The 57,671-nt window shown below is 63.7% G+C and carries 43 protein-coding genes, 4 other RNA genes and 3 pseudogenes (1 of these 50 running past the window's edge); 17 read left to right on the top strand and 33 right to left on the bottom strand.

The annotated features are described in order from the left end of the window. Both ABQU90_RS02400 and ABQU90_RS02395 read right to left on the bottom strand, forming a co-directional pair. On the bottom strand, positions 1–965 hold the beginning of the coding sequence (locus ABQU90_RS02400) for an OPT family oligopeptide transporter (protein WP_323515790.1). 1,006 nt of this gene lie to the left of the window's left edge; 965 of the gene's 1,971 nt are visible here — the first part of the coding sequence; it begins with the start codon at positions 963–965; its stop codon lies beyond the left edge, outside the window. A 298-nt stretch (positions 966–1,263) separates the two neighbouring features. Next, positions 1,264–1,339: non-coding RNA, sX9 sRNA (locus tag ABQU90_RS02395), on the bottom strand. A gap of 91 nt (positions 1,340–1,430) precedes the next feature. Between ABQU90_RS02395 and ABQU90_RS02390 the strand changes: the two genes are divergently transcribed. Then, positions 1,431–1,931, top strand: coding sequence for a DUF3757 domain-containing protein (locus tag ABQU90_RS02390; protein WP_323523240.1), 501 nt, complete (start codon positions 1,431–1,433; stop codon positions 1,929–1,931). A gap of 24 nt (positions 1,932–1,955) precedes the next feature. Here ABQU90_RS02390 and ABQU90_RS02385 read toward each other — a convergent pair whose 3' ends face one another. The 5 genes from ABQU90_RS02385 to lexA all read right to left on the bottom strand — a co-directional run bounded on the left by ABQU90_RS02385 (position 1,956) and on the right by lexA (position 9,227). Continuing rightward, positions 1,956–2,774 (bottom strand): HDOD domain-containing protein, encoded by an 819-nt coding sequence (locus tag ABQU90_RS02385; protein WP_055846276.1) that lies wholly within the window; start codon positions 2,772–2,774, stop codon positions 1,956–1,958. 347 nt (positions 2,775–3,121) lie between these two features. Continuing rightward, positions 3,122–6,373, bottom strand: coding sequence for an error-prone DNA polymerase (locus ABQU90_RS02380; RefSeq protein ID WP_161964638.1), 3,252 nt, complete (start codon positions 6,371–6,373; stop codon positions 3,122–3,124). Between the two features lie 168 nt (positions 6,374–6,541). Then, on the bottom strand, positions 6,542–7,960 hold the full coding sequence (locus ABQU90_RS02375) for a Y-family DNA polymerase (protein WP_323523239.1): 1,419 nt from the start codon (positions 7,958–7,960) through the stop codon (positions 6,542–6,544). Positions 7,961–7,969: 9 nt separating this feature from the next. Next, complete coding sequence (gene imuA / locus ABQU90_RS02370; protein ID WP_323523238.1) at positions 7,970–8,620, bottom strand: translesion DNA synthesis-associated protein ImuA; 651 nt, start codon at positions 8,618–8,620, stop codon at positions 7,970–7,972. A 1-nt stretch (position 8,621) separates the two neighbouring features. Beyond that, on the bottom strand, positions 8,622–9,227 hold the full coding sequence (gene lexA, locus ABQU90_RS02365) for a transcriptional repressor LexA (RefSeq protein WP_115514427.1): 606 nt from the start codon (positions 9,225–9,227) through the stop codon (positions 8,622–8,624). A gap of 158 nt (positions 9,228–9,385) precedes the next feature. On the opposite strand from lexA, the gene ABQU90_RS02360 reads away from it, so the two are divergent. Together ABQU90_RS02360 and ABQU90_RS02355 are read left to right on the top strand one after the other, a co-directional pair. Beyond that, on the top strand, positions 9,386–9,607 hold the full coding sequence (locus tag ABQU90_RS02360; protein WP_055845667.1) for an AbrB/MazE/SpoVT family DNA-binding domain-containing protein: 222 nt from the start codon (positions 9,386–9,388) through the stop codon (positions 9,605–9,607). A gap of 8 nt (positions 9,608–9,615) precedes the next feature. Next, a complete protein-coding gene (locus tag ABQU90_RS02355; protein WP_055846280.1) occupies positions 9,616–10,041 on the top strand; it encodes a type II toxin-antitoxin system death-on-curing family toxin in 426 nt (141 codons plus the stop codon). 220 nt (positions 10,042–10,261) lie between these two features. Here ABQU90_RS02355 and ABQU90_RS02350 read toward each other — a convergent pair. From ABQU90_RS02350 to ABQU90_RS02325, 6 genes are all read right to left on the bottom strand, one after another. Further along, a non-coding RNA gene (locus tag ABQU90_RS02350) (sX9 sRNA) lies at positions 10,262–10,338 on the bottom strand. 59 nt (positions 10,339–10,397) lie between these two features. After that, the gene (locus ABQU90_RS02345; RefSeq protein WP_323523237.1) at positions 10,398–11,702 is read right to left on the bottom strand and encodes a jacalin-like lectin; all 1,305 of its coding nucleotides are present in this window, start codon (positions 11,700–11,702) and stop codon (positions 10,398–10,400) included. A 108-nt stretch (positions 11,703–11,810) separates the two neighbouring features. Further along, positions 11,811–13,136: a histidine-type phosphatase gene (locus tag ABQU90_RS02340; protein WP_323523236.1), complete on the bottom strand. Its 1,326-nt coding sequence runs from the start codon at positions 13,134–13,136 to the stop codon at positions 11,811–11,813. 275 nt (positions 13,137–13,411) lie between these two features. After that, a complete protein-coding gene (locus tag ABQU90_RS02335; RefSeq protein ID WP_323523235.1) occupies positions 13,412–16,312 on the bottom strand; it encodes a TonB-dependent receptor in 2,901 nt (966 codons plus the stop codon). A gap of 333 nt (positions 16,313–16,645) precedes the next feature. Then, a complete protein-coding gene (locus ABQU90_RS02330; RefSeq protein ID WP_323523234.1) occupies positions 16,646–17,743 on the bottom strand; it encodes a FecR family protein in 1,098 nt (365 codons plus the stop codon). Continuing rightward, positions 17,740–18,264, bottom strand: coding sequence for an RNA polymerase sigma factor (locus tag ABQU90_RS02325; RefSeq protein ID WP_323523233.1), 525 nt, complete (start codon positions 18,262–18,264; stop codon positions 17,740–17,742). The genes ABQU90_RS02330 and ABQU90_RS02325 overlap by 4 nt, the downstream gene beginning before the upstream one ends. 280 nt (positions 18,265–18,544) lie before the next feature. Between ABQU90_RS02325 and ABQU90_RS02320 the strand changes: the two genes are divergently transcribed. The 3 genes from ABQU90_RS02320 to ABQU90_RS02310 are packed head-to-tail and all read left to right on the top strand — an operon-like array spanning position 18,545 to position 22,475. Next, positions 18,545–19,120 (top strand): (2Fe-2S)-binding protein, encoded by a 576-nt coding sequence (locus tag ABQU90_RS02320; RefSeq protein ID WP_323523232.1) that lies wholly within the window; start codon positions 18,545–18,547, stop codon positions 19,118–19,120. Further along, positions 19,093–20,181, top strand: a complete 1,089-nt coding sequence (locus tag ABQU90_RS02315; RefSeq protein WP_323523231.1) for an FAD binding domain-containing protein — start codon at positions 19,093–19,095, stop codon at positions 20,179–20,181. The genes ABQU90_RS02320 and ABQU90_RS02315 overlap by 28 nt, the downstream gene beginning before the upstream one ends. Next, complete coding sequence (locus tag ABQU90_RS02310) at positions 20,178–22,475, top strand: xanthine dehydrogenase family protein molybdopterin-binding subunit (RefSeq protein WP_323523230.1); 2,298 nt, start codon at positions 20,178–20,180, stop codon at positions 22,473–22,475. The genes ABQU90_RS02315 and ABQU90_RS02310 overlap by 4 nt, the downstream gene beginning before the upstream one ends. A gap of 303 nt (positions 22,476–22,778) precedes the next feature. Here ABQU90_RS02310 and ABQU90_RS02305 read toward each other — a convergent pair whose 3' ends face one another. Continuing rightward, on the bottom strand, positions 22,779–23,354 hold the full coding sequence (locus ABQU90_RS02305) for a TetR/AcrR family transcriptional regulator (protein ID WP_323523229.1): 576 nt from the start codon (positions 23,352–23,354) through the stop codon (positions 22,779–22,781). Between the two features lie 132 nt (positions 23,355–23,486). Here ABQU90_RS02305 and ABQU90_RS02300 point away from each other — a divergent pair, with 132 nt between their 5' ends. The 3 genes and pseudogenes from ABQU90_RS02300 to ABQU90_RS02290 all read left to right on the top strand — a co-directional run bounded on the left by ABQU90_RS02300 (position 23,487) and on the right by ABQU90_RS02290 (position 25,786). Beyond that, positions 23,487–24,560 carry an NAD(P)-dependent alcohol dehydrogenase gene (locus ABQU90_RS02300; RefSeq protein ID WP_323523228.1) on the top strand — a complete coding sequence of 358 codons (1,074 nt, stop codon included), beginning with the start codon at positions 23,487–23,489 and terminating at the stop codon, positions 24,558–24,560. 532 nt (positions 24,561–25,092) lie between these two features. Further along, positions 25,093–25,611 (top strand): annotated as a pseudogene (locus ABQU90_RS02295) (glycoside hydrolase family 3 C-terminal domain-containing protein); the annotation flags it as partial. Positions 25,612–25,660: 49 nt separating this feature from the next. Beyond that, positions 25,661–25,786, top strand: coding sequence for a hypothetical protein (locus ABQU90_RS02290; RefSeq protein WP_349780874.1), 126 nt, complete (start codon positions 25,661–25,663; stop codon positions 25,784–25,786). A 224-nt stretch (positions 25,787–26,010) separates the two neighbouring features. On the opposite strand, the gene ABQU90_RS02285 is transcribed toward ABQU90_RS02290, so the two are convergent. From ABQU90_RS02285 to ABQU90_RS02275, 3 genes are all read right to left on the bottom strand, one after another. Beyond that, a complete protein-coding gene (locus ABQU90_RS02285; RefSeq protein ID WP_323523227.1) occupies positions 26,011–28,545 on the bottom strand; it encodes an excinuclease ABC subunit UvrA in 2,535 nt (844 codons plus the stop codon). A 438-nt stretch (positions 28,546–28,983) separates the two neighbouring features. Next, positions 28,984–29,059, bottom strand: a non-coding RNA gene (locus ABQU90_RS02280) — sX9 sRNA. A gap of 381 nt (positions 29,060–29,440) precedes the next feature. Continuing rightward, complete coding sequence (locus ABQU90_RS02275; RefSeq protein WP_323523226.1) at positions 29,441–30,079, bottom strand: HD domain-containing protein; 639 nt, start codon at positions 30,077–30,079, stop codon at positions 29,441–29,443. Between the two features lie 170 nt (positions 30,080–30,249). On the opposite strand from ABQU90_RS02275, the gene ABQU90_RS02270 reads away from it, so the two are divergent. Both ABQU90_RS02270 and ABQU90_RS02265 read left to right on the top strand, forming a co-directional pair. Next, positions 30,250–30,325, top strand: a non-coding RNA gene (locus ABQU90_RS02270) — sX9 sRNA. Positions 30,326–30,365: 40 nt separating this feature from the next. Then, positions 30,366–31,112, top strand: a complete 747-nt coding sequence (locus tag ABQU90_RS02265) for an EAL domain-containing protein (protein WP_115561563.1) — start codon at positions 30,366–30,368, stop codon at positions 31,110–31,112. Positions 31,113–31,313: 201 nt separating this feature from the next. Here the strand turns inward: ABQU90_RS02265 and ABQU90_RS02260 are convergent, their stop codons facing one another. From ABQU90_RS02260 to ABQU90_RS02245, 4 genes are all read right to left on the bottom strand, one after another. After that, positions 31,314–31,619, bottom strand: a complete 306-nt coding sequence (locus ABQU90_RS02260) for a UBP-type zinc finger domain-containing protein (RefSeq protein WP_323523225.1) — start codon at positions 31,617–31,619, stop codon at positions 31,314–31,316. Continuing rightward, entirely contained in the window at positions 31,616–33,325 is a 1,710-nt protein-coding gene (locus tag ABQU90_RS02255) for an FAD-dependent oxidoreductase (protein WP_323523224.1), read from the bottom strand. Before ABQU90_RS02255 ends, ABQU90_RS02260 begins: the two co-directional genes overlap by 4 nt. Positions 33,326–33,540: 215 nt before the next feature. Then, positions 33,541–34,059 carry an alpha-ketoglutarate-dependent dioxygenase AlkB gene (locus ABQU90_RS02250; protein WP_323523223.1) on the bottom strand — a complete coding sequence of 173 codons (519 nt, stop codon included), beginning with the start codon at positions 34,057–34,059 and terminating at the stop codon, positions 33,541–33,543. 114 nt (positions 34,060–34,173) lie between these two features. Beyond that, positions 34,174–34,533, bottom strand: a complete 360-nt coding sequence (locus tag ABQU90_RS02245) for a hypothetical protein (RefSeq protein WP_323523222.1) — start codon at positions 34,531–34,533, stop codon at positions 34,174–34,176. A gap of 230 nt (positions 34,534–34,763) precedes the next feature. Between ABQU90_RS02245 and ABQU90_RS02240 the strand changes: the two genes are divergently transcribed. Then, a complete protein-coding gene (locus ABQU90_RS02240; RefSeq protein WP_323523221.1) occupies positions 34,764–37,124 on the top strand; it encodes a GH92 family glycosyl hydrolase in 2,361 nt (786 codons plus the stop codon). Here ABQU90_RS02240 and ABQU90_RS02235 read toward each other — a convergent pair. The 4 genes from ABQU90_RS02235 to ABQU90_RS02220 all read right to left on the bottom strand — a co-directional run bounded on the left by ABQU90_RS02235 (position 37,118) and on the right by ABQU90_RS02220 (position 41,715). Then, the gene (locus ABQU90_RS02235; RefSeq protein WP_407078735.1) at positions 37,118–37,861 is read right to left on the bottom strand and encodes a DUF429 domain-containing protein; all 744 of its coding nucleotides are present in this window, start codon (positions 37,859–37,861) and stop codon (positions 37,118–37,120) included. The two genes, ABQU90_RS02240 and ABQU90_RS02235, sit on opposite strands and share 7 nt — an antisense overlap. Positions 37,862–38,067: 206 nt before the next feature. Continuing rightward, positions 38,068–39,624 carry a glycoside hydrolase family 30 protein gene (locus tag ABQU90_RS02230; RefSeq protein WP_407078753.1) on the bottom strand — a complete coding sequence of 519 codons (1,557 nt, stop codon included), beginning with the start codon at positions 39,622–39,624 and terminating at the stop codon, positions 38,068–38,070. 434 nt (positions 39,625–40,058) lie between these two features. Next, positions 40,059–40,934: an NAD(P)H-hydrate dehydratase gene (locus ABQU90_RS02225; protein ID WP_323523219.1), complete on the bottom strand. Its 876-nt coding sequence runs from the start codon at positions 40,932–40,934 to the stop codon at positions 40,059–40,061. Position 40,935: 1 nt separating this feature from the next. Continuing rightward, the gene (locus ABQU90_RS02220; RefSeq protein ID WP_323523256.1) at positions 40,936–41,715 is read right to left on the bottom strand and encodes a histidine phosphatase family protein; all 780 of its coding nucleotides are present in this window, start codon (positions 41,713–41,715) and stop codon (positions 40,936–40,938) included. Between the two features lie 179 nt (positions 41,716–41,894). Here ABQU90_RS02220 and ABQU90_RS02215 point away from each other — a divergent pair, with 179 nt between their 5' ends. From ABQU90_RS02215 to ABQU90_RS02205, 3 genes are all read left to right on the top strand, one after another. After that, on the top strand, positions 41,895–42,524 hold the full coding sequence (locus ABQU90_RS02215; protein ID WP_055845724.1) for a TetR/AcrR family transcriptional regulator: 630 nt from the start codon (positions 41,895–41,897) through the stop codon (positions 42,522–42,524). A 99-nt stretch (positions 42,525–42,623) separates the two neighbouring features. Next, on the top strand, positions 42,624–43,076 hold the full coding sequence (locus tag ABQU90_RS02210) for a hypothetical protein (protein WP_323523218.1): 453 nt from the start codon (positions 42,624–42,626) through the stop codon (positions 43,074–43,076). Further along, positions 43,073–43,471: a hypothetical protein gene (locus tag ABQU90_RS02205; protein ID WP_323523217.1), complete on the top strand. Its 399-nt coding sequence runs from the start codon at positions 43,073–43,075 to the stop codon at positions 43,469–43,471. Before ABQU90_RS02210 ends, ABQU90_RS02205 begins: the two co-directional genes overlap by 4 nt. A 270-nt stretch (positions 43,472–43,741) precedes the next feature. On the opposite strand, the gene ABQU90_RS02200 is transcribed toward ABQU90_RS02205, so the two are convergent. The 6 genes and pseudogenes from ABQU90_RS02200 to ABQU90_RS02180 all read right to left on the bottom strand — a co-directional run bounded on the left by ABQU90_RS02200 (position 43,742) and on the right by ABQU90_RS02180 (position 49,677). Beyond that, positions 43,742–43,996: an XAC0095 family protein gene (locus ABQU90_RS02200; RefSeq protein WP_323515313.1), complete on the bottom strand. Its 255-nt coding sequence runs from the start codon at positions 43,994–43,996 to the stop codon at positions 43,742–43,744. 391 nt (positions 43,997–44,387) lie between these two features. Then, entirely contained in the window at positions 44,388–45,089 is a 702-nt protein-coding gene (locus ABQU90_RS02195) for a M48 family metallopeptidase (protein WP_323523216.1), read from the bottom strand. Between the two features lie 16 nt (positions 45,090–45,105). Further along, a complete protein-coding gene (locus ABQU90_RS22740) occupies positions 45,106–46,860 on the bottom strand; it encodes a type I restriction enzyme subunit R domain-containing protein (RefSeq protein WP_407078734.1) in 1,755 nt (584 codons plus the stop codon). A gap of 20 nt (positions 46,861–46,880) precedes the next feature. Further along, a pseudogene (locus tag ABQU90_RS02190) lies at positions 46,881–47,666 on the bottom strand (hypothetical protein); the annotation flags it as partial. Positions 47,667–47,686: 20 nt separating this feature from the next. Then, positions 47,687–48,604 carry a hypothetical protein gene (locus tag ABQU90_RS02185; RefSeq protein WP_323523214.1) on the bottom strand — a complete coding sequence of 306 codons (918 nt, stop codon included), beginning with the start codon at positions 48,602–48,604 and terminating at the stop codon, positions 47,687–47,689. Between the two features lie 155 nt (positions 48,605–48,759). Next, positions 48,760–49,677 (bottom strand): hypothetical protein, encoded by a 918-nt coding sequence (locus ABQU90_RS02180; protein ID WP_323523213.1) that lies wholly within the window; start codon positions 49,675–49,677, stop codon positions 48,760–48,762. Positions 49,678–50,151: 474 nt separating this feature from the next. Between ABQU90_RS02180 and ABQU90_RS02175 the strand changes: the two genes are divergently transcribed. Continuing rightward, positions 50,152–51,015, top strand: a complete 864-nt coding sequence (locus tag ABQU90_RS02175; protein WP_323523212.1) for a Smlt3025 familytype IV secretion system inhibitor — start codon at positions 50,152–50,154, stop codon at positions 51,013–51,015. Between the two features lie 25 nt (positions 51,016–51,040). Next, positions 51,041–52,363 (top strand): Smlt3024 family type IV secretion system effector, encoded by a 1,323-nt coding sequence (locus ABQU90_RS02170; protein ID WP_323523211.1) that lies wholly within the window; start codon positions 51,041–51,043, stop codon positions 52,361–52,363. Positions 52,364–52,658: 295 nt separating this feature from the next. Here the strand turns inward: ABQU90_RS02170 and ABQU90_RS02165 are convergent. Together ABQU90_RS02165 and ABQU90_RS02160 are read right to left on the bottom strand one after the other, a co-directional pair. Next, positions 52,659–55,223 (bottom strand): annotated as a pseudogene (locus ABQU90_RS02165) (M1 family metallopeptidase); the annotation flags it as partial. Positions 55,224–55,984: 761 nt separating this feature from the next. Then, a complete protein-coding gene (locus tag ABQU90_RS02160; RefSeq protein ID WP_055845741.1) occupies positions 55,985–57,277 on the bottom strand; it encodes an adenylosuccinate synthase in 1,293 nt (430 codons plus the stop codon). Positions 57,278–57,671 lie beyond the last annotated feature (394 nt).

The following is a 57,671-nucleotide window of genomic DNA, read 5'->3' as shown; positions in this document are numbered from 1 at the left end:
ACCAGCATCCACTTCATCGGCAGATCGCGCTCGGTTTCGGCGACCACGCCGCCCCCGCTCTTGCGCGCAGCGGCAAAGCCGCTCTTGACGCCGGAAAACAGTGATTTGCGCAGCGAGAACAAGGTCCACACGCCGCCGATCAGCATCGCACCGACGCCGAGGTAGCGGATCTTCGCTCCCCAGATGCCGAAGGCCGCATCGGCCGCCGGCGCACCGACCAGGCTCTGCGCCAGAGCCGGGTCCGAGCCCATGAAGAACTGCTGATACAGCGGGATGGCAATGTGCCAGGACAGGATGGAACCGGACAACACCACGATGCCGACGTTCAAGCCGACGATGTAGCCCACGCCCAGCAATGCCGGCGACAGGTTGGTGCCCAGATACCCAACCAGGCGGCTGCTACCCAGGTAGGTGGCCTGCGCCCAGGTGTCCGGGATCACCCGCAAGCCGCTGGCGGCAGCGAGTTTGACCAGCGCGCCGATGGCACCGGAGGCGGCCAGGATCTTCAGGCCCGGACCGGGGTTTTCGCCGGCCTTGAGCACTTCGGCGGCGGCCTTGCCTTCGGGGAACGGCAGCGGGTCTTCGACGATCATCGAGCGCCGCAGCGGCACCGAGAACAGCACGCCCAGCAGCCCGCCCATGCCGGCGATGCCCAGCACCCACCAGTATTTGAAGTCCGGCCAGTAGCCCATGATCACCAGCGCGGGGATGGTGAAGATCACCCCGGCGGCGATCGACGAACCGGCCGAGGCGCCGGTCTGGACGATGTTGTTCTCCAGAATGGTGCCGCCGCCCAACAAGCGCAGTACGCCCATCGACACCACCGCTGCCGGGATGGCCGTGGCAATGGTCAAACCCGCAAACAGGCCGAGGTAGGCGTTGGCGGCCGAAAGCACCACCGCCAGCACGATGGCCAGCACGATGGCGCGGAAGGTGAGCTGGCGCGGTTGCGCGTCTTGGCTCATTGGGCATTCCCCTGTAGGCAAAAAATCCGTACCACGCTAGCGCCTGCGCCGATGCGAGTCCAGCTGCGGCGCGGCGTGACAGTGCGGCTGCCATGGCGGGTGGTACGGCGGTTTGACCGCGGTGCGGCTACATCGGTGCGTTTACGTCAGCATCAATGCGCTTTAAACCTCACCAAGACCGTGACGACCACGCATGCTTGTTGCATCGCCGCGCACTGCGGGGAACGCATCCCCGTGTTCAGTCTTTTTGTCTGTGCTGAGTAAAGCCCATGGGCAAGCGCCATACACACACAAGAGCGGCTAACAACGCGTAGCGAGCAGGCGTCAGTTGGATGTGGACGGCGCGGAGGAACCGGCGTGTACAAGGGGACCATGCCGCACCGAGCACCCGCCACGCCCGCCTGGCAGCCGCACAGTCGTTTTGTTAGCTGCTCTAAGACCGCCATGTAACCAGAGGTGCAGACCATGCAACATCCACTGACCGCCACCCTGATGGCCGGCATGCTGCTGTCGTTATCGTCAGCCGCCACATTCGCCACACCACCCGCCGAGCACGGCGCGCAATGCCCTGACCCGGCAGAGGTGCGTTACGAGGCGGGCCGCTATCGCGCCAACGTACGACTCGGGGTGGCGTCAGGAAGCGGGGCCTGGTCCAGCACACTACAAGCCAACAATGGCAAGCCGCGGCACCTGGCCTCGGTGCTCTATTACGGCGAGTCACCCGAGACAGCGTCCAGCATGGGCGTGCTGGTCAACTGCACTTACTCCATGCGCGGCGGCAAGGAAGTGGACCTGGCGTATTTCGACAGTCGCACGCCACAGATGCAACGCAACCTGTTCGTCACCCCCAGACACCCGACGCACTGGCAACTCGATCAGCCGCCGGTAGCAGGAACGGTCCAGTTCTACACATGCACTCGGAGTGCAGAGGACTGCGCGTTCGAACCGCTGCGTCTGGAGGAATGACGCAGCGGCACGCACTGTCTAGCGTCAGTGCAGCAGTTCGGCGAATGCGCGATCGGCTTCGATGACGTCCGGCAAGGTGGCGAACAAGCCCTCCAGGTCGACGCCGTCCATCAGTGGTGCGCGCAGCGCGTCCAATGCCTGCGGGGTAGCACCGCCGTGCGCGTGCAGCGCGTCGGAAACCTGCACCGCCTGGGCCACCAGCAACGGCATCCGTGCGCCTTCGGGCGCGGCGGCCGGGCGAACCTGGTAGGCGATGGCTTCCTGGATCACCACCGGCAATTGCCAGCGACGCACCAGCTCGGCGCCCACTTCCGGGTAGCCGAAGCCCAGTTGCAGGGTTTCTTCGGCGGCATGGCCGGCCGATGAGGTGTCGTGATTGATGCGACTGGCGTAATCCGGTGCGCCGGACTGGATCAGCAGTTCGCCGATGTTGTGCATCATCCCGCAGGTGAAGGCGGTTTCCGGGTCCAGGCCGTGCTGGCGCGCCAGCAGGCGGCAGATGCCGGCCACCTCGAAACTGTGCCGCCAGAAGGCCTTGAGATCGAAGCCCGGGCCGGCGCGGAAGGCACCGGTCATGGCCGAGGCCAGCACCAGGGTGCGCAGCGTGTTGAAGCCCAGGCGCATCGCGGCGTCTTCCACGCTGGTGGAATCGCGCAAGCCGTGGAATCGCGCCGAATTGGCCAGGCGCAACACCTTGGCAGCGATCACCGGATCGCGCTCGATGGTGTGCGCCAGTGCATCGATATCGGTTTGCGGATCGTCGAATTGACGGATCAGGTCCTGCGCCACCTTGGGCACGGTGGGCAAGGTGTGCAACTGGTCGAACAACGCCTCCAACTTCATGATCGCCTCGTGGGTGAACGGATAAGCCAGCGCGGTTGCGCAGACCTGCATGGTGTAGCACAGACCGGTTGGCTGTCGGTGACCGAGGCCGGGCTTATTTATGCATGCGTGTGGATTTTTGCGCTTGAGGCGGCATCCCGCACGCCGCCGGGCGGTGATCACGGCCGACAGCGAACTCGACAGTGATGCGCAGGCGATTGCGCGGATGCCAGTAGGAATGCGGTTTGGCTGTGAATCAGTGGGGGTGACAGGCGCGCAGCGCTGCACGGTTGTACTGCGCGCAGCTGCAGCAGGCGCATGGACATGACGCATCGTTGCATTGTCGCTGCGTGCTTGCTTCGGCAGCGCTAATGAAAGTCGCGCGATGGCAGCTGCATCTCGCCGAGCAGATCGCTGAGGTCGTACACGTCGCCGGCAATCAGATGCTCCACATCGTCCACGCGCTCCCAGCGGCCACGCACGGCGAGCAGGCGCGATTCGAGCAATGCGCGGCGTCGGCGCAGCGCCAGATGCGACCAGACGATGACGTTGATCATGCCGTGTTCGTCTTCCAGGGTGACGAAGATGGTGCCCTTGGCAGTGGCTGGGCGCTGCCGCTGAGTGACCAGCCCGGCCACATGCACGCCGCTGCCGTGGCGACGGCCCTGCAGGTCGCGCAGACCCAGGATGCGCCGTTGCTGCATCTGCGGGCGCAGCAGCGCCATCGGATGCAGGCGCAGGCTCAGGCCGACCGAGCGGTAGTCGGCCAGGATTTCTTCGCCCATCCGTGGCGCTGCGAACTCCACCGCGCGTTCTTCCGGACTGCCGGGCAGCAAAGGCCGGCGTGCTTCCACGCCAGCCATCGCCCAGCGCGCGGCGTTGCGATTGCCGACCAGGCTTTGCAAGGCACCGGCTTCGGCCAAGGCCAGGCGCGCCTTTTCGTCGAGTGCCGCGCGCAGGCACAGGTCGCCGATGTCGGTGAAGGCGCGTTGCGTGCGTGCGGCCACGATGCGGGTGGCCACCGTTTCCGACACGCCACTGACCTGGCGCATGCCCAGCCGGATCGCCGGTTGTTCGCCGGGGTCGGCATCGCTGCACCAGGCCCGGCCGCCCACCAAGGTGTTGTCCCAGTCGCTGTGCAGCACATCCACCGGCAAGACCTCCACGCGCGCGCGCTCGGGGCTGCCGCGACGTGCGTCCTGCACGATCTGGCTGGCCGAATAAAATCCCATCGGCTGCGCATTGAGCAGCCCGCAGGCAAATGCCGCCGGTTCGTGGCGTTTGAGCCAACAGCTGGCGTAGACAAGTTTGGCGAACGAGGCAGCATGACTTTGCGGAAACCCGTAGGAGCCGAAGCCTTTGATCTGCTCGAAGATCTGGTCGATGAAGCTGGAGGCGTAGCCTTTGCCCTGCATGCGCTCGCGCACCCGCGCGCGATGCTGTTCCATGTCGCCACCGCGTCGCCAAGCGGCCATCGATCTACGAAGATTATCGGCTTCGCTTTCGGTGTAATCGGCCGCATGCATCAGCAGCTCCATCACCTGCTCCTGGAACAGCGGCACGCCGAGGGTCGGCTTGAGGATGTCTTCCACCTCCGGCGAGGGATAGTTGACCTCTTCGCGGCCCTGTCGCCGGCGCAGATACGGATGCACCATATCGCCCTGAATCGGCCCGGGCCGCACGATCGCCACTTCGATCACCAGGTCGTAGAACACCGCAGGCTTGAGCCGCGGCAACATCGCCATCTGCGCGCGCGATTCGATCTGGAACACGCCCACGGTATCGGCGCGCTGGATCATCTTGTAGGTGGGCGCATCCTCGCCCGGCAGCGTAGCGATGCTGTAATCGCGCCCACGCTGCCCGCGTACCAGGTCCAGCGTCTTGCGGATGCAGGTCAGCATGCCCAGCGCCAGGCAATCGACCTTGAGCAGCTTCATGGTTTCCAGATCGTCCTTGTCCCACTGGATGATGGTGCGGTCGGCCATCGCGGCGTTTTCCACCGGCACCAGCATCGATAAAGGCTCATCGGAAATCACGAAGCCGCCGACATGCTGCGACAGATGACGCGGGTGATCGCGCAGGTGCTCGGTGACCGCAAGAATCTTGTTGATCAGCGGGTTGGCCAGATCGAAGCCGGCCTCTTCGATGCGTTGTTCCATTGGCGTGTCGCCATTGCCCCAGCCATAGCAATTGGCCAGCAAGGCGATCTGATCCGGTGGTAGGCCGAACGCCTTGGCCACATCGCGCACCGCGCTCTTGCCGCGGTAGCAGATCACCGTAGCGGCAAGCGCGGCACGCTCGCGACCGTATTTGCTGTAGACGTACTGCAGCACTTCTTCGCGGCGCTCGTGCTCGAAGTCCACGTCGATGTCCGGTGGCTCGTCGCGTTTTTCGGAGAGGAAGCGCGCCATCAGCAGACGGGTTTCGTCGGGATTGACTGCGGTGATCCCCAGCGCATAGCACACCGCCGAATTGGCCGAGGAGCCACGCCCCTGGCAAAGAATGTGCTCTGACCGCGCAAACCGCACTACATCCTGCACGGTAAGAAAAAACGCTTCGTAGTTTTTCTTGGCAATCAACGCCAATTCTTTTTCGATGTCTTCGCGCACCTTGGCCGACACTCCCTCAGGCCACCGCTCACGCATGCCGGCTTCGGTGAGCTGGCGCAGATAACTGGCAGGCGTATGGCCTTCGGGTACCAGTTCGCGCGGATAAGCGTAGTTGATGGTGGAAATATCGAAGGTGCAGCGTGCGGCCAACTCCACCGTGGCTTGCAACAACGCATCCGGATAGATGTTACCCAAGGCGCGCCGCGTGCGCAGATGGCGCTCGCCATTGCGGAACAGATGCGCGCCGCACTCGGCCAGCGGGGTGGTGTGGCGGATGGCGGTCAAGGTGTCCTGCACGATGCGCTCGCGGCGCTGCGCCATGTGCACATCGCCGCTGGCCAACGCGGTCATGCCCAGTTGCTGCGCCAACTGTTGCAAGGCGTGCAGACGCGCCGCGTCGTCCTGCTCGCGATGCAGTTCCACCGCCAGAAACGCGCGCTCGCCGAACACCTGCTGCAACCAGGCGCCCTGCTCTGCCTGCGGCTGCGCGCCAGGCAACCACAGCGCAAAGACACCAGGCACAACATCGCGGAACTGCGCCTGCACCTCCGCACGCCCCAAACGATAGTCGCCCTTGCCCGCCGCGCGTCGTGCGGTGGTGATCAAGCTGCACAACTGCGGATAGCCCTGCGCATGCTCCACCAACAGCACAAAGCGGGTGCCATCGACGAGGGTGAATTCACTGCCGACGATCAGCCGCACGCCGGTGGCGCGCGCCGCTTCCAGGCCACGCACGATGCCGGCCAGCGAACATTCGTCGGTGATGGCCAGTGCGCTGTACCCGCAGTGTTGCGCGCGCACGAACAACTGCTCGGCACTGGAGGCGCCACGCAAAAACGAAAAGTCCGACAGACAATGCAGCTCGGCATAGGCAGGCAGGCCATCAGCGAGCTGCGCATGGGTAATGTCGTCGTTGGCCGCGCGCAGCCGTGCTGCGACATTCCAGGCGCGCGGCATGCGCCCGCCCGGCGTGTCGCGGTCCACGCCATCGACAGCGTCATCCCAGCTCATGCGCGCATCCCTTCAACCATCGCGCTGCCAGCGCAGCGTCTTTGCAATGCGCGGCAGATCGTTGGGTTACAGCAGCCCTTCGCGTCATGCTGCATCGGACGCTTGCGGCAGCGCTGCGATGACCCGCCGGGCACCCCACACTGCGCTCTGGCAGTGGCATGCATCGGATCACGCAAACCACCCATGCAGCATCCAGCCTTGGACATGGCCAGGCGCGGCAAAGACCCAGCCGCGTCGGCCGCGTGCGGTCTCCACCACGTAGTAATCGCGACGCGCCTCGTCGTCGTCCCACCAGCCGCTTTCCAGCCGCTCGGGGCCGGAGACGATGCGCAGGTGCGGATCGTGCAGAGGTACCGGCTGCGGCAGCAACCAGGTGGGCCGCGGCGGACGTGGCGGCGCTGAGGTTTCGCGCACCGCATCGCCGATGGCGCGGCGCCAGGCGCGTTCCGGGCGCGGGTCGTCGGCCGGCAGCACGCGGTACACTGCCTCATCGCCCAGGCGCGCACGCAGCCGTTCGCGCAGTTGCGGCCAGTCCACCGACTGCTGCGCACGTTGGTCGAACAAGTCGCGCATCGCCGGCACGAACGGCGGCAACTGGCGCGCCAACAGCCGCATCGCCACCACCGGCCGTGGAATTTCCACCCGCTCCAGCCGGTTGCGGGCCAGCTCGAACAACAACGTTGGCGCACGCTCCGGTGTCAGCAGGCCGATCTCGACATCGGTGGCGCCCTGTTCGTGTTCCAGACGCAGCAAAAAGCGTTGCACGCCGCCATCGCGAATGGACAGATAGGTGCACAGATCGCCGATCAACCTGCGCAGCGGGAACAGCAAGGCCGGATGGGTTTCCACCTCGTAGCCCAGCTCCACGCGTTGGTCGAAGTGATCCGGAGGCGCGTAGTACTCCAGCGTGTCATCGGCGTTGCCGTAGAGCTGGTCCAGATGATCGAGCAGGCCGGCACCGAAGCGCCGCTGCAGCCCGTCGCGCGGCAAGGCACGTACCGCGGCGAGCGTGCGCACGCCCATGTGCTGCAGGCGCTCGCCGGCATCGCCGGGCAAGGCGGCACGGCGCACCGGCACCTTGTCGAGGGTGCTGTGCAAGTCCGGCAATTGGGTCACCACCATGCCATCGCGCAACCCGGCCAGCACGCGCGCCGCGCGTGGGGTGGGTGCCAGCGCAAGCCGGTGCTGGAATCCCAATGCCTGCAACTCGTCGCGAAGACGTCGCTCGAAACGTGGCCACGGGCCGAACAAGCGAAAACTCGCGCCCGCCTCCAGCACGATGGCGCGCGACCATTGCTGGCTCACCAACGAACTGTGCCGGTACGCCCAGGCCGCAAGAAAGCGTTGCGTGCGCGCTTCGTTCTGCGCGTCGTAATCGATCGTGCGTACCTGCGCCATCAAGGCATGCGCCGCAGACAGGCGCATGCCCGGTTTCAATCCCGCAGCGGCAGCGGCGGCATTGACCGAATGCAGGCTGCGCAGCTGCGCCGGCCCCTGCACCAGCACCAGCGGCGCCTGCGGCTCTTCAAGCCGCCGCAGAACGGCGTCCAGTGCCAGCTGCGGCAATAAGATGCAGGCCCACAACATGCGCGCGCCTCAATGCGCCAGCCGCAACGGCTGCGAGGGCACTTGGCCGCCGCGGCACTTGCGCACCTGCCAGGCATCGCGCTCGGGCAGAAATTCCAGCCGCAAGGCCGCCGGCGATGCATTGATCGCGTGGCGACGATCGCGCAACGCAAACGCGCAGCAATTGCCGCTGTCGGCCGCGACCTGCAGCCGCCGCAAGGCACGCGCATCGCCGGTCTGCGGCCAGCCCAACACCGCCGCGCAGGCGCCGCTGCGCAGGCATTGTTCGAACGCCCACAAGGCGTCGCGCGGCTCGGCCTGCACCACTTCCAGATGCTCCAGCACCACCCCGCCCGCCTGCCAGGCCGGCGCGTACGGGATGAAGGGCGGCGCCACCAGCACCACCCGGCTGCTGGCGCCGGTCATCCGCGCCAGCGTGGGCAACAACAAGGCGATCTCGCCGATGCCATGTGCGGGCAACAGCAACTCGGTGAGCGCCCGCCGCGGCCAGCCGCCATCGGGCAGCAGCGCATCCAATGCAGCATGCCCGGTGGATTCGCCGCCATTGGCCGTGGCGGTGCCGTGGCCTGCACGCCATACCGTGCGCGCGGCCAGCAAGGCATCCAGCGGCATGGCTAGCGCGGCATTGCCGTGGTGTCGCAGCTGCACGGGCTCGCTCATCTCAACCCTGCCGAATCAGGCCGCAGTACAGTCCTTCGATCGCGAAGTCGGCGTCGGCCGCCACCACGATCGGCGCATGCGCGCGGTTGCGCGGCAGCAGCCGGATGCGCTCGGCGCCGCGCTCCAGGCGTTTGATGGTGATTTCGCCATCCACCCGCGCCACCACGATCTGCCCATCGCGCGCGTCGTTGCTGCGATGCACGCCGACCAGGTCGCCATCCAGGATGCCGTCGTCGATCATCGAGTCGCCCTGCACTTGCAGCAGGTAATCCGGGCGCAGCGAAAACAGCGTGCGGTCCAGCCACAGCTGCCGCTCCAGCCCGATATCCGCCCCGATCGGCACACCGGCCGCCACCCGCCCCAGCACCGGCAAGGCCAGCAAGGCATCGCGCCCGGCGCCGCCTGGCACGCGGATGCCGCGCTTCTGGTTGGGCAGCAATTCGATCAACCCGGCCTCGGCCAGTGCCTGCACGTGCTTTTGCGCGGCATTGCGCGAGGCAAAGCCGAACGCCTGCGCGATCTCGGCCAGGCTGGGTGATACGCCGGCCTGGGCCTGCTGCTGCAGGAAGGCCAGCACCGCAGCACGTTTGGGGGACAAGGGCGTCATGGAGAACAAGAACCGCACGGGACAAGGTGTACATTTGTACACTTATCGGTCGCAGCAGGCGAGATTGGCTGGTGCAGGTTGCTGAGCCGCTCAGCACGGCTGCTTGCGAGCGTACGATCAAGGAGTTATAACTTACGTAATAACGCGAAAGGGCTGCCATGAAACTCAAGATCACTGCCATCGGCAACTCCGCCGGCGTCATCCTGCCCAAGGATCTGCTTGCGCGTTTGCGCCTGGGCAAAGGCGACGAGCTGTATGCGCTGGAAACGCCCGACGGCATCAAGCTGACCGCCTTCGACCCCACCCTGGCCGCGCAAATGGAAGTGGCCGAGCAAGTGATGCGCGAGGATCGTCAGGTGCTCAACAAGCTGGCCAAATGAACACGCGCATGGTCGTGTGGATCACGCGCGGACTTGCCTCGGCCATCCATGAGCGTCAATTGAGCGAACACGGCGGCGCTGCTGGCGTGCGCGACGAGGCATTGCTGGATTCGGCACTGGCACGTCCGCAACAGCTATTTTCCTACGGCGATCCCCCACCGGACCTGGTGGAGTTGACCGCAAGCCTGGCCTACGGGCTGGCGCGCAATCACCCCTTCGTCGATGGCAACAAGCGCACTGCCCATGTCTGCTATCGCGTGTTCCTGATGCTCAATGGTGCCGAGCTCATGGCGTCGCAGGAAGAGAAGTATGTCGCCATGATGGGATTAGCAGATGGCGCATGGAGCGAAGCCGAATTTGCCCACTGGTTGCGCCCACGTGTGCGCTTGCGTGCAGACACGCAGGTACATGAGCCGCAGGGTCAGTACGGTTGATGCGTTGTCGGCGCCATGCGGGTCGCATGCGATGGGTGTACTGACCTTCCCTGCAGCTGCGACGTTTTGCATGCACAACTGTATCTCTCTACACAACGACAGCGACGCCGCGACCCATCGCCTGCGGCATCGCTTGGCAGCTTGAGCATCGTGGCCATCCATGGCCGTGCATCGCTAAGTTGCAGCTGCGTGATGTCTGCCTGACAACGCGCCGAAGAGCGGCTCAAAAAACGTAGCGAGCAGTCGCCAGGTGGGCGTGGACAGCGCGCTCGGAACCGGCGTGTACGCGTGGTACATGCCGCACCAAGCACCGGCCACGCCCGCCTGGCGGTGAGCACAGTCGTTCTGTTGGCGACTCAATCCTTCGCATACACCACACCCAACTGATCGATCTCGTCGCCGGCACGGCCAGTGAAACCGGCGATGTGCCAGCCGCTGGGAGCGGTCAGCGTATAGCGCTCGCTGCTCGGGGTACCCACCTGTACGCTGCGGCCGGTGTTGGTGCGCAGGCTCAGCGAAAACACGCGGGTGCTGTCGTTGTACTTGCCCACGCTGAAAGTGGCCGAAGACAGCGTTTCGTTGGCACCCAGCGACAAGGTCGTTGCCTGCCCGCCACTGCCGCCATGCGCCAGCAGTTTGCCGCTGTCCAGGATCACACCCACGCCATCCAGGCGCTCACCGCCGCGCAGGGTCACGCCACTGAGCCGGCGAGCGCCGGGATTGCCGGCCAGGTCGTTGAACGGCATGCCGTGCGGGCCACCGAACTGATCGCTGGTGCGCAGTTGATCGCCTACCGCCCAACCGAACTGCGTATACACCGGGTAATGATCGGACAAGGGCTTGCCGGCGCTGTCATAGAAGCCGCCAGCATCGAGCTGATAGCGATTGGCCACCAGGGTCAGTTGCGGTGCATCGCGGTACAACATCTTGTCGACCACCTCGCAGCTATTGGTGGGCGGCGTGCCGCAGAGCAGCGGCGTGGCACCGGCCGCCGGTGCGCTGCCCTTGATCAATTCCACCCACGCATCGGTGAGCCCATTGGAGGCGATCAGCTCGCGGATGTTGTCGTCGCTGCGGGTGTAGCGCGTGTTGGAATCCATCATCACCAAAACCGCGTTACCGGCCGACCAGGTTTGGATGAACTGCGAGAGCTGGCCGATATTGGCGCGACGTGCGGACAGATCGCCCGCTTCGACACCGGCATTGGGGTGCGCGTTGTAGACGTCCAGCAACACGCCATCGGCCAGGCGGACGCGCATGTAACTGAAACCTTTCGGGGTCAGGCAGTCGGTGCCGTTGCACTGCTTCCACTTGACCCGCGTGAAGTCGCTGAAGGGATAGTTGCTGAGCGTATTGAGCCCATCGCCCAACGCGGCGCCACCACTGGTGGCGGTGCGATACGGATGCGCATCGCCGGCGTACAGCGCGGCATGGTAGTTGAAGTCTTCCTGCACATGGACCAAGCCGTAAGGCGCCAGTTTTGGTGCCAGCAATGCGGTGTTGGTGGCCGGCGTTCCGCTGGACAGCCCTTCGGGCAGACCGGCGACGTTGTAGGTCAGCACGTCGAGCACGCCGACGGTTGTTTGTGCCTGGGCAGTGCTGGCGCAGGCAAGGCTTAGAGCGATTCCGAGACTGACGAGTGTGCCTAAATGCTGGAGCATGGATCACCTCTTGCAGAAAGGAAAAACGGCTGGCACGGCGGCCAGAAAAGCGGCGTCAACGACGCCGATGCGACCACGTGCGACGGCCATCGGCCGGTGCGCGCAGCGTCATTCGCTCAGGTACTGCGGGTCGATCGCCGCGCCGATCAATGTCGCCAAGGTCGGGAGCGGGCAGTCGTACTCCGGCGTGGCACTGCTGCAGCCGGGAATGAAGACCGGCGAAGACGGCGGTGGCGCCTGCGCTGTGAGCGCGCGGCGTTCGCGCAGTTGCGCCAGGGTCTGCGCGGTGTAGCGCACGCGGATCACGCGTTGCCCGTCGGCACGCCGCCAACGCTCAAACACCAACGCACCACCGGGCACGGTCTGGTCGGGCTGATACCCCGGCAGCTGCCAATGCAGATCGAACATGCCGGCCAGTAAGGTCAGCGTGCCGTCGTGACCGGACAGCACCACCAGCCGTGCATCCCCACCAATCGGCGTGGCGTGCGCGGTATTGGCGTGTGCACCGCGATTGGGATCGCTGCCTTGTTGCAAGGTTGCCAGTAGCCGCGCCGCCAATGGCGAACTGGCCATACGCGCCACCGTCGGCGCACGCAGGCGCAACGCGAACTCGGCCTGATGCGGTGCGAACGCGCGCAGCAGGCTGGCTTCGTCCAGGCCTTGCCAGCCCAGTGCGGCAAAGTCCTGGCCGTCGGCCCAGCCCATCAACAGACTCTCGCTGATGCCCGATGCGGCCGGTGCCGGGCCTTCGACTCCGGCAATGCCGTCATGTGCATCGCCCATGCGTGCGGGCACTGCATCCAGGCGTCGCTTGCTGGCACCGGCCTGCATCGGGCACGGCCGTTGCGCGCACTGCAATAGCAGTTGTTGCAAGGTGTCGATCGCATCGTGCTGGGCTGCATTCCAGCCCGCGACATCGCCACCGACGCGGCCGGCGATGGCCGCGCGCATCAACTCGGCGGCAGCGGGTTGGCGCAACGCCGGCGCGCCATCGAACAACGGATCGGACGCACCATCGGCAACGTGGTGCACCGTGTTCGTGCAGCCCGGCGTGAGCGTACGTGCCAGCGCCTGTGCCGAGGCGATGGTGCGCTGGGTGCGATTTGCCCAGTAATACACGCTGTCGCAGCCATCGCCATCGAACAGGCCGAGCGGTGCGTAATGGGCGCGATAGTAGCTACCGAACAATGCTTCCAGACGTGCGCCGTTCTCGGTCAGGTGACCGGCCGGCACGCCGAAGCGTGGCCAGGGACGTGCGGAATACCGGCCCAATGCTTCCGGGCTGGACATCGCCGCACGCACGCCATGGCGTTTGAGGATGACGACTTTTTCAAGCGTGTCCGGCACCGCAGCGGCGTGCACGGTTCCCAGTGGAACCAGCGCAGCAACGACAGCAGCAAAAAATCCGAAACACAGATGCGGCAGTGATGACATGCATTCGATCTCGATCGTGGCGCGCCCCGTATGACGCGATAGGGCGCGGCGTGCAGTGGCAACAACGCCACAGCGGGCGCCATTGCAGGTGCAGAGGACGCCTTGCTGGAAGGCACCCGGTTGTGGCCTCAGTCGTTGCCGGCAACGCTGGATCGGCGATCGGAACGGCTGCGCCACCAGACGGCGGCTGCAGCATGTCGCGCTGCACCCGTGCCAGATCGAGCGCAGCGTCCTCGCCCCATTAATTCCAGCTCACCGGCTTGCCTTGGCCACACTCAGAAACGCGCGCGCAGCCCCAGCGACCAGGTGCGGCCGTAGTCGGTATAGCCACCGAACAGGTGATCGCCGACAAACTGACGCTGCACTTCGCCGGTGAGGTTGATCGCGTTGACGAACACCGACAGCGTGTCGTTGACCTTGTAAGCCACGTTGGCATCCAGGCTGCCGAACTTGTCGCTGTTGAGCGTGGCCACATTGGCGGTGCCGACGGCATTGAGAATCTCGTCGCTCCAGCTGTAACTGACACGCGCCATCAACGGGCCCTTCTCGTAGAACAGCACGGCGTTGTAGGTATTTTTGGCCACGCCTTCCAGGCTGTCGGTAAAGCTGCTGCTACCGTCGTGATAGGTCGCCTTGCTGTCGGTCCAGGTGTAGTTGAGCTGCATGCCCAGGCCATCCAGCGGCGACGGCAAGCCGGTAAACACCTGCTGATACGCCACTTCCGCACCCTGCACCATCGCCTTGCTGCCGTTGGTCTTGGACGACAGCAGATAAGTCTGGCCTTCGTAGACCAGGTTGGACATCTGGGTCTGGATGAAGCTGGAAATATCCTTGTAGAACAGCCCGCCGGTCAGCGCCGAGGTCCCATCGATATACCACTCGAAGGTCAGGTCGTACTGCCATGCTTCGAACGGCTGCAGCGCGGGATTGCCGCCACTGGCGGTGAGGATTTCGCCACTGGAATTGAAAGTGAGTTTGGACGACAGGTCGGTGAGGTCCGGGCGTGTGATCACCTTCGCTGCGGAGGTGCGCAACACCATGTCATCGCGCACATCCCAGGCCGCGTTGAACGACGGCAGCACGTTGGTATAGCTGCGCTCGAAATGCACTGGCTGGGCCGTGCCGTTGACGTCGGCATGACCATCGGTGGCCTGCTCGGTGCGCACCACGCGCGCACCGAGGTTGCCGCGCAGCTCGCGGCCGGCCAGATCGGTGCCGAAATCGGTCATCGCGTAGGCCGAAGCGATCTTTTCCTGCACCTCATAGGAATTCTGCAGATCCGCGCTGTTGGGCGTATTGCGCAGATCGGCGCTGGTGGGCCAATTGCCCCAGAATGCGGATTCGACCGGTGCCAGCCACTGCCGGGGCAGGTTGCCGTTGGCGTCGGCCAGCATGTCGTTGACCGGCAATGCGGTGAAGTTGCTGGCCGGGAAGCGCACCCCGGCGATGCTGTTGAGCAGCAGGTCGGCACGGTCGTAGGTGCGTGAGCGCTCCCGATATTTGGCGCCTACCTTGATGTCGCGAAAGAAGCTGCCGTCGAGCACACGTTTGGCATCGAACTGCAGTGCGTCTTCCTTGTCGCGCGCATCGATCTGCCGCCATTCCAGCCGGCGTCCTGCCACGGTGGCCGGGTTGGTCGGATCGAAACCGTTGGTGAAGCTCCAATCCGGCACGTTATCGCCATCGGCTTGCGGCATGTCCACGCGCATCGAAAGGTTGGTGCCGCTGCGCAGGCGTGTGCGTCGGATCGGGTCCGAATCGTAGCTATGCGCCTGCGAGTGGAACGCCACCGCGCCCAGCGTCCATTGGTCACCGCTCCAGGTGCTGGACAGGCGCGCACTGCGGTTGTCGTCGGTGATACCGGAGGTTTCGCGCGAGATCTGCACCTGGCCATTGCGGTAATCGAAGCCAGTGATGCCGCCGTTTTCCATGCGCAGGTTGCTCATCCTGGACAGGTTGTCGAAGCCGACACCCATGCTGTATTCGTCGTAATGCACGGTCTGCTTGGCGTAGAGCAGATCCAGCGTGGTTTCCCATTGCGCGCTTGGCTTCCATTGCAGCGACGCCGCAACGCCGGTGCGTTCGCGCTCTTCCAGCTCCAGCGTCGGGCGCAGACCGGTCGGCACGTAATTGGCACCAGGCACGCCCGGCACACCGGTGCGGTAGTAGTCCCAGCTCACCTCGTTGACGCGGTCCTGGCGCAGCGTGCGTTGCGCATACGCGCCAGAGATCAACATGCCGAAGGTGCCTTCGGCATTGACCCAGTTGAACAGGCCGGACACGCGCGGATCGTTGGCATGGGTGCGTTGCGCCTGGCTCGATTCCAGCGACACATTGGCCAGCGTCTTGCCCAGTTCCAATGGGCGGAACGTGCGCACATTGACGATGCCGCCGATGGCGCCTTCATCCAGATCCGCGGTGGGGCTCTTGATCACGTCCAACCCGGACACCAGTTCGGCCGGCAGCGTGTCGTAGCGAAACTGACGCCCGGTCTGGCCGGAGGTGCGCACGTTTTCGTTGACCGCCATGGTCTGGCCATTGAGCGTGGTGACCTGAAAGTTCGGGCCCAGGCCGCGCACGCGCACGTACACGCCTTCGCCGCGGTCACGCACGATCGACACGCCAGGCACCCGCTGCAGCGCTTCGGCCACGTTTTGTGCCGGCAACTTGCCGATGTCCTCTGCCGCAATCACATCCACCACGCTGTCGGCATAGCGCTTCTGCCGCAACGCGGCGCTGAGGCTGCCGGCATAACTGCCGAGCACCTGGATGCTGTCCAGCTCCTGCACCGGTGCGTCTGCGCGTGGTACTGGCGCGTTCGCCACTGCCGCCGACGTCGGGGACACCTGCGGCTGCGCGCCAGGCGCGTCCTGGGCTGTTTCGATGGTTACCGTGGTCGGATTGAGATAGCGATAGCGCAGGCCGGTACCGGCAAGCAATTGCTGCAAGGCCTGCTCCGGCGCGATGCCGGCAGTGGTAGCACGGGTCTGCGGGTTGCCGGCAACGCCTGCGGCATACACGAATTGCAGTCCGGTCTGACGCGACAAGGCATTGAGTGCACGTGCCAACGGCTGGGCGGGAATCGCATCGACCGACACGGCCACCGGCGTGGTCTGGGCACCGGCAGTACCGGCATGCAACGCGAGAGCAATCGAAAGAACCAACGTACGACGCATCGTGGAATCCAGTAGGGGAGGAAGCAATGCGCAGCGCCACGCACAGGCGGGAATGCTGCGTTGTACCCGGACTACGAGGGACGACAGCGACGATCGGGCACCGGTTTTTGATGAATTTTCTGTGACACGTGCGCGGTGGCGGCGCGCATGCACGCAGGCGCACGACGCTGAGTGAGCGATACGGGTGCATCTGCGCGCGTGCGCAGGCTGGCCAGTCTTGAAAGGGACATGGCTGCGGTCGGAGCGCGGCATGCACACGATGCTGCTCAGCCGGGCGCGCCTGGCTCGGGCCTATCAGCTGGACAACGACGGTGCCATCCCCCGCCGCTGTCGTCAGTGCGCAGCGGCGCCCTGCTCTGGTCGGCTGCTCACGCGCAACACGCCCGGCGCAGCGACCACGCGCAGGTTGGGTTGGTCGTCGAGAAACGCGCGCAGGGATGCGACATCGTCGCCGCGCAGGTTACCGGTGAGCCGCAACGCGCCGGCGGCGGCATCGTCGATGAGCAGGCGGGTGCGATTGAGCCGATTGAAATCCTCGGCCACAGTGGTCAGCGGTGCATCGCGGAATACGATGCGCCGCTGCCACCACGCATGCATCGCGGCGACATCCTCGTTGGACACGTCGACCCGGCCGGACACAGCGTCGATCCGTGCGCTCTGCCCGGCGCCCAGGTTCGCCAGCATCGGCTGCTGCTTGCGGTCATCGCGCCACACGTGCACGCGGCCCTCGGTGACTTCGATGCGCGCCTGCTGCCGATACAACGCAATATCGAAGGTGGTGCCGATATCTTCCACACGCAGACGGCCCGCATACACCTGCAACCGACGGCGGTCCTGGGCCACTTCAAAGCTGGCCTGACCCTGCAGCAATTGCAGGCGACGACTCCACGGCGTGATGGTCGCGCGCACGCTGCTGAGCGCGTTCAGATGCACTACGCTGCGATCGGCCAATTGCACGCGGCGCTGCTCGCCATGCGCGGTGGCATAGGTCTGCGTGCGCGGCCACGCCCAGCCGGTCAAGACCGCCACACCGCACACCGCTGCCGCCAAACCCAGGCTCCAGCCGCGGACACGCGCACTGCGCTGACCATCGGTGCGGCCCGGCGGCGGCGTATGTCGAGGTTGTTGTGGGTGTGGTAATCGCGACGGCAACGGCAACACGATCACATTGCGCGACGCTGCAGCCGCACGCGTACGGCGATCGCCATCGAGCAAGGCATCCACATCCAGCTGCATCCCACGCAAGGCATCGCCCAGCTCACCGGCCATGCGCAGCACGGCCATGTATTCGCGCACATGCAGCGGCGATGCGGTCAGCCATTGCATGAAGCTGGCTTGCTGCTGTGCATCCAGCGCTTGCATGCGTTGCAGCGCATGCCAGTGTGCGGCCTCGCTGGCAGCCCTGCGGGTGGCCCAAAGACGCGTACTCACCAGCTCTCCCCGCTGTCGGCAACTGCCTGCCTGCAAGCCGACAACCCACGTACCACATGTTTCTTGACCATATGTGCAGACACGCCCATGCGCTCGGCGATCTGCTTGTAGCTGAGCCCATCGCGGTACTGCATCACCAGCACCGCGCAGGTGCGCTCGGGCAAGGTGGCCAGCAAGGCCTGCAACCGTTGCTGGCGCTGCTGACGGTGCGCGGCGTCTTCCACATCCTCGCCTGCGGCCAGCAATTGCGAAAACTGTTCCATTTCTTCGATCTGCAACGGCGCCTGCTTGCGACGCACCGCCTGCTCGCGCGCAAGATTCAGCGCCACCGTGTACAGATAGGCTTCCGGATTGGCGATGCCCTCGCCCTGGTCCTGCTGCGCGCGCAACAGGCGTAGATAGGTTTCCTGCACCAGGTCCTCGGCGTCCTCCTTGGCACCGCGGCGCATAAAAAAACCACGCAGCACAGATCCGTGCTGCGTGAACACCTGGGTCCACGCGCGGCTGGCGTTGGCTTTCATCGTGCGCGCTCCCCTTGCGCTGGGTGGGCTAGCCTGGCCAATTCAGGTGACACCACGATGACGCGCAACGCGCAACGCACCTGCAAAGCGGGCCACTGCGCTACGCAACCGATTGCCGATTGCACGCCATCGCAATGCAGCTGAGCGAACGCCACAGCATTGCGATTGGCATGCGCAAGCGCGACCGAGCATCGCTACATCTACACCGTCCCTACACCGCACCTTGACCCTAGGCGCGTCAAGGTGAGCCCCTCCTCCCAGCCATCGCCACGGGGTTCGCATGAATGCCACGCCCGCCACTGCCAATCACACGGCGCCGGCAATCGCCACCGCTGCGCCAACCTACCCGGTCAACCTGCGCATCGATGGTCAGCCCTATCAATTGCAACTGGAAGCCTGGATCAGCTTGCTCGATCTGCTGCGCGACCGGCTCGATCTCACCGGCACCAAAAAGGGCTGCGATCATGGCCAATGCGGTGCATGCACGGTGCTGGTCGACGGCCGCCGCATCAACAGCTGCCTGACGTTAGCGGTGATGCAGGACGGCGCCGACATCACCACCGTCGAGGGCCTGGCCGATGGCGAACAGCTGCATCCGCTGCAGCGCGCCTTCATCGCGCACGATGCGTTTCAGTGCGGGTATTGCACGCCGGGGCAATTGTGTTCTGCGGTTGGCCTGCTCAATGAAGGAAAAGCGCACGACCGCGATCAGGTACGCGAGCTGATGAGCGGCAATCTCTGCCGGTGTGGTGCGTATCCGCAGATCACCGATGCGGTGATGGAAGTGATGGGCAAGCCCAGCGACAGCAGCGACAGCGCTGCCACGCCGTGGACGCCCGGGACGGTGCCGGCATGATCCCGCTCAGCTACGCGCGCCCAGACAGCGTGGATGCCGCACTCGCTGCTATTGCATCGCGCGGCAACGACCCGCAGCCGGTGCCGTCGGATGCGCCCGTGCGCCTGATCGCCGGCGGCACCAACCTCACCGATTTGATGAAGCTGCAGCTGATGCGCCCCAGCAGCCTGGTCGACATCAATCGCCTGCCGCTGGACAGCATTACCACGCTACCGGAGGGCGGCCTGCGTCTGGGCGCACTCGCACGCAATGCCGACACCGCGTATCACCCAGAGGTCGAGACGCGTTACCCATTGCTGAGCGCGGCAATCCTGGCGGGCGCGTCGCCGCAGATCCGCAACATGGCCAGCAACGGCGGCAACCTGTTGCAACGGACGCGCTGCCTGTATTTCTACGATCACGCCACACCTTGCAACAAGCGTGCACCGGGCAGCGGGTGTTCGGCCATTGGCGGGCTAACCAAGTACAACGCCATTCTCGGCACCAGCGCGCACTGTATCGCCACGCATCCGTCGGATATGTGCGTGGCATTGGCGGCGCTGAATGCAGTCGTCCATGTGCAAGGCCCGCAAGGCGAACGCGACATTGCCTTTGCCGATTTTCATCGGTTGCCTGGCGATCATCCGGAACTGGACAGCACGCTGGCGCCGGACGAGTTGATCGTGCATATCGATCTGCCCGACGCGCAGCGCTTTGTCGCCCATAGCGCTTATTTGAAGATCCGCGAGCGACTGTCGTATGCATTTGCACTGGTGTCGGTGGCTGCCGCGCTGGATCTGACCGACGACGGCAGCATTGGCGAGGTGCGTGTCGCACTAGGCGGGGTGGCACATAAGCCGTGGCGCAATCCCGATGCAGAAGCGCACCTGGTGGGATTGCCAGCAACCGCAGATACCTTCGCAGCTCTGGCCGATGTCTTGCTGCAAGGTGCACAAGCGCAGGGCGAAAACGCCTTCAAGCTGCCAATGGCGCGCCGCGCCATCGTGCGCGCACTTGAGGTCGCACGCGAGGGCACCACCGATAACCGCGGGCGCACCAGTGCGCTGGAGCAATCGCCATGAACGCACGCAACACCGATCTATCCAACAGCGAATTGACGCCGCCGGTCGCCGACCAAGGCACCGGCTTCCGCCCCACCGGCACGGGTGTACCGCGCATCGATGGGCGTGCAAAAGTCACCGGCCAGGCGCGCTATGCCGCCGAATGGCCGGTGCCGGATCTGGCCTATGGCGTGGTGGTCAGCAGCACGATCGCCAAGGGCACGATTGTCGGTTTCGATCTGGCTGCCGCACGCGCGGTGCCGGGTGTGCTGGAGATCATCACCCACGATAATCGCCCGCACATGCGTGGCATGGATCTGTTCTACAAGGACATGACAGCGCCGGCCGGTTCGCCGTTTCGCCCCCTGTACGACAACACCGTGCGCTACAGCGGGCAGCCGGTGGCACTAGTGGTGGCAGACACGTTCGAGGCTGCGCGCCATGCAGCGCATCTGGTGCAGGTTGAATACGCGCAAGAGCCGCACGAAACCAACTTGATGACCAATCTGGAGCGTGCGCACAAACCCAAGGCGTTGAAGGCAGGCTTTTCGCCACCGCCCAAGGACAGGGGCAAACCGGACACTGCCTTCGTCAATGCCGCCTGTCAGGTGCAGGCCGACTACTACAGCGGTGTGGAGCACCACAACCCGATGGAGTTGTTCGCCTCCACCGTCATCCGCGAGGAAGACGGCCACTTCACCATTTACGACAAGACCCAGGGCTCGCAGAACAGCCGTTGGTATGTGTCGCATGTGTTCGGCCTGAGCAAGCGCAAGGTCACCGTGCGCAACCCGTATGTGGGCGGCGCATTCGGCTCCGGTCTGCGGCCGCAATATCAGCTGGCGCTGGCGGTGATGGCCTCGATCAAGCTGGACCGCTCGGTGCGTGTGGTGATGACGCGGCAACAGATGTTCACCTTCGGCCATCGCCCGGAAACCGTGCAGCGGCTCAAGCTAGGTGCCGACCGCGATGGCAGCTTGCGCGCCATCTGGCACGAGGCCATCGCCGAGACCTCGCGCATCGAAGATTACGTCGAGGTGGTGGTCAACTGGAGCGGGCAGCTGTATGCCTGCGACAATGTGCATCTTGGCTACAATCTGGTCAGCCTGGATCAGTACAGCCCGATGGACATGCGCGCGCCCGGTGCCACCCATGGCATGCATGCACTGGAAGTGGCGATGGACGAGCTGGCCTACGAGGTCGGCATCGATCCGCTGGCGCTGCGGCTGAAGAATTACGCCGAGGTCAATCCCGCCGATGACAAGCCGTTTTCCAGCAAGGCGTTGCGCGAGTGTTACCAGCAAGGTGCCGAGCGCTTTGGCTGGGCACAGCGTCCGCCGCAGCCGCGCGCACGCAAGGAAGGCCGCGAGTGGGTCGGCTGGGGCATGGCCACCGGGCAATGGGATGCGATGCAGATGTTTGCGCGCGCCCACGCCGTGCTGCACGCCGATGGCCGACTGGTGGTGAGCAGTGCCGCCAGCGATATCGGCACCGGCACCTATACGGTGATGGCGATGATCGCTGCCGAAGCGCTGGGCCTGCCGCTGGAACAGGTGACCTTCCAGCTTGGCGACTCGACGCTGCCTGTCGCACCGATTGAAGGCGGCTCCTCGCATGTCACCACGATCGGCTCGGCGGTGGACGGTGTATGCGGCAAGTTGCGCACGCGCCTGCTGCGCCTGGCCCAGGCCTTGCCCAACTCGCGCTTTGCGCGGGTCAAGCTGGACGATGTGGTGTTCGCCGATGGCACGATTGCATTGCGTGCCGATGCCAGCAGCGCGATTGCGTTGCCGGCCTTGTTGCGTGCGGCCGAACTGGAGCAGATCGAAGACAAGTTCCTGCTGCTGCCCAACGTGCTCAAACAGCGCAAATACACACGTGCCACGCACGCTGCGGTGTTTGTGGAAGTACGCGTGGACGAGGAGCTGGGCAGCGTGCGGGTGACGCGCGCGGTCAGTGCGATTGCTGCGGGGCGCATTCTCAACCCGACCACCGCGCGCAGCCAGATCATCGGCGGTGTGGTGTGGGGCATCGGCCAGGCCTTGCACGAACATACCCAGGCCGATCACCGCTTCGGCCGCTTCATGAATCACGATCTGGCGCAGTATCACGTCTCCGCCAATGCCGACATCCACGACATCGAGGTGATCTTTGCCGACGAAGACGACCGCGTGGTCAGCAGCCTGGGGGCGAAAGGCGTCGGCGAGATCGGCCAGGTGGGTGTGTCGGCAGCCATCTGCAATGCCATCTTCCACGCCACCGGCAAACGCATCCGCAGCACGCCAATGACGCCGGACAAGGTGATGGCAGACTGAGCGACCTGCTGCGGGATCTCAGGATCTCGCAATCAGGGCTGATGGCGTCTCCCCACGGGCTCGACATCGCACGATGTCGGGCCCGCTGCGTGATTACGAACGCGGCTTGCAAGCACAAGCTAACCCGGCTCAATCACTCAAACAGATGCACACCGCATAGCTCGCCGACATCCGGTACGCGCCATCACGCATCGATCGCCGTTGAGCACACGACACAGTGCCGCTTGACGACTGACGTCAAAACGCGATGACCACTCCAGATCAACACGCCGCACCAACCCTCTCACCTGCACGCCACCGGCATCACCGTCCGCGCACGGCCTTCTTCTTGCCCGGCGTCTGCGCACTGCCCGCCTGCACCGTGGACAAGGCCATGGTGATCAGACCGGCGATCAAACGGCGCAACACCGCTTCGTTATCCGCCGATGCCTTGAGGCTGGTGGTGGCAAGCCGCAGGATGTAGGCAAGATCGGCTGCCGACATCGCGCTGTTATCGCGCACATGCGGGCGCAGCAACTGCACCAGGGTGTCTTCCATCTGCTGGTACAGCGCATCCAGCGCGTCGGGCGCATACACACCGCAGTTGGCAACCAGATCCAGCCCGTTTTCGGAATCGATCACCGCAGCCACCGGCTCAAGCACCCAGATATCGAACAACTGCCGTAACTGGGTCTGCAGGTCCTGCGTATCGCGTACGCGCTGCGCCGTTGCGGCCGTGCAAATGTCGCGCTGACGCACGACCTGCGCGGCGAAGATCGCCTCCTTGTTGGGGAACGCGGCATACAGCGACGGCCGCGACATCTGCGCAGCCTGGGCGATGTCGCTCATGCTCACCTTGCGGTAGCCATGCCGCAAAAACAGCTGCAGCGCGGTCTCCATGACACGCGCCTCCTTGCTTTCGGCAGGCGCTGTGGCGGGGATAGCCGACTTCTTCGATGACTTTACACTTGACATTATTTGTAAATACGTAAATCTTACACGTTCCGCCAATTGTAAAGCACAGCGACCGCCATGACCTCTGCCAATCCACACACCAGCGGCACCAGCCGCACCACCCGCGCCTATGCAGCGCTCGAAAAAGAAGGCGCCATGGTGCCGTGGCAGTTCGAACGCCGCGCGGTACGCGCCACCGATGTCGCAGTCAAGGTGCTGTTCTGCGGCGTCTGCCATTCGGACCTGCACTCGGTGAACAAGTGGGCCAGCGAATACCCGCTGGTGCCGGGCCATGAAATCGTTGGCGAAGTGATCGAGCTGGGCGCGGAGGTCGAAGGCTTTACGTTGGGCCAGCACGTGATGATCGGCACCATCGTCGACTCCTGCCGGCGCTGCGCGCCCTGTGAGGCGCATGACGAAGTTTATTGCCACGCCTTCCCCACCCTGACCTTCGATGGCGTGGATCGCGTGGACGGCAGCCGCACGCGCGGCGGCTATTCGGAGTACTACGTGTCCGATGCCCGCTTCGTCTACCCATTGCCCAACGGCCTGGACCCTGCCGCCGCCGCGCCATTGCTGTGCGCCGGTATCACCTGCTTTGCGCCGCTGCACCGCTACGGCATCGGCCCCGGCCACACCGTCGGCGTGGTCGGCATCGGCGGGCTTGGCCATCTCGGCATCAAGTTCGCCCGTGCCATGGGCGCGCATGTCGTCGCCTTCACCACCTCGCCCAAGAAGGCCGCCGAAGCGCACCGCCTGGGCGCGCACGAAGTGGTGGTCTCCACCGATGCGGCGCAAATGCAGGCGCAGGCCTACCGCTTCGATTTCATCCTCGACACCGTCTCGCGCAGCTATCCCATGAACGACATGCTCAAGGCGCTCAATCTCGACGGCACGCTGTGCACGCTGGGTCTGCCCGACCAACTGGATTTCCGCCCGGTGTTGCTGGCCATGGGTCGCCGCAAGGTCACCAGCTCGGGCACCGGCGGTACCGCCGACACCCACAGCATGCTCGCGTTCTGCCAGCAGCACGGCATCGTGGCCGATATCGAATTGATCAAACTGCAGGACATCAACGCTGCATTCGAGTGCGTCCACAACAACGACGTGCACTACCGCTTTGTGATCGATCTGCAAGCATCGGCCTTGTAAGCCGACAGCCGCGCAACGCCGGCGCGGCCGGTGCGCGTGCCGGCATTGCATCGCTGCGTTGCAACGTACTCCCAATGCACAAACCCGCCTTCCCCAAGCCCAACATGCGATGCGAACCCAACCGGCCGCAGGGCATTACGCTGATGTAGCGTGAGCGCATCTTCCGCCCAGCAAGGTTCCCGCATGCCTGCGCGCACTACACGTCGTGAGTTGGTCAGTGGTGCGGCCACGCTCGCGGTGCCTTCGCGCATTCCCAGCGGCTGGACGCTGCCACCGGGGCTATCGCATGGGCCGGCCTTTATCGAGGCGTTGATCGCGCGCATGAGCCTGGAAGAAAAGGCCGGCCAGCTCAGTCTTTTCAGTTCTGTAGAACAGGGCGACAAGGCGATTAACGCCAACCCGGCAAGCAAGGACGGCGCCGGGCGCAACCAGTTGGCCGCGGCGCGGGCCGGGCAACTAACCGGCGTGTTCAACGGCGTCAACGTGCGCTGGCATCGGCAGCTGCAAGAGACTGCGCTGAAAAGCCGCAGTGATGGCCACCGGCACACCGGTCGTGCTGCTGCTGAGCACCGGCCGTGCGCTCGCGCTGCAAGGCCCTGCGCTGCAGAGCGCGGCGATCCTGGTCTCCTGGTTTTTGGCCTCGGAAGCCGGCAATGCAATTGCCGATATCGTGTGCGGTGTGCAGGCGCCCTCTGGCCGTTTGCCGTTGAGTTTTCCGCATGCCGCAGGCCAGGTGCCCTACACCTGTGCGCACCCGCCCAGCGGCCGCCCCAACCTGGATCTGCACGGCTTGCAGCGGTACACCACGCATGACCGCGACGTGCCCAACACGGCCCTGTTCCCGTTTAGCCATGGCCTGACCTACGGACGCATCGCCTACACCGATCTGCAGCTAAGTGCGCCGCAGATGACGGCGACCGGCAGCCTACAAATCACCGCAAGCATCAGCAACCATGGCAGCCGCGACGCCGACGAAGTGGTGCAGCTCTATCTGCGCGACCGCACCGCCAGCATTGCCCGCCCGGTGCGTGAGCTCAAGGACTTCCGCAAGGTCAGGGTGCCTGCCGGCGGTAGCGTCAGCGTGCAGTTCGAGCTGCGTCGTGCGCATCTGTTTGTTTGTCGGGCAGGCAATGACCCCGATCGTGGAGTCGGGCCTGTTCGACGTGTGGCTTGCGCCATCTGCCGAAGCCGATGGCGTGCATGCGCAATTCGAGTTATTGGGCTAAGTCACCAACAAAGCGCAGCGGGCGGCTGCCAATCGAGCGTGGATGGCGCACAGGCGCCGCGGGGCGGCCGAGGTGCATGGCACCGTCGAGCACCGGCAGCGCGCGCTTGCTGCCGGCGCAGTCGCTTCGACGGTTGCTCCAGGCGCGCCGCTGCTGAGACCGCCGCGGCACCGGCTGATGTTGCGAGTGCTGGACAACCGCGGCGCACCGGATGTCGCTGCGCTTTACGCTCCGGCCAGCACCTGTACCAGGAACGGCGCGGTGCGACTGGTACGGTGCCGCGCAACCGCATCCGGCGTGCCTGCAACCACCACGTTGCCGCCGGCACCGCCCGCGCCCGGCCCCATGTCCAGCACCCAATCGCTGCTGGCAGCCACGCGCATATCGTGCTCGACCACGATCACCGTATTGCCGGCGTCCACCAGTCCTTGCAGCTGGGTCATCAAAGTATCCACGTCGGACGGATGCAGGCCGGTGGTGGGCTCGTCCAGCACGTAGACGGTGTCGCGCCGCTGGGCGCGTTGCAGTTCGGTAGCCAGCTTGATGCGCTGCGCTTCGCCACCGGACAATTCGGTGGCCGGCTGGCCCAGACGCAGATACCCCAGCCCCACTTCGCGCAACACTTGCAACGGCCGCAACACGCTGGCGTCGTCGGCAAAAAATGCCACCGCCTGATCCACCGTCATTGCCAACACCTGCGCGATGGTGTGCCCGCGCAGTTCGATTTCCAGCGTCTTGGCGTTGTAGCGCGCGCCATGGCAGGTGGGGCACGGTGCGTACACGCTGGGCATGAACAGCAGTTCCACCGACACCGAGCCTTCGCCTTCGCACGTGGCGCAGCGGCCCTTGGCGACGTTGAAGGAGAATTGCCCGGGGTCGTAGCGACGGCGGCGCGCAGTGGGCGTGGCCGCAAACAACTTGCGCACCGGATCGAACAAGCCGGTGTAGGTGGCCAGGTTGGACCGTGGCGTGCGGCCGATCGGTTTTTGATCCACGCGCACCAGCCGGCGCACGCGATCGAGCCCGCCGACGATCGCGCCACCCAGCGGCACCTGCGTGCCGCGCTCCAAGGGGTCCAGCGCGTCGTCCTCTTCAGACGCTGCATGACCAAGATGCGCGGCCAGCAATTCCACCAGCGCCTGGCTCACCAGCGACGATTTGCCCGAGCCGGACACACCGGTCACCGTGGTGAACACGCCCAACGGCAGATCCACATCCAGCGCGCGCACGTTGTTGCGAGTAATGCCGCGCAGCTGCAGCCAACCGGTCGCGGCGCGCGCATGGCTTAGCACCGCTGGTGGCGTGCCGAACAGATAACGCCGCGTGGACGATGCCGCCACCGCGTCCAGACCCGCTGGCGGCCCGCTGTAAAGCACCTGCCCGCCATGGACGCCGGCCGCAGGGCCCACGTCCACGATCCAGTCGGCATGGCGGATCACATCCACCTCGTGCTCGACCACGAACACCGAATTACCCGCCGCCTTCAACTGGTCCAGCGCGCCCAGCAGCGCCTGCGCGTCGGCCGGGTGCAAGCCCGCCGATGGCTCGTCCATCACGTACACCACGCCGAACAACTGCGAGCGGATCTGCGTGGCAAGCCTTAGGCGTTGCAGCTCGCCCGGCGACAGCGTGGGCGTGCTGCGCTCCAGGCTGAGATAGCCCAGGCCCAGCGCCTGCACCACCGCGATCCGCGCGCGCAAATCCTCGGCAATGCGTTGCGCGGCAATCACCTGTTCCGGGTGCTGCGCGGCGCCCTTTTTTTTTGCCTGCGTCCGCACATCGGCATCGGCGGCCGGGCGCAACAGCTCGGCGACCTCATCCAGCGGCCTGCGCGACAGCTCGCCGATATCCAGCCCGGCAAAGGTCACCGACAACGCTTCGCGCCGCAGCCGCTTGCCATCGCATTGTGGGCACAGCGTGCTGACCAGATACTGCGCCACGCGCTTTTTCATCTGCGCGCTCTGCGTGCTGGCAAAGGTGTGCAACACATAGCGCCGCGCACTGGTAAAGGTGCCCATGTAGCTGGGCTCTTCCTTGCGTTTGAGTGCGCGCTTGACCTCGTCCAGGGTGTAGCCGGCATACACCGGCACCACCGGTTGCTCATCGGTGTACAGAATCCAGTCGCGGGTTTTCTTCGGCAGCGTGTGCCACGGCACATCTACATCGTGGCCCAGCGTGGTGAGGATGTCGCGCTGGTTCTGCCCATGCCAGGCGCCCGGCCAGGCGGCCACCGCGCGCTCGCGGATGCTCAGGCTGCGGTCGAGCACCATGGTGGCTTCGGTGGCGTCGTAGATGCGGCCCAGGCCGTGACAGGTGGGACAGGCGCCGGCCGGCGTATTGGGCGAAAACCCGTCCGCATAGATGATCTCCTGCCCAGGCGGATAGCTGCCCGCGCGCGAATACAGCATGCGCAGCGAGTTGGAGATGGTGGTGACGCTGCCCACCGACGAGCGCGCACTCGGTGCGCCGCGTGCCTGCTGCAGCGCCACCGCTGGCGGCAGCCCATCGATGGCATCCACTTCCGGCACGCCCACCTGGTCGATCAGGCGACGCGCATACGGCGAGATCGAATCCAGATAACGGCGTTGCGCCTCGGCAAAAATGGTGCCGAACGCCAGCGACGACTTGCCCGAACCAGAGACGCCGGTGAACACCACCAGCGCATCGCGTGGAATGTCCACGTCCACATTCTTGAGGTTGTGCTCACGCGCACCGCGCACACGCACCAGGCCGGAGGAAGACGACGTTGCATTAGACATGACTAGCGAACCGACATTCGACAGCGCGCTAGCCTAACGCGGCACGCATGCAGCCGATGTCGTCGTAGATCGTCTAGGTGCAGCCGAGTGCTTTAGGTCAACCGCCTGGTCGGTCGAGGACGCGGTGCCCTCACCGCTCGCGGGACACGCCGTGAATCCATCCGTGGAGAAACCGACGTGGGCACCTGCCTCCACGACGATCGGCAATGATCTAGGCTCTAACGGTGACCCACGGCGGCTCTCGACACCCAGACTGGCAGAATCCGAACAGATAAGGCTCGGTGGCTGCATCCATGCCGCCACACGGTCCCGCAAGCGGCGAGGACACCGCACCAGAGAGTTGGTCGGTCGCTAGATGAAAAGCGGGCCATTTCACGACCTGCGTTGGCTTGCTGGTACGAGTCGCACAGCTGCATTTTGAGCCAGCGAGTTAAGAGCGGCTAACAAAACGTAGCGAGCAGTCGTCAGGTTGGTGCGGACGGCGCGCAGCAACCCGAGTGTACGAGTGGTACATGCCGATTCCGAGCACCGGCCGCGCCCGCCTGGCGGTGAGCACAGTCGTTTTGGTAGCTGCTCTAAAAGCACACCATGCATCTTGCGACTCTGCACACCGACCATCTCCGGTGGTCCTTGCCCGCCTACCGTCGCGGGACCTTACGCGGCATGGATGCCGCGTAAGAGCTTACAAGGACGTACTTGCAGCGTGTCCCGCGATGGTGGGCGGACAAGGGCCCTGCAGCCAGGCCGCAACTCAGCCGCTCTGCAGCGCTACAACCGACGCATCCACACAGTGACATCGCACCTGGCAACCCGGTCGTGATCGATGGGAACCACACCTCGGCAGCGCGCCCCTGGCGATGAGCGCAGTCGTGTTGCCGGCTGCTCTACAACCCGCTCATCCCAACGCATGCGCCGGCACCGGCTGCTGGCCGGTATCGGCCAACGCCTGCATGCGCGCCACCACACCACTAAACAGCCGAGCGGTGGCGGCATCGCGCGTGCGAAAGATGGCTTCCAGCTCACCGTAGTACCACAACGTGCCTTCGCGCCCGGCAGTGAACACGTTGAAGATGTCCTGACCCACGGCGGGGTTTTCCAGGTCCTGCACAATGGTGCGCGCGTTATAGAGCTTGTCGCAGCCGGACACCAGCAGCGCACGCTCGGGTGTCTTGCGCAGGTGCTCCAGGTAGGCCTGCTTGCGCTCGCGCCAATCGCGTTTGCGCGCACGCTCGGTGTTGTCCACCTCCGCCTTGTCTTCGGCAGTGGCATCAGTACACGCCATCACGATGTCGGCCACGGTATCGCCAAACTGCGCGCGGATCGAGGCCTCGTGCCCGCCGCCGCAGTCTTCCACCACATCGTGCAGCAAACCGGCAATGGCCTGCTCTTCATCGCCACCGCATTCCAGCACCAGCGTAGACACGCCGAGTAAATGGCTCAGGTACGGAATCTGCGTGCTCTTACGCACCTGTCCGGCATGGGCGATGCGCGCGTAATCCACGGCCTGGGCGTAACGTTCGGTGAGAGCGGTCATTGGGCGTCCGATGCGAGCGATGGCACATTATCGCCGAGCCCGACCACGCGCAGGGTGAGGATGCTGCGATGCGCAATTTAGGCTCAATGACGCGCCATTGCGGCCGATAGGTTCAAGAGCAGCCAACAAAAGGATTGTGCAACCGCCAGGCGGGGGCGGCCGGTGCTCGGAGTACCACTCGTACACTCCGGTTCTGGGCGCGCGGTCCACATCCACCTGACGACTGCTCGCTATGTTGTGTTAGCCACTCTAAGCTCGATCCACGCCGCACGATTGTGTCTACGCCATGACCCAACTTCCTGTTTGCAACGCCTGCCGCGACGGCCACGACTTTCCCACCGCCATCACCATGGCCTTCCAGCCGATCGTGGACGTCTCCACGCGTAGCATCTATGCCGGCGAGGCACTGGTGCGCGGCGTCAACGGCGAGTCGGCCGGCAGCATCCTGGCCGCCGTGGATGAGCGCAACCGCTATGCCTTCGACCAGGCCTGCCGTATCAAGGCGATCGAATGCGCCGCGCAGATCGCGCTACCAGCGCTGCTGTCGATCAACTTCATGCCCAATGCGGTCTACAACCCCGAGCACTGCCTGCGTGCCACGCTCTCGGCCACTGCGCAACATGGCTGGCCGCTGGACGCGATCATCTTCGAGGTCAGCGAGCAGGAACATCTCACCGACCCCGCGCATCTGCTGGACATCCTGCGTACCTATCAAGCACGCGGCCTGAAGACCGCCATCGACGACTTCGGCGCCGGCTATGCCGGGCTCGGCCTGCTGGCCGACTTCCAGCCGGACCTGCTCAAGCTGGACATCGCCCTGATCCGCGGCATCGACACCGACCGCAGCCGCCAGGCCATCGTGCGCCACGTCACCCGCATGTGCGAAGAACTCGGCATCGCCGTGATCGCCGAAGGCATTGAAGAACCCGACGAATACCGCACCCTGCGCGACATGGGCATCCACCTGCAGCAAGGCTACCTGTTCGCCAGACCGCAAATCGGCCTGCTACCGCAGGTGCAGTGGCCGGAGTGAGCAACGCTGCGTGCGCGGCATGAGTGAAGTGGGCGAAGCGGCACACCCATCACCCCACCTCATCAACGATCAGCAACACACCACCCAAACACGCAAGACCTCAGCAGCACGCAAACCGCTCCAACGATTCCCCACTCCCGATTCCCGATTCCCAGCGGCGCCCCAGCCAACCATCAGCACCCCACCAACCCGACGCGCCGCTCACACATACCGCGGAATCGGCACCAGCTGCGGCGTCTGATCCGGCAGTTCCACTTCCACTTCGTCCACATAGCACCAGCCCCAGCCTTCGGGTGGGTCGTAACCTTCGATGATGGGATGGCCGGTGGCGTGGTAGTGCGCGGTGGCATGGCGATGCGGGGAGTCGTCGCAGCAGCCCACGTGGCCGCAGATGCGGCACAGGCGTAGATGCACCCAGGGGCTATCGATGGCAAGACACTCTTCGCAGCCACGCGCACTCGGCGTGACCTCTTCAATCTGCGCGGTGTGGGTGCACTGGTGGCTCATGCGGTGGTCGACTCCTGATTGGCGCTGGCAAGTTCGGAGGCCGGCACCGGGTTGGCCTGATGGGCGAGATATTGATGGATCTGTGCGACCACGGCGGCGCCCTCGCCCACCGCAGCCGCCACGCGCTTGACCGAGCCGGCACGCACATCGCCGATGGCGAACACGCCGGGGCGATTAGTTTCTAGAGGCAAACACGCCGGCACGCCGTCGCCACGCGCAGTGCCGGTAATGACGAAGCCACGCGCGTCGGTGTCCACGCATTGCTGCACCCATGCGGTATTGGGGTCGGCGCCGACAAACAAAAATAGGTGCCGCAACTCCACGCGCGTGGTTGCACCGTCGCCGCGCGTGCGCAGCACGGCAGCCTGCAAGCCGCGATCGTGGTCGCCTTCCAGCGCGGTCACTTCGGTGCCGGTATGCAGGTGCACGTTGGGCAACGCGGCAATGCGCTCGATCAGGTATTGCGACATCGAGGCTTCCAGCCCGGTGCCGCGAATGATCAGGTGCAGCTCCTTGACGCGCGGCGCCAAAAACGCCACCGCCTGCCCTGCAGAATTGCCACCGCCCACCAGCGCCACCACGCCGCCCTCGCACAGGCGCGCTTCCACCGGCGAGGCCCAATACGACACGCCGTGGCCTTCGAAGCGATCCAGCCCATCGATCTGCGGGCGTCGATAGCGCGCGCCCGAGGCGATCACCACGGTGCTGGCCAGCAGCTGCTTGCCGTCGGCCAGATCCAGACGCAGCGCGCCATCGTCGCGACTGCACTCCAGCGTTGCCGCTTCGATCGGGATGGCCAACTCCGCACCGAATTTCAGTGCCTGGTTGTAAGCGCGGCCGGCCAGCGCCTGCCCGGAAATACCGGTCGGAAAGCCCAGATAATTTTCGATGCGTGCCGATGCGCCGGCCTGCCCGCCGATGGCGCGCTGGTCCATCACCAGCACCGACAAGCCTTCGGACGCGGCGTAGACCGCCGTCGCCAGACCCGCAGGGCCGGCGCCCACAATCGCCACGTCGTAGCGCTTGTCCGGGTCGATGTCCGGCGTCATGCCCAGGCAATGCGCGGCTTCGGCATCGCTGGGCTGGCGCAGCACGCGGCCGCTGGGGCAGACCATCACCGGCAGATCGTGCTCCTGGATGCCCAGCCGCTCGACCAGGGCGCGGCCGTCGGCATCGGATACATCCATCACCGTGTTGGGATAGCCGTTACGGGTCAAGAACCCCTGTAACCGGGTCAGATGCGGATCGTCCGGCGCGCCGATCAAGACCGATCCCGACGCATCGCCTTCGATCAGGCCCACGCGGCGCAGGATCAACGCACGCATCACCACCTCGCCCACTTCGGCCGAACTGATCATCAGCGCGCGCAGATGCGCGGTGTCGAAGGGCAGCGCCAAGCAGCCGTCGGTCCCGGCACGTCCGGCCGCCAGCGATGCGCGACCGGCCAGCTGACTCACCTCACCGGTGAACTGGCCGGGCGTGTGCCGGGTGATCGGCTTTTCGTTGCCCAGCCCGTCGCGGCGCACCACCTCGATGGCACCTTCCAGCACCACCCAGACCGGTGCGTGCGCATCGCCGACTTCGAACACGATCTCGCCGGCGTCGAACCGCTGCGCCGGCCCGCTGGCAAAGCGCCGCGTGATCGCCAACTGGCCCGCGTCCAGCTCGGGAAACATCTGATGGTGACGGGTATCGTCCAGAGGCATGGATCGGCAGCATTTGAGGGGGGATTGCATGCAAGCATGGCCAGTGGTGACGGCAATGGCAATCACCCGAAATGGGCAATGTCAGGCATGACAGACAAGACAGAGTGGCAAGCGCACGCGAGCGCAGGCAGCTGCCAGAGACGCGCGTGCAGGTCGCTGTAAAACCACCCGCGCTCAGCCAAGCACCACCGGCCAATCGACTGCCCGCATGTGCATCAGCGCTGCGCCGGTTGCCAATGCGGGCCGTGCTGCCCTGCCGCCAACAGACTGCCCGACGCCAGCTCCACACCGATGGTGCGGCTGCGGCCATCGTTTGCGCGCAGATGCATGCGCCTTGCAGCCCCCAGCGACAGCAGCGCGATGGGATGCGGCGCAAGCAGCGTGTGTAGCGCGTCGTGATGCATCGCCACGCTGTCGCGCCCATCGCGGTACAGATTCAACCCCACCGCGTTGTACGGGGCGGGCAACACCGCCTGCACCGTCTCCATCAGGCGCTGTAACGGCAGGCCGGGCGGCAAGGCCGCGTCCAACCGGTAAGAGGCCAGCAAGCGCGGCACCGCCACCACGCGGTCGTACATCTCACGACGCTGGCTGTGCCAGTCGGCGCGCTCGCGCAGTGCCGCGAAGCACTCCAGCGCCAGTGCAGGCGTCAGCAGCTGCGGCCAATAGCGCACGCCGCCTTCGGCATCGTCCAGCACCTGCAAGGGCGCGACGGGGGTGTCGAACAAATCCATCTGCGTCATATGCGGGCGAATGCCAAGGATTTCAGCTGCACGCTGCCGTTACGTAGTGCGCCAACCCGACCAGTTCAGTTTCATGCTGCGGGACGCAAATACCCCGCGTGTCGTTCACGCCGTGGACTGCGCGTGGGTGTCTGGAAGCTGTAGCGTCATTCTGTGTATTGCAGCTCTCCTGCCGAGGCCGTGGTTTGCGGTGTGTCCAGCTGCGTTGACCAAGCTGCTGACAAAACCGTTGCCGTTGCCGAGCAGGTGGCGCACATCGTGTTGGCCGCACGCAGCGAGACGGTGTTGCATACAGCTACCGCGTGCAGCGGCACAGCTGGCGTACGTATCGTAAGAGTTGTTCTCGTACATATCAGTGGCGAGCATGCCGAGCAGGTCAAGGCAAAGACGCGCATCGCGCACATCGATCGACGATGGCGGCGTTGCAATCTTGTTGATTGACAGGGAGTGATGCGACAAAGACAAGGCGTTGAACCATTGCGACGCTTAGCCGTCAACGATGCAGCTGCATGCCGCGCTTCACTGTAGGTATGGCTGCTGCACCGCTGCTTGCGTGCTCGCTTAACGGCGCATCGCCACCCTATATCCACCTAGCGACCCCAACAACAATCATCCCATCGTGCGCGGCGTGACGCCTGTGGCAGGCAACGTCGCTGTGCTACGGTCCGGCGCTGCATCCGCCGGAGACGTTTCGCATGCCGCACCGATCGATCGCATCCTCGCCTCTGCGTTGGCTGGTGCTGTTTGCCAGCCTTGCTGTCACTGCCGGCAGCGCAGCGCCACGCGCGGCCGAGTCTGCCTTCAACGCGGTGGACCCGTTCATCGGCACCGGCGGCGAAGGCCACACCTATCCCGGTGCCACGGTGCCGTTCGGCATGGTGCAGTTGAGCCCGGATACGCAGATCAAACCGCGCAAGGAGGCCTACGGCTGGGCTGCGGGGTATCGGCATAGCGACAGCACCATCGTCGGGTTCTCGCACACGCATTTTTCCGGCTCCGGGCATTCGGATCTGGGCGACATCCTGCTGATGCCGCAAGTTGGCGAGGTCAAGCTGGAGCGCGGCGATGCCAGCAAACCCGGCAGCGGCTATACCGCGCAGTTCGATCACGCCAGCGAGCAGGCGCAGCCCGGCTATTACGCAGTGACGCTGAAAGACCGTGCTATCCGTGCCGAACTCACCGCCAGCGCACGCGTGGGCATGCATCGCTATACCTTCCCCAAGGGCAAGCCGGCGCATGTACTGGTGGATCTGCGCACCAGCCTGTACGACTACCCCGGCAAGGTGCAGTGGTCGCGGTTGCGCGTGCGCAGCGATGGCACCGTCACCGGCTTTCGCGAAACACGCGGCTGGGCACCGGGGCGGCAGTTGTATTTCGCCATGCGTTTTTCCCGCCCACTCACCGCCACGCAGCTGCACGACACCGAGCAGGACATCCCGTACAAGGGCTTCCCGCCGCCGGGCGACAAGCACCCCGCGCAACGTGCGCAGATCGAAGGCCGGCAACTGGTCGGCGTATTCGATGTGGCCAACGACGGCACACCGCTGGTGGTCACCGTGGCGCTGTCGCCGGTCAGCGAAGACGGCGCCATCGCCAATCTGCAGGCCGAAGTGCCGGACTTCGATTTCAACCGCGTCCGCGCAGATGCCCGCGCGCAATGGACCCAGGCGCTGTCGGCGATCGATGCGCAAGGCACGCCGCAACAGCGCACCCAGCTCTACACCGCGCTGTATCACACCCTGCTCGGGCCCACGCTGTTCATGGACAGCGATGGCCGCTATCGCGGGCCGGACAACGCCGTGCATCAAGCCAACGGCTGGACCAACTATTCCACCTTCTCGCTGTGGGACACCTATCGCGCACTGCACCCGCTGCTCACCCTGGTGCAGCCGGCGCAACGCAGCAGCGACGTGGTCAATTCCCTGCTCGCGTCGCGCCGCGAAAGTGCCTACGGCATCCTTCCCGTTTGGGCATTCCACGGCCTGGAAACCTGGTGCATGATCGGCTACCACGCGGTGCCGGTGATTGCCGATGCCTACATGAAAGGCATCGGCGGCTTCGATGCCAACGAAGCGCTCGATGCTATGGTTGCCAGCGCCAACTACGGCCCCTACGACGGCATCGCGCAATACCGCGAGCTGGGTTACGTACCCATCGACGAAGAAGGCGAAGCCGCATCCAAGACACTGGAATACGCCTTCGACGACTGGACTATCGCGCGCATGGCCGGTGCGCTCGGCAAGCGGGAGATTGCCGCCGAATTCACCAAACGCGCCGGCAACTGGAAGCATGCCTTCGACCCGGCCACCGGCTACCTGCGGGCCCGCACCCGCGCTGGTAATTTCCGCGAACCGTTCGATCCCTCGGCCAGCGGTTACGGCAGCGACTACACCGAAGGCAATGCGTGGCAATACTCGTGGTACGTGCCGCAGGATGTCGCCGGGCTCGCCGCCGCGCATGGCGGCGAAAACAAGCTACTTGCGCGGCTGGACGCGGTGTTCGACGCCAAGGTCGACCCCAAGGTGTTTGAGCACATGGAAGACATCACCGGCCTAATCGGCTGGTACGCACACGGCAACGAACCCAGCCACCACGTCGCCTATCTGTACGCCTACGCGGGCCAGCCGTGGCGCACGCAGGCGCGCCTCACCCAAATCATGGACAGCCAATACCACGCCGGCCCCGAAGGCCTGGCCGGCAACGACGACCTCGGCCAGATGTCGGCCTGGTACGTGTTCACCACCCTGGGGTTCTATCCGGTCGCGCCGGGCAGCAACCAATACATCATCGGCCGCCCGTTCCTGCCGCGCGCCACGCTCAACCTGCCCAACGGCAAGCATTTCAGCGTCATCGCAGATGGCGTGAGCAAAGCGCGCCCGTATATCGGCAGCGTCTCGCTCAACGGCACGCCTTTGACTCGCGCCTACCTGACCCATCAGGAGATTCAGGCCGGCGGCGAACTGCGCGTGCGCATGCAGGCAACACCGAACACACAATGGGCCACCGACCCGGCGCAGCGGCCGTATTCGATGTCGGCACCTGCGTCGGCTCAGTAATAGATGCCCATTCGCAACCCGCAGGTATCGCGCTCCACCACCGCTGGCAGACTGCCAGCGGTTCCTGCGGCAATGCGCTGCGCGCTCCAATGGGCCACCAGGGCATCGAGGACATCGTCTGGCTGGGCGCATGCGCGCGGCACGCGCTCCAGCAGCGACGCAACGCGCTCCGCGCCGTAGTGATCGCCTAACAAGCTGCGCCGTTGTCGGTGCCCTTCGCTGCTTTTCTTGGGTGCCGCCAGGCCTTGCCCGCCGGCAAGCGCTGCAAACGACACTTCCGGATGCACCTCGAATACGTGCTCCGCCCATGCGGAGTCTGCACGCAACGCGCTGTCCCAGTCGCGAATCTTGGGCAGCAACGCAAACGACTGCACACCAAAGCCGCGTTGCTTTTCATGATCCAGCACGCGATGCAACGCCGATGCTTCTGCTTGTGTTTCAGCCTGCAAGATGCCGCGCAACGGCGCCGCAAAGATGCTGCACGCACGGCGCCCACCCACAAAGCGGCGCGCTTGCACCTCTGCCGCGCGTGAGGCGTGCTCACTCAAGCCTAGCGGAATATCGACACCCAGCACATCCACCCCGCGCAACGCCACCGTCAGCTCGGCCACCGTTGCGTAATACGCATACGCCAGTGCATCGCCGGCCTCCCACACCGCAATCCAGCCGCTGCGTGCACCATCCACGCCTACACAATGGTGTCGTTTCACGTACCGGTTCTCGCTAAAGAAATGCATCGGTTGACTGCCGTGTGATGCAACAGCGCCTGTCCTGCGTTACACGTTCATATGGCGCACAACATTTGAGCAGCGTCGATCCACCCGTGGTGACTCACTGCCGGCTTCGATCACACCAAAGCCTCCCCTTCTCCCGCCGGGAGACGATGCCCGAAGGGCGGATGAGTGTACGCAAGCTCCACCAACACTCCGAGCACCATCCACGCTTACTGCGTCATCACCACCGTCTGGATCGCATGCGCCGGGATCTCCAATTCACTCGACGCCTCACCCACATACAGGTTGTAGCGGATTGCCACGTCGCTGGCGTTCATCACCACCGTCGCCAGTGAGCCATCGCGGTTCGTAAATGCAGTCGTCATTAGATTGCTGCGGCTACTGGCCGCACTCACCCGCCGCGCACCCGGCCGGATGAACTTGGAAAAGTGGCCGATATACCAATAGCTCGGCGTATAAGTCACCTCACCCGTGCGCGTGTCGGCGTGCACCGGGGCAAAGCAGTAATTGCCCACATGATTGGGCCCACCGTTCTGGTCGAGCAGGATGTTCCAGTCGGTCCAACCCACCGCGCCATGATTGAGGTCGTTGATGATGGCGGTGCCATAACGCTCGCCATTGGGCCAGTACTGCAACTTCGCGGGGTCAAACTTTTCCACCGCCGCTTCGGTGAGCAGCAGATGCTTGTCCGGGTACGCCTGCGCGACCGCTGCCACGTTCTCCACCATCGGTTCGAATCCTGCCCAGGTTTCGTACCAATGAAAGCCCATACCCCACGCGTACTTCGCCGCGTCTGGGTCATCGAAGATCACGTGCGCGCGGTGCACCATCATGTCGCGGTTGTGGTCCCACACGATGATCTTGCGGTCGCCATAGCCGGCGCTCGCCATAGTCGGGCCAAGATGGTTCTTCAAGAAGTCACGCTCTTCCTCAGCCGAAAACAGCATCGACTCCCAGGTCTGCACCGCCATCGGCTCGTTCTGCAGGCTGATGCCCCAGATCGGGATGCCGGCCTTTTCGTAGGCTGCGATAAAACGCGTGTAGTAGCTGGCCCAGGCCTGCGCATACTCCGGCAACAGCTTGCCGCCCTTGAGCATGTTATTGCTGTCTTTCATGAAGGCCGGCGCGCTCCACGGGCTGGCAAATGTGGTGAGCGTGCCGCCGGCCGCAGCGATGGCCTGGCGCAGCATCGGAATGCGATATTTCGCATCGTGCTTGACCGAAAAACTCTTCAGCGCTACATCGCCTTCCTTGATGTAGGTGTAGCTGCCGCTACTGAAATCCGAGCTGTGGATGGTGGTGCGCGCCAACGTATAGCCGATGCCCTTTTGTGGGTCGTAGTAGGCGGTGAGCAGCGCACGTTGCGCAGGCTTGGGCAGTTTGGCAAAGGTCTCCGCACTGGAATCGGTAATCGCACCACCGATGCCCAGCAGCTCCTGAAACTGGCGCTGCGGATTGACGAAGATGGAGTTCTCTTTTTCTGTCAGCGCATGCCCTGCCCTGGGCGCATCAGCGGTGCTGACACGCATCTGCTGCGATGCGCCTTGGGCGGACGTGTAGACGCGTAACGCGCCGGCGGGTGCTGCTGGAGGAGTAGCAGCATCTACAACGGCAGCTTCTAGCGTATTCGCCGCAGGAGTAGAGGCAGATGATGTCGTTGATGCTGGCCTCGGAATCGGCGTTTCTGCTGCGGACGCTGCAGATGCCAACACTGTTTCAGTAGCAGCGCTCCAAACGCCAAGCACTCCCATCACCGACCACGCAATCGCTCGCTTCACCGTGCACCCTCCCAGGTTGGTCGCACAGCCTAACCGACCGACGCGCCGCAAATGCCCCGACAAACGAGCACAAGCGCGAATTGCTTCTCCCCGTTGAACAAGTGTCCGGCGAGTGCATGAGGCTATGTCTGCTGAGCTTAGAGCCAAGCCAGTCAATCAACGCCGCAGTCTCAGCCTTCTCCCGTCGGGAGAAGGTGGCCCAAAGAGCCGGATGAGGGTACGTCTGCACGGATTGGTGCCCAGTCCATCAATCAACGCAACAACACAGATGCCCACCAGGACAGCACGTCCATTATTCGCAGCACCGTTACTCGTGCCCCGGCCACATCCTGCGGCGCGAGCGCTCCAAAACACGTACGCCGGTCGTGTACAAGCTGTCTTTCACCCGGACCGGTGAAGGACGCAAATCATCTGCAAGTCAACTACAGCGCAGACCGTGCCAACCGATCCAGAATCCCAGGCACTTCCACCCCAAGCTCCCGCGCCAAAAACCCCACCGGCCCGATTCTCTTGGCCAACTGCCTGCCCGCAGCCGCATGCACGAACACGCCCCATAACGCAGCGGTCAACGCGTCGCAGCCGCGCGCGGCAAACCCTGCAATCAATCCCGCCAAGACATCGCCAGACCCGGAGGTGCCCAACCCGGACGCACCGCCGCGGTACACCCACAGCGCGCCATCCGGGCCGGCAATAACACTGTCCGCGCCCTTGACGATCACCACGCTGCGCATCGTCTTCGCAAACGCCAACGCGTAGTCGCCAGGCGCCGCTTCCACCGCCGCCTTGTCGTCGCCGGCCAGCGTGGCCATCTCGCCGGCATGCGGGGTCAGCACGAACGGGCGGCCCACCGGCGCACGCAAACGTGGCGACAACGCGCCCGCATCCAGCACCAAGGTGCACACCGCCTGCGCAATCGCACGTTTGACCAACGCCGCAGTGGTATTGGTCGATGCCATGCCCGGACCGATCACCGCCGCATCGCAGGACGCCATGGCCGCATCGAGCGCACGGTGCCCGCGCACCATTTCTCCTTGCGCGTTCTGCCCCAACCCCAGCACCAAGGCTTCCGGCACCGCCAACGCCATCCCCGGTGCAACGCTCGCCGCGGTGGCGATCTGCAACTTGCCCGCACCCGCACGCAATGCCGCCTCGCCAGCCAATAACGCGGCGCCCGGCACACGCATCGATCCACCCACAATCAGCACGCGCCCACGCTGCTCCTTGTCGCCACCGGGCGATGGCAGCGGCATCGCGCGCAATGCCGCTGCGGTGAGCGTCCGCACGCGTGCCGCAGCCATGTCAGCGCGCTCCTGCCGGCTGATCGGACTCGGTGGTCACCGGCTCCTGCGCCAGCTCCGGCGACACGAACTTGGTGCGCACCAGCTCCAGCGATTGCCCATCGGCTGCGGCAACGTACTCAGTCACCCCGCAATTGGGCACATCGCCCTCGCGGTCGATGCCCAGGATGGTGGCCTCGTCCATCCGCTCGATCAAATAGCGGAAGCAATTGACGATCACCTGATGCCCCACGATCAACACGCGCGCGCCCACATGATTCCGCTGCAAATCGCCCACGATGCTGCGCAGGCGAAAGATCACATCGCACCAGCTTTCACCACCGGGCGGGCGGAAGTAGAACTTGCCCACCAAGTTACGTTGCTCAAACAACGCAGGAAACGCATCTCGAATACCGGAGGTGGTGTAGCGGTCGAGCACGCCGAATTCTTTTTCGCGCAGCCGCTCGTCCAAGCTCACTGCACCGGCGGGTTGGCCCAGCGCCCGCGCCACCGCCGCGGCGGTCTGCCTTGCACGCACATAGGTGGAACTCAGGATCAAGGTCGGCCGCTCGTGCTCTGGCAGGCCTGCCATCCACGCACCCAGGGCCTCCGCCTGACGCTCACCCAGCGACGAAAGCGGAATATCCGCATCGCGATGCTCCAGCTCGATCAGCGCCGCTCCCTTGGCCTCGGCCACATCGCGCGCCACATTGCCTGCGCTCTGCCCATGCCGCACCACCCATAACCGCGCCGGCCACTGTGCCGACACCCCTGCAACCGCACTGTTCTCACTCACATGCATCTCCTGCAACGAGCTCCACATGTCGCACAGCGGCCGTGAAAAAACGGTCGACCAGCGCAACTACACGAACTGCAACGCAGCGCACGCAGCACCCATGACCAATGGCCTACAGCCCAGCGAACGCAACGGATGGCTAACGCAACGCCGCTATACTGCAGCCCCCCGCCTGCCTGCTCCCCATGTCCAACGTTCTGCTGCTACGCACGGCGAAAGAGCGCGAAGAACTGCTGCTGGAAGAGGTGCTCGACGCCACCGAACAGTGCATCGACGAGATCGGCCTCAATGCCACCAGCTTCGAACTGATTGCCGAACGCGCCAAGGTCTCCTGCGGCAGCCTGCTGCAACGCTTCGAAGACAAAGACGCATTGGTGCGCGCACTGCTGGAGCGCAACTACATGCGCGCCATCCGCCAGATGTGGCTGGTGGACCGCCCGGCCAACGTGCACGTGGTGGATTTCATTGCAGGCCTGCTCGAAGAGTGGCTGCTGCAGGAAATCAACATCAAGCGCACCCGCATCGACCTTGAGCTGCACCTGGCCACCCTGCGCGACCCGGTGCTGGCCGCCTTCATGCGCCGCCAGAGCGCATCGCTGATCGAACACCTCAGCGCCCTGCTCAAGCGCCTGCTGCGCGGCCACGCCGACCCCGCCAGCAGCGAACAGGAATTCCAGGCCCGCGTCTTCGCCGTCGCCGCCATGTGCGGCGGCCTGCACAGCGTGATGACCAGCGGCATGGAACTCAACCGCATGCATTTGCAGCTGATTTTGCGTGAGAGTTTGTCGGGGATTTTGAAATCTGCGCCGGTGTAGCAACCGCCAACTGGCCAGCGTGGCCGACCGCACGGCGCCAGTGACTTGGCACCCGAAGCCGATCGGATAAGATCACGCCTCATACCAAGGAGGGATGCCATGCGCGATATGGCCGTCAAAAAGGGAGTTGTATGCTTGGCGCTATTCGCAGCGCTTGCTATCTGCAGTTGGTCAGTTAATGCGACAAGCACGGTTGTCACATTCAGGACACCGGACAACCATTACGAAGTGGAGCTTTACGTTGGCGGCGGTTCCGAAGAAAGTGGCGGCATCGCTGGCGCAATGATCAGCTGGCCCGGCTATGAGCACATGGGCCTGCCCTTCAATGGGGTGAAGTACCACATGGATAAGGCCTTGACCCGCGCCGGCGCCAAGTACGTCAATTCCGGTGACTCGAAGGTTCCTCCATCTTTCACTCTTGAGATTGAAGGGAACAAGGGCCGCCTCATCGTGGGCAAGCGCGTCATACCAGGAACCGCATCATGGATTGTCGGTCCCTATGCTCCTGAGAGCACGTGGGAACCACGGCACAAGCGCAAGAACGGACAATGAAGCGCCCTTTACGCAGCGCATGGCTCGCCCCCTTTCTCCTATTGATGCTACTCACGGGCGCGCCAGCCGTCGCCACCGGGGACATCGTGGCATTCGAGGTGAACCATGGTCCGTATAGCTTCCTCGTCTACAGCGGAGGCGGCGAGGACGGCATTGGCGGCCTGGTGGTTTACTGGCCCAATATCGCTGCGCGTAGCCTGCCGCCGGGAAGTACCAAGTGGCGCTTCAAGCCCGAATCAAGCGAATTACGTGTGACATTCACCAATCCCGGCCGCAAGGATCTGCCACCCTCTTTCATTCTGAATATCGTGGGCAAGCGCGGCACGCTCACTTACGGCAAGCGTGTCCTGCCTGGCAATGTGACCTGGATGTCCGGACCGATGAGAGACTACTGACGCAATGTTTTTGGTGACTTGAAGGCTGCTTCCACAGTCCACGCGCGTTCTACTGCCCCTACAGCGTCAACCTCGGCTACGACGTCATCAGCAGCTAGGAACCGAGCGTCAGGAAAACCTGCCACTAGGGCGAGTTCAACGGCATCAACGTATACGTGGACACCATCAGCCTGGGCGGCAGATTCTGCTTCCAGGCGACTAGACATCGATAAAAAATCAAACGGCAGGTTGCGCAATCAGCCTGCCGTCTTTGTCTGCCAGCCATCACACCTAGCACTCCACCGCCGCAGGCCATTGCACCTCGTCCAGCACCTGTGTCACCTGCGTCGCCAGTAGCTCCAGACAGACCGCCAACTCGTCCATACAAATGGCCGGCTGTCTCTCCTGCTCTTCGGCCTGCGTGCGTGGCTGCGCCAGGCGCGCCAAGAAGCGCATATGGTCACGCAATTGCTGCAAGCGGTATTGCGCGCCTTCTGGCAAGTAGTAGCCCGGGTGTGACTGCGCATCTCGTAAAACGTCCGACATGGCCTGCTCCTCATTCCATGGAATCAGCCTGCCCGCCGCAATGCGACGGACGGGAAGTCGGGAGGCTCGAAACCGCGTATAGCCGGCGGGCGTATTCCCCTTGCGGGTGTTGTATTAGCCGCCCTCCCGACGCAGGCATCGCATCGGTTGCGCCCCTAAACAAGCAGGCACAAAAAACCCACCGGTTTGTCGGAGGTGGGTACCGCTATACGTGGAGTTTCGAGGCTCCGTGAGGAGATCGTGCTACTGGCAAGGCTTGGCGTCAAGGCTAGCCGGGAATCGCGTCAGTGAACTTACCTGCGAGCCGACCAGAGCGCGTGTCATCCACCAGCTCGGCGGCACCGCCACAAGACCAGCCAAATCGCGCAATTGGCGCAACCAATCAGATCTTTCAAATCCCTTCTACGTCCATCCCGTGCTCGGCAAGCCATGCCTTGCGCTGCGCATAGTCCGGCATCGCACGCTCCAACCGTAGCCAGAACGCCGGGGTGTGATGCGCCTCATGCAGATGCGTCATCTCATGCACCAGCACATACTCAGCGATGCGAGCCGGCAGAAGGATGGTCTTCCAATGGAAGTACAACCAGTCGCCCTTGCCACACGAACCCCAGCGGTAGCCCAGGTCCTGGACCTTTACGCCCGCCGGTGCGACTTCCATCCGGGCCGCATGCTCCACCATGCGCGTGGAGAGCCAGGCTTTGGCACGTACCCCATACCATCGGATGAAATGCTCCCTGGCCTCGGGCAAGGCCTGCGACGCCAGGCAGAAACGCCCGGCGGCCAGTTTCAGCGGCACGGTCTGGTCGGACATCATCTTCAGCCGGTAGCTCCGCCCTAGATAAAGAAAGCCCTCGCCGCCCACGAACTCCTTACGCGGCGCATGGCGTTGCAGACGATCCTTCTCCGCCAACCGGGTGTAGATCCAGAAGCGCTTTTCCTGCACAAAGGCACGCAACCTGGACTCTGCCACGTCCGGCGGTGCAGACAACACCAACGCGCCATCACGCTCGACGGTAATCTCCATCGTCCGGCGGCGCGCACTGTGTCGCACCGTGAACAGCAGATCGTCCACCTGCAGACTGGAGGCTGTCATGGCTGCTCGCATGGCATCACACCTGCATCAACCGCTCATGGCTGGCACGTGCCTGTTCCATCAGCTTGTCGGTGAGCAGCCCCGCCGCAGCTTCGTCCATCAGCGGGGGACGCAGCCGCATCAGACGGTCGAACAGCAAACCATTGAGCTGTTCCTGTGCCGCGCGCTTGTGCAAGCTCCAGATATTGCGGTTGCTATGCAGCTCCTGCACCAACAGCTCGACCAGCTCCACGGTCACGTCCATCAACCGGAGCAGTTCCGTCGGGGGCGGCTCGCGTCCGGCACAGACCACGTCCATCACCGTGCGAAGAAACGGCGCGCAGTGCTCCGGCACACCCGCTGGCGCATCGGCAACACCGGCGCTGCCGTTGCGCACATCGTCCACCAGTGCCTGCAGCTGAGCAACCTGCTCGCTCCATTGCTCACCCAACGCCCGCAAGATCTCGTTCAATCGCTCGGAAAGCTTGCGGTACAGCACCGGGTCCTCGTCGGCGTGCTTGCGGATATGCGAGCGCACCGCGTGTTCCATTTCCGAAGCCTTGGCGCGGTCATTCGCGGCCCGGCTCACATGTGCATCGAACTGGGCATCTGTCAGCTGGATCGGCGCAATCTTCGGATCGATGCCCAGAGAGATCACATGGTCATCAATCAGCTTGCGCACCTTGGCGCCCACGTCCTTCCCAAGCACCGGCGTGTCCTTGTAGCGATTACGGGCGCGCGCATGGATATAGGCCAGGCGCTTGGCATCGGCAGAGAACGGTAGGCCTTCCGGACGTGGCAACACCGTGTCCAGCGATCCAAGAAAGGCTTTGAGCTTGACCACTAACTCCGCTCTGAGCTTCTCGTTACCTAGTGCATCCACACAGGCCTCGGTGTCGGCTAGTGATGCGATGCCCCGTTCGCGGAATAGCTCAACCACCCGCCCATGCCGGTCGCGTAGCACCGGCACCTCGTCCTTCAAGCTTGCCAATGCGCCAACCACATCTTCGTCGGCGTAGGCAGCCAGCGCTTCCTTCAGGTGCTGGGCCACACCGTAATAGTCCACCACGATGCCGCGGCGCTTGCCAAAGCCGGTGCGATTGACGCGCGCAATGGCCTGCAGCAACTCGGCCTCGCGAATCGGCCGGTCCAGGTACATCACACCGGCGATCGGCGCATCGAATCCCGTCAGCAGCATCGACTTGACCACCAGGAACGCCAGCGGATCCGCCTTGGTCATATCCGGATGCAGCAGCGGCTTCTTGAAGCGTTTGATCAGGGACTCGTGGCCTGCATTGTCGGTCCAATGCTTCCAGGCGGGATCGTCGTTGTTGCTGCCGGAGATGATCGGCGCAAACTCGATACGCGCCAGCACCTCACGATAGCGCCAGGCCTGCACCACTGCCCGCACCTTCGGCAGCCGCAGGCACAGGGCCTCATCATCCATCGCCTTGTCCTGCGGGCTCAGCGCATCCGCCTCCTGCAGCAGCTCGTCGCGTGCAGCTTTCAAGGCGACGAAATAGCGAGTGGCAGCCAGCCGGCTGTAGGCCACCACCTGGGCCTTGTAGCCATTGGGCAGGATGTTGGCGACGTAATGGCGCAGGATGTCGCGCGCCTTGTCGGCAATCAGCGCCGGCGCATCGAAGATATGACCCTTGGTGGCATACTTTTGCTTGATCGCTTCCAGCTCTTCCGGTGTGTGCTGGCGGAACAGATCCTCGAACAGTTCGTCCAGGTCCGCGCCATCTTTGATAGCGCCGTTGGCAGTACGTCCTTCGTAGAGCACCGGCACCGTCGCTCCATCGGCCTCGGCATTTCGATCGTGCCTTCGCCCAAACGTCCGAGATCACGGACACCATCCCCATTGACATCGTCACCCTCGATCTTGCGCGGCCGCGTAATGCTCTCAAACCCGGGGGAGGGATCGAATCGGCGGTTTTCACGACTGCCCTCGCCCAGCGGCCTGGCTCCGGTATTGCCCGCGTGGTGATCGTATTGCGCAGTGGGCTCGGTGTTAGAGCGGTTCGCCTCAACAACATGAGCGGTTCCGTCTGCGTCCTTCCACAGAACGACCAGGCGATCGTTGTAGACACCGCTGCCACCGCGTGACTCATCGCGAGGAGTTGCCGGGTTATCTGACCGCCTTTGGGTTGGATGTGCCGAATCTTCCATGGCGTCGAGCGTGGAATTCTCTTGCCGCAGGCCAAGGATGACCCGTTGCCCTGGCGTTGCAAGCGCCTGATCTGCTGCCGTATTGCCACGCGCTTGGGCGATGCTTGCGTAAACGTCGTATTTTTGACCGTCGGAGAGAGTCGCCATCTCATTATCGGCTGGAAATCGCGGTGCAGTCGTGTGAATGCTTTGCAGGCGTTGTAGCGCTGCGGTAACGCCTGGCGTCTGCGCGCGGCCTGCATTGGCAGCGATATCACGCTCTGCCTGGATGCCGACGTAGCGATCCATGCTTTCTTGCATGATTTCTGGCTGTCCTTGCCGATGCCGTTCCAGCAATGCCACTGCATCTGCGGGACGGTTGGCATTGAACAACACCACAACCTCGTCTGCACGCTCTTTGATATTTAGCTCTATGACACGCGCCATCTTTGCTCTCGCTGCATCGATTAATGAGTGACGAAACGGTCGCCCTTGTTGTCCAGCGGACCAGAACAGGCAGCTTTTCCTTCAGCGACGGGCCTGCACGGCCATCGCGAGCGATCAACCGTGTTCATCAAGTCAAAGCGCTGCCCATTCCAGACCAGAAATCCGAAATGCAGGTACGCCCAATCGTTGTAGTAGCGCGGATCACTGGCAAGCGGTGCGTCCGGGTCGAACTCGATCACCCAGCGCAGCACGGGAACCGCCCACAGACGCGACATATCAAGAAACGGGACAGGTTCCGCGTAAGGCTGGTAACGACGGATCTCGTCCTCGGTCAATGTGGGTGCAGGCGGCAATACCTCTCTACTAACATCGGCCAGCTGTCCTTTCGCATCGAAACGGAACGCGCGCACGCCACCCGAATCCTTGCAGTCCACTGCCTGATCGGTACACCGCACCCCACCAACCAGGTATACGACGTCAAGAGGATCGGGTGATTCGAAAGAGCGCACCCAGAATGCATCGGTCGCCAGCATGAAATCGGCACGCTTACCCAAACCAGCAGATGCAACGTAAACAGCATGTTTCAAGGCGTCTGTGCGCGCGTCGGGAGTGATTGCCAGATCAGATGACGAAAGCGCCAAGATAACTTGAGCTAAAGGGCGCGGCGCAGGGCCGATACATTCGTCGGCAGGCAGAAGAACACTGCGGCCAGAAGCGCTTCGCTGTGATCGGGTTGTGCAGGTGGCCCCCATGTCTTGCTCCAGCGCGAACCGCTTCCATGGCTTTGGAGAGGACAAAGGCACTTCCGGATAGACGTTCTGGGGGGCAGCTATCGTCGCTGAAGAGTTGGTTGCCGAGCGGGCGCTGTCTTGGGCGCATCCAGCTGCAGCGATGAGCACGACACCCACAAGCAATCCGTTCAAATGGCGATGATGCATGCTCTGCTCCGTGTGGGTTGCCTAAGCTTTGATCGGCTTGTTGTATCAGGACGATATCAATCATGCCTTGTCGTGCTGGTTATCACTTTGGCCTGGTTTTACCTGTGCGCTTGCGCTCACCCTATGCCGCACGCCATGGGTTGGCAACCTTTGAATTAATGGAAAACGAATCGGTCCTCACCATCTGGATAATCAGAACATGCTGGTTCGCCCGTGCGTTGTTGACGACACGGCCACTGCGCTCTTGTAACCCGTTCGACGCGCTCGAAGCGTTCGCCCGTCCATCGGAGAAAGCCAAAATGCGCATAAGCGCCGACCCGCCTTGGGTCATCGGCGGCAAGCGGCTGGTCGGGGTCAAACTCCATTAGCCATCGCATGGTTGGCGCCATAGGTAACTTGTCGTCGAACAGAAAAAGCTCCGAGCCGCCGTGTTCGTTCTGCCTGGCAATATCTTCAGCAGTCAGGCTGGGCGCTTGCGGGAAGATTGATACGCTGACGTCGGATGCATTGCCGTCCTTATCGAGGCGATAGGCTTTGCGACCTTGGCCTGATTGGCATGCAAGGCCTGCGTCACCCGCACTGCATTTCACTGGCCAGACCAGATACACCGTCTTGTCGGGATCGGCACTTTCGAACGAACGAATCGTGAGCTCACCCGCGGCCACAGTGAAATCCGCACGTCGTCCCAACCCAGGTGCGGCCACGTAGACCGCATTGCGCAGACTGGCTTCGCGCGCCTGCTGCGAAGTATCGACGGCGTCTGCACGCAGAGCCAGCAGTGCGCGCGCCATGTGCGCGGGTGCCGGGCCTCGGCAAAACGCGTCCCTCAACAGCGGTGCAGGCGCAGTGCCCTGCGATTGCATCCTGTCAACACAGGCAGCCCCCATCTGCCGCTCCAACTTGAAGGGGATCCAGGGTGTGGGCGAAGCAGCGGGTGCCTGAGGAAACGAGGACACTTCCTGGGCATCGGGCAAGGGCTTTGCTGCAGCATCTTCTGTCGAAAGTCGTGCACACCCAAGCGTCATAATGGGCATTAGCGCCGTGGCTACCAGGCAACGCATCAGATTCTTCACGAGCATCACCTGAGCAGAGAGAACAGACGCTCCGGACTGTGGCCGCGTAACGGGGTGAGGTCAAGCATCGGCATGGCATTGATTGATCTGGCCCAGAGGTTGGCAGCGCCTGTAACAGAAGGCCTGTAACAACCTGTGCAGCATATGGGGGCAGTGCGACATCTCGCGACTCTATTGAGTACCGGAGGTCAGTTTCTCTCGGTCGTACATCAAGGCGCGCCCAATGCTGCAGGTCTGCATATCCACTCGCGAAAGTCACCGCCACCTCCCTGCGCTCATTGCACCTTCTTTGATCGGCACAGCCGATCAGTGCTCGTGCTTCGAGCGAGAAGTGACTGCGAGCGCTAGCCGAAATGAGCATCGGTCTTGTTGATACCTAAAGAGAGTCGAACGCCGGCCATCGATGTGGTCAACCTGTCCCGCCGGCGCTTATTTGCCTATAGTTCGCGACAAGACTCTGCAATGGATTGACGAATGCACATGATGTCAACTGGCCGGTGCCTGACGCTTGCACTTGCCGTCGCTGTGACCGGCAGTGCCTGTGCACGGACGCCATCACCCGAACAAAAAAGGACTTCCCCCATGTCGGACACCGTCACCACAGGCCGCACCATTAACGGGCACACCTATTCGGATGCGCCTGTCGACGTGAAGCTGGGACCGAACACGTTCCGTATCCCCGCCAACTACCTGGACAGCCAGATCGCACCGTGGCCGGGCGAAGGCGTGACGCTTGTCATCGAGTGGCCGGACATGACCCCCACCCCGCCCGGTGCGCGCGCGAACCCGCGTACGAACGATTTCCGTAAGGAAATTTCTGTGTCGATCGACTATGTCGACCATGTCCCCGTCGAGACATTGCTGGGGCGTTTCTCGTCAAACGATAGGCGTACCGAAACCGGCTCGGTTGAACGGGGAAATCCTGTCGACAGGCTCGACCTTCGCATTGCACAGTCTGAAACACTCGGATTAACGCCCTATGCCATTGATGAGGAGAAGATGGCGGTATACGTGAAAGCGTATCAAGCCCACCACGGCGAGCCTCCGACACGCAACCCAGCGTTTGAGGACGATTGGTATGTCGCGCGCGACTCGGGCGGCAAGTTAACTACTTTCATCAAATGCGACAGCACCAAATTTCGAGGAGATGGTGTTCGTCTGGAAGGATCTGAAGTGATTCATGAAAAAGGAGCTACTGCAGCAAGTTGCGTCCACTATTTCTCTGACATCGAAAACAAGCTTTCCATCAGCCTCAATTACAAGCGTGCTTTTTTAAAGGACTGGAAGCGCATGGAAGATGCGGTGAGGAAGGTATTAGCCCGCACTAAAGTCCAGTGATTAGTGTTTTTACAGGGAGTAGCCGATGAGCGGACTGACTGAGCAAGACCTGGAAATCCTTTCCGACTACGCAAATAAAGGCAACCGAGCGCTGTATTGGAACTATCTTTCGCAGCTTGATGGCGCAGACGGCTATGGGACATTGGCGTTAGGCGTAGTGCGCAACGACAGCTTGCCAGGGCAAGTGGCTAACAGTTACGCACAAAATTACGCCAAAACACAGCACGATAATGGCTCGCGCTTTGCCAATGCTGAATTGAGCGAACGCCAGTGGGAAGAGTTCGGACAAACGCTGCTCAAGAAAGATCTTGAGCTTCGGCAATCTTGGTTCGACAAAGAGCGTCCGGATATGGCGCTGAACCTTCCTGGCAAGGACGTCATGCGTGCACACGATCAAGCCTTCCTGGACCATGAGCTCGACCCCAACTGCTGGACACCCCGCGTGCTCCTGCAAGCGGCCCTAGAAAAAAGCGGCCCCCAGAAGCTGGAACAGATCTGGACCAACATGCTCGACAACGAGTACGTCGGCGCCGCTCGCATCAGCAATACCGGCTACGAGACCTTTGCGCAGATGGGCTTGGTGGACGGTAGCCAGTACCTGGCCAAGTTGGGGGCGACCGAAGCGATCCAGATGCTGGAGGGCCGTTCTGCGATCGATCCGAACGTCATCGGCAGCAACAGTTTCTATGCGATGTACTTCGAAAAAGAACAAAAGTGGATGAATGTCAGCGTCGGTGGCGGGCATGCTTCCATGCGCGAAGAAACCAATCCTGCGCGCCTGGCAGAACTCAACGATACACGCCAAGTGCGCATGGAGCGCCAGCAGAAAGCGACGCAATTTCATGAGGACGATCAGCACCGCTCCATCACTCGCAGCCCGTTCACGGCATCGGTCGATGGCGTGCCCGATCGGACGCAGGCACCTACCAAGCTAGCCGATATCGGCCCGGGCCACCGCGACTACGCGTTGCTGCAACAGGTAAGCGCTGGCGTGAGCGCGATCGATGCGCAAGCCGGGCGCACACCGGACGAAAGCAGCGAACGCCTGGTGGCCAGTGCCATGAACCTGGCCCGCCAGAACAATCTGGACCGTGTAGATCATGTGGCGCTGAGCACGCAGACCGCGCAACACCCGGCCGGATACACGGTGTTTGTGGTGCAAGGTGCATTGAACGACCCTGCACACCTGCGTGCATCGATGCCCACCGATGAGGCGGTGCGCACGCCGGTGAGACAATCGCTGCAGCAGCTGGAAATTGCGACGGTGGATCGTCAGCAGGCAGCGCTGCAGAGCCAACAGCAGGAGATGGACCGCTCACGCGAGGCTCCGGCAATGCGGATGGCTTGAGTGCAATCTGGCATGACGCAGAGTTGCGAGGCATCTCCGTCGTGCAAGACGGATTGCGCGTAGACGACCAGCGCCGCTTCGTGATGCAAGTGGCAATGTTGAAACGCTTAAAAAACGCTGCCTGCCGCGCAACTCCAGAAGTCGCACTAAGCTCAAACGCACAACTGCTTGCCCATCCAGTGCAGTACGCCCTTGCGCGAATCGGCAGACTGCAAACAGGCACTCACCTCCAACACCCGACACAAAAAAGCCCGGCGGTTGCCGGGCTTTTTCGTTAACTCACATCCGACAATGCTCAGCCCTTCCGCGCCTTCAACCATGCCTCGATCTGCGGCACCAACGCCGCGCGCAGCTTGATCCGGGTCTGGATGCCGGTGATGGCGGTCTCTGCGTCGCGGCGCGAGGTGGGAGCCAGGTACTGGTCTGCGTAGGCCTTGATCTTGTCGGCCATCTTCGGGTCGACCGAGCCGGAACCCAGACTCGGGTAATAGCGGGCACGCGAGGTGGAGTCGACCAGGCCGTCCACCTGTTGCCGATGCGCCACGGCGAAGTCGAAGCCCAGGTCCGGATGTTCGCTCGCCACCATGTCGATCATGCTGGCACCGGTGGTGGCGCCTGGCTCGGCGGTCAAGGCCAGCTCCAGTGCACGCTTGGCCAGGGCCTGGTCCTTTGTTGCCGCCAGCAGGCCGTAGTACTGGTCGCGGATCATCGAAGAGGTTTCCTTCTTCGCCATCGCATGCAGCGTGTCCCAGGTGGCGGCATCGGCATTGCGCGCGACGATGCTCAGCACGCTGGTGCGCAGCTCCGGCGACAGCGACGCCGGGTCGGCCTGGAAGGCGGCAAAACGGCGGCGCGCTTCGGCAATGAGCTGCGCGTCGCCCATGTCGCTGAGGCTGCCAATCAGCCGCGTGCGCAGTTGCTTGATCTGCGCCGAATCGCCAGCGCGGTCGTCCCAGCCCAGGGTGGCAAACTGCGGTGCCAGCCGCGAGGTGGTATACGACCGCCATGCGGCACGGGTGGCCGGGTATTGCTTGAGCATGTCGTCGACGCTGTCCACAGTGCCGGCCACCGTTTCCCACAGGTCCGGCGCAGCACCCACCGCCACCTTGGTGGTCAACTCCAGCGCATCTGCCTGCGGTTGCAGGCCAATCGTGGCAAGCGCACTGGTATCCATCATCAGGCCAAGCTGGTCCACCACCGGCAAGCTGGAAAATGCAGTACTGAGCGTCTTGAACTGCGCAGGTGCATAGCGGGTGCGGAAGTAACCTTTCTGTCCGGCGTTGACCACCACCGGTGCATCGCAGCCGGGCAATTGCAGCTGTGCGCTGCCATCCACCAGCACGCGTACCGGCGCGCCGTTGCCGGCACGCACGGCGACCGGCACATGCCAGCGCAGCGGCTGCTTGTCGGGGCGATCGAGCGTGTATTCGCCCTGCTGCAGGGTGAGGTTGGTCTGCCCGTCCACACACGTGGAGGCGACATTGATCAACGGCACGCCGGGCTGGGTGGTGAAGTCGTGTGCGACCTGGGTGAATTGCTTGCCCGGTGCCATCGCATCGACCTGCTGCCACAGCGCGTCGGTCACCGCATTTCCGTACTGATGCTGCTTGATGTAGTTGCGCACGCCGGCACGCCATTGCTCGGCGCCGACGTAGTCTTCGAGCATGCCGATGACCGCTTCGCCCTTGTCGTAGGTGATCACGTCGAATGCCTGGCTGGTCTGCTCCACGGTGTCCACGTGCTGCACCACAGGATGGGTGGTGACGTAGGCATCGCGCCGCATCGCCGCGCGGCTCTTGAAGGCTGCCTTGGTCTTGTCGATATCCCATTCCGGGTGAAGCATCGCGGTCGTTCGCGATTCCATCCAGTTGGCAAAACCTTCGTTGAGCCACAGGTCGTCCCACCACGCCATGGTGACCAGATTGCCGAACCACTGGTGGGCAATTTCATGCGCAGCGGTCGTGAACACGGCCTGCTTGCTGTTGATGTCGGCCACCGCCGGGTCAAGCAGAAACACGAACTCGAAACTAAAGATCGCGCCCCAGTTTTCCATGGCGACGAAAAACTGGCTCTGCCCGGGCGCAGCAATGTTGTCCAGCTTGGGCAGCGGATACGGCACGCCAAAATAATCGTTGTACGCGTGCAGCACATCGCGGCTGGATTCCAGTGCAAACTTGGCTTGATCGACCTTGCCGGCCTGCGCGATCACACCAATCTCGGTGCCGTTATCCGTCTTGACCGTGGCGCGCTCGAAGTCGCCCAGGCTCATGAACAGCAGGTAGGTGGACATCTTGGGCGTGGTCTGGAAAACGACCTTCTTCATCCCGCCCGCCGCTGCGCTGGAACGCGCCACCGGCATGTTGCTCACGGCCATCTGCTTGGCCGGCGCATTCACCGCCAGGTCGAACGTGGCCTTGAAATTAGGCTCATCCCAGGACGGAATGAAGCGACGCGCATCGGAATTTTCGAACTGGGTAAACAGCGCGCGGCGCTGGCCCTGCGGCGTGGTGTAATCCAGCGCAAACAAGCCATTGGCCTGCGTGTTGATGATGCCGCTGTAGTCGATGGATAACACGTAGTTGCCCGATGCCAGCGGTGTGCCGGTATCGAAGCGCGCGGTCTGCGCATCATCGTCGGTGGCGATCTTGGTCGCTACCGGCTTGCCGCCCGTTGCTGCGAGCGTGGCTTTGGAAAAGCGCAGATTGGCTGCCTGCAACACGATGGCATCGGTAGCGGTGAGCACCTGGACATCGATGCGCACCTTGCCATCGAAGGTCATCTTGTCGGCATGCGGGGTGATCTCCACCGCGTAATGCGTCGGCCTGGCGGTTCGCGGCAGCTGGGTAGTGACCTGCGAGGCCGATGGAGCCCCCGTCTCGGGAGCAGCGGCAGCATGGGCCACGGTAGCGGCGGACGTGCTGGCCAGCGCCAGTGCAATTGCAGTCACCAGAATATGGCGCATGAGGTTCCTAACGTGATGGAAGTTGTCCGTGCAGAATCATCGCGTCAACGCAGATACCCCAACACAGCCGAAAGTCACGTCCACGCCTTGCGAGCACGAAAACGTAGACGTGGAAAAGAAGCGTTGGTGCTGCCGATGATAATCAAAGCAAGCCGGCGCGAATGGACGCCGGATGGCGAGGGCATGCTACAGGCCAGCGATGAACACGACTCGTATCAAGGCGGCTGATGCGCAGTTGGTAATGACGGTGATGCGTCGCGCGCCCAATACCTCCAGCACCACTCGGCATGATGCTGACGCTACACACCCGCCGTAGTTGCAGTCTGCCTGCCTGATCGGCTGCGCTACGTGCGCAAGCGGGCCTTGGACTGCGATCAGGCTGCCGGCACGTACACCATTACTCCGCTACCTAAGGCGACGTGCGATAGCGTGACAAAGAAAAGCCCCGCTTTCGCAGGGCTCTCTTATTTCAATGACGCATCAGCCGATCAGGCGAACGGGTCCTGCAGCACCATGGTGTGGTCGCGGTCCGGGTTGGACTGCAATCAGGCTGCCGGCACGTACACCATTACTCCACTACCTAAGGCGACGCGCGATAGCGCGACAAAGAAAAGCCCTACTTTCGCAGGGCTTTCTTGTTTCAATGACGCATCAGCCAATCAGGCGAACGGGTCCTGCAGCACCATGGTGTGGTCGCGGTCCGGGCCGGTGGAGACGATGCTGATCGGGCAGCCGGCCAGTTCTTCCAGCGCGCGCAGGTAGGCGCGTGCAGCAGGCGGCAACTCGTCCCACACGGTGATGCCGTGGGTGTTCTCGCTCCAACCCGGGAACTCCAGGTACACCGGCGTGCACTCTTCCCAGCCCTGGGCATCCAGCGGCGCGTATTCGGTGCGCTTGCCGCGGTATTCGTACGCGATGCAGACCTTGAGCTTTTCCATGCCGTCCAGCACGTCGAGCTTGGTGATGCACAGGCCGGAGATCCCGTTGATGGCCACCGCGCGCTTGAGCGCAACGATGTCCATCCAGCCGCAACGACGCGGGCGGCCGGTGGAGGCACCGTACTCGGCACCGCGGTCGCGGATGCCCTGGCCCACTTCGTCGTCCAATTCGGTCGGGAACGGGCCGCCACCCACACGCGTGGCGTAGGCCTTGGCGATGCCCAGCACGTAGTCGATCGCATCGGCGCCAACGCCGGTACCGGCCAGTGCGCCGCCCACCGTGGTGTTGGAGCTGGTGACGTACGGATAGGTGCCGTGGTCGATGTCCAGCAACGCGCCCTGCGCGCCTTCGAACAGCACCCGCTTACCCTGCTTGCGCAGGTCGTGCAGGATGCCGGCCACGTCGTACTTCATCGGCTGCACGTAGTCGCCGAACGCCAGCGCTTCGTCGTAGGTCTTCTGGAAATCGACCGCCTCCACGCCCAGGTACTTGGTCAGCACGAAGTTGTGGTAATCCAGCGCGGTGCGCAGCAGTTCTTCCAGCTGCGGCGGGTAATGCAGGTCGGCGATGCGGATACCGCGACGCGCCACCTTGTCTTCATACGCCGGGCCGATACCGCGACCGGTGGTGCCGATGGCCTTGCCGCCAGCGGCCTTCTCGCGCGCCTGATCCAAGGCGATGTGGTACGGCATGATCAGCGGGGCCGCCGGGGAAATCTTCAGGCGCGAACGCACCTCCACACCGGCGCCTTCCAGCTCACTGATTTCCTTGATCAGCGCAGCCGGGGAGATCACCACGCCATTGCCGATCAGGCACAGCGCGTCGTCGCGCAAGATGCCGGACGGAATCAGATGCAAGACGGTCTTCTTGCCGTTGATGACCAGGGTATGGCCGGCATTGTGGCCGCCCTGGAAGCGGACGACCGCACCAATCTCTTCGGTAAGCAGATCGACGATCTTGCCTTTGCCTTCATCGCCCCACTGGGCACCAAGCACGACAACTGACTGACCCATGACGGGTGGACTCCTGAGTTTTGCTGCGGCCATCGGGGCCGCGGGATGGGACCGGTTCGGGGCTGGCGGCGCCACCTTGCGCGCGGCTCCATCGGGGAGCGTTGCAGCAGCGACCAACCCGGACACGGAAAAAGCCGAACGGAGTGCTCTGGTTGGAGCGTGCCCGGCCGGCTTTTGTGCATTATCCGGGTTTCGGGTGACGTGCACTACCCCTGGCGAGGCGGCGGATCGGGGGCTGGTCAGATTGCGGCTGGCCGTCGGTTGGTGGGTGCTGCCGAATGCTGCCGGTCTCTACACTGGCCGTCGAAAATCTCCAATTCCCTCGGGCCGTAGGAGCGCACCTGGGCGCGACGCTTTGCTAGGAATGCCTGTCGCGCCCAGGTGCGCTCCTACG

Source organism: Xanthomonas sp. WHRI 10207 (genome assembly GCF_040202975.1).
In the GTDB taxonomy this organism is placed as follows: Bacteria; Pseudomonadota; Gammaproteobacteria; order Xanthomonadales; family Xanthomonadaceae; genus Xanthomonas.
The sequence above is the reverse complement of the archived record's forward strand: the minus strand, read 5'-3'. Positions and strand labels throughout refer to the sequence as shown.

Coding starts and splice junctions, on each gene's coding strand:
- ABQU90_RS02335 (WP_323523235.1), bottom strand. CDS start 16,312: ATGCGTCGTACGTTGGTTCTTTCGATTGCTCTCGCGTTGCATGCCGGT.
- ABQU90_RS02390 (WP_323523240.1), top strand. CDS start 1,431: ATGCAACATCCACTGACCGCCACCCTGATGGCCGGCATGCTGCTGTCG.
- ABQU90_RS02220 (WP_323523256.1), bottom strand. CDS start 41,715: ATGCATGTGAGTGAGAACAGTGCGGTTGCAGGGGTGTCGGCACAGTGG.
- ABQU90_RS02170 (WP_323523211.1), top strand. CDS start 51,041: ATGAGCGGACTGACTGAGCAAGACCTGGAAATCCTTTCCGACTACGCA.
- imuA (WP_323523238.1), bottom strand. CDS start 8,620: ATGAGCGAGCCCGTGCAGCTGCGACACCACGGCAATGCCGCGCTAGCC.
- ABQU90_RS02250 (WP_323523223.1), bottom strand. CDS start 34,059: ATGGATTTGTTCGACACCCCCGTCGCGCCCTTGCAGGTGCTGGACGAT.
- ABQU90_RS02195 (WP_323523216.1), bottom strand. CDS start 45,089: ATGACAGCCTCCAGTCTGCAGGTGGACGATCTGCTGTTCACGGTGCGA.
- ABQU90_RS02300 (WP_323523228.1), top strand. CDS start 23,487: ATGACCTCTGCCAATCCACACACCAGCGGCACCAGCCGCACCACCCGC.
- ABQU90_RS02285 (WP_323523227.1), bottom strand. CDS start 28,545: ATGTCTAATGCAACGTCGTCTTCCTCCGGCCTGGTGCGTGTGCGCGGT.
- ABQU90_RS02235 (WP_407078735.1), bottom strand. CDS start 37,861: ATGCATTTCTTTAGCGAGAACCGGTACGTGAAACGACACCATTGTGTA.
- ABQU90_RS02205 (WP_323523217.1), top strand. CDS start 43,073: ATGAAGCGCCCTTTACGCAGCGCATGGCTCGCCCCCTTTCTCCTATTG.
- ABQU90_RS02225 (WP_323523219.1), bottom strand. CDS start 40,934: ATGGCTGCGGCACGCGTGCGGACGCTCACCGCAGCGGCATTGCGCGCG.
- ABQU90_RS02185 (WP_323523214.1), bottom strand. CDS start 48,604: ATGCATCATCGCCATTTGAACGGATTGCTTGTGGGTGTCGTGCTCATC.
- lexA (WP_115514427.1), bottom strand. CDS start 9,227: ATGACGCCCTTGTCCCCCAAACGTGCTGCGGTGCTGGCCTTCCTGCAG.
- ABQU90_RS02160 (WP_055845741.1), bottom strand. CDS start 57,277: ATGGGTCAGTCAGTTGTCGTGCTTGGTGCCCAGTGGGGCGATGAAGGC.
- ABQU90_RS02380 (WP_161964638.1), bottom strand. CDS start 6,373: ATGAGCTGGGATGACGCTGTCGATGGCGTGGACCGCGACACGCCGGGC.
- ABQU90_RS02215 (WP_055845724.1), top strand. CDS start 41,895: ATGTCCAACGTTCTGCTGCTACGCACGGCGAAAGAGCGCGAAGAACTG.
- ABQU90_RS02355 (WP_055846280.1), top strand. CDS start 9,616: ATGGTCGTGTGGATCACGCGCGGACTTGCCTCGGCCATCCATGAGCGT.
- ABQU90_RS02325 (WP_323523233.1), bottom strand. CDS start 18,264: ATGAAAGCCAACGCCAGCCGCGCGTGGACCCAGGTGTTCACGCAGCAC.
- ABQU90_RS02375 (WP_323523239.1), bottom strand. CDS start 7,960: ATGTTGTGGGCCTGCATCTTATTGCCGCAGCTGGCACTGGACGCCGTT.
- ABQU90_RS02385 (WP_055846276.1), bottom strand. CDS start 2,774: ATGAAGTTGGAGGCGTTGTTCGACCAGTTGCACACCTTGCCCACCGTG.
- ABQU90_RS02275 (WP_323523226.1), bottom strand. CDS start 30,079: ATGACCGCTCTCACCGAACGTTACGCCCAGGCCGTGGATTACGCGCGC.
- ABQU90_RS02255 (WP_323523224.1), bottom strand. CDS start 33,325: ATGCCTCTGGACGATACCCGTCACCATCAGATGTTTCCCGAGCTGGAC.
- ABQU90_RS02310 (WP_323523230.1), top strand. CDS start 20,178: ATGAACGCACGCAACACCGATCTATCCAACAGCGAATTGACGCCGCCG.
- ABQU90_RS02175 (WP_323523212.1), top strand. CDS start 50,152: ATGCACATGATGTCAACTGGCCGGTGCCTGACGCTTGCACTTGCCGTC.
- ABQU90_RS02265 (WP_115561563.1), top strand. CDS start 30,366: ATGACCCAACTTCCTGTTTGCAACGCCTGCCGCGACGGCCACGACTTT.
- ABQU90_RS02200 (WP_323515313.1), bottom strand. CDS start 43,996: ATGTCGGACGTTTTACGAGATGCGCAGTCACACCCGGGCTACTACTTG.
- ABQU90_RS02340 (WP_323523236.1), bottom strand. CDS start 13,136: ATGTCATCACTGCCGCATCTGTGTTTCGGATTTTTTGCTGCTGTCGTT.
- ABQU90_RS02305 (WP_323523229.1), bottom strand. CDS start 23,354: ATGGAGACCGCGCTGCAGCTGTTTTTGCGGCATGGCTACCGCAAGGTG.
- ABQU90_RS02320 (WP_323523232.1), top strand. CDS start 18,545: ATGAATGCCACGCCCGCCACTGCCAATCACACGGCGCCGGCAATCGCC.
- ABQU90_RS02240 (WP_323523221.1), top strand. CDS start 34,764: ATGCCGCACCGATCGATCGCATCCTCGCCTCTGCGTTGGCTGGTGCTG.
- ABQU90_RS02360 (WP_055845667.1), top strand. CDS start 9,386: ATGAAACTCAAGATCACTGCCATCGGCAACTCCGCCGGCGTCATCCTG.
- ABQU90_RS02345 (WP_323523237.1), bottom strand. CDS start 11,702: ATGCTCCAGCATTTAGGCACACTCGTCAGTCTCGGAATCGCTCTAAGC.
- ABQU90_RS02210 (WP_323523218.1), top strand. CDS start 42,624: ATGCGCGATATGGCCGTCAAAAAGGGAGTTGTATGCTTGGCGCTATTC.
- ABQU90_RS02260 (WP_323523225.1), bottom strand. CDS start 31,619: ATGAGCCACCAGTGCACCCACACCGCGCAGATTGAAGAGGTCACGCCG.